General features: G+C 66.8%; 50 protein-coding genes and 1 pseudogene (2 of these 51 cut by a window edge). 28 read left to right on the top strand and 23 right to left on the bottom strand.

From position 1 onward, the window contains the following. A protein-coding gene (locus tag BM310_RS17855; RefSeq protein WP_089810318.1) for an FAD-dependent oxidoreductase crosses the window boundary here: on the bottom strand, window positions 1-336 show its beginning. It extends 570 nt beyond the left edge of the window; the window shows 336 of its 906 coding nt (coding positions 1-336); the start codon lies at window positions 334-336; its stop codon lies beyond the left edge, outside the window. Window positions 337-467: 131 nt separating this feature from the next. Here BM310_RS17855 and BM310_RS17860 point away from each other — a divergent pair, with 131 nt between their 5' ends. Next, a complete protein-coding gene (locus tag BM310_RS17860) occupies window positions 468-1,109 on the top strand; it encodes a hypothetical protein (RefSeq protein ID WP_089810320.1) in 642 nt (213 codons plus the stop codon). 29 nt (window positions 1,110-1,138) lie between these two features. Here BM310_RS17860 and BM310_RS17865 read toward each other — a convergent pair whose 3' ends face one another. Next, window positions 1,139-1,678 (bottom strand): hypothetical protein, encoded by a 540-nt coding sequence (locus tag BM310_RS17865; protein WP_089810323.1) that lies wholly within the window; start codon window positions 1,676-1,678, stop codon window positions 1,139-1,141. A 40-nt stretch (window positions 1,679-1,718) separates the two neighbouring features. After that, window positions 1,719-2,651, bottom strand: coding sequence for a PfkB family carbohydrate kinase (locus BM310_RS17870; protein ID WP_089810324.1), 933 nt, complete (start codon window positions 2,649-2,651; stop codon window positions 1,719-1,721). Window positions 2,652-2,786: 135 nt separating this feature from the next. On the opposite strand from BM310_RS17870, the gene BM310_RS17875 reads away from it, so the two are divergent. The 7 genes from BM310_RS17875 to BM310_RS17905 all read left to right on the top strand — a co-directional run bounded on the left by BM310_RS17875 (window position 2,787) and on the right by BM310_RS17905 (window position 10,896). Then, a complete protein-coding gene (locus tag BM310_RS17875; protein WP_089810326.1) occupies window positions 2,787-3,560 on the top strand; it encodes an SDR family oxidoreductase in 774 nt (257 codons plus the stop codon). 89 nt (window positions 3,561-3,649) lie between these two features. After that, a complete protein-coding gene (locus BM310_RS17880) occupies window positions 3,650-4,603 on the top strand; it encodes a nucleoside hydrolase (RefSeq protein WP_089810328.1) in 954 nt (317 codons plus the stop codon). A gap of 99 nt (window positions 4,604-4,702) precedes the next feature. Then, the gene (locus tag BM310_RS17885; protein ID WP_089810330.1) at window positions 4,703-4,891 is read left to right on the top strand and encodes a hypothetical protein; all 189 of its coding nucleotides are present in this window, start codon (window positions 4,703-4,705) and stop codon (window positions 4,889-4,891) included. An 85-nt stretch (window positions 4,892-4,976) separates the two neighbouring features. Beyond that, window positions 4,977-5,825 carry a universal stress protein gene (locus tag BM310_RS17890; protein ID WP_089810332.1) on the top strand — a complete coding sequence of 283 codons (849 nt, stop codon included), beginning with the start codon at window positions 4,977-4,979 and terminating at the stop codon, window positions 5,823-5,825. Window positions 5,826-6,119: 294 nt separating this feature from the next. Then, complete coding sequence (locus tag BM310_RS17895; protein WP_177232693.1) at window positions 6,120-8,024, top strand: serine hydrolase domain-containing protein; 1,905 nt, start codon at window positions 6,120-6,122, stop codon at window positions 8,022-8,024. Between the two features lie 292 nt (window positions 8,025-8,316). Continuing rightward, a complete protein-coding gene (gene fdhF, locus BM310_RS17900; RefSeq protein ID WP_089810333.1) occupies window positions 8,317-10,422 on the top strand; it encodes a formate dehydrogenase subunit alpha in 2,106 nt (701 codons plus the stop codon). Between the two features lie 33 nt (window positions 10,423-10,455). Next, a complete protein-coding gene (locus BM310_RS17905; RefSeq protein ID WP_089810336.1) occupies window positions 10,456-10,896 on the top strand; it encodes a pyridoxamine 5'-phosphate oxidase family protein in 441 nt (146 codons plus the stop codon). Window positions 10,897-10,933: 37 nt separating this feature from the next. On the opposite strand, the gene BM310_RS17910 is transcribed toward BM310_RS17905, so the two are convergent. Beyond that, window positions 10,934-13,468 (bottom strand): S8 family serine peptidase, encoded by a 2,535-nt coding sequence (locus BM310_RS17910; protein ID WP_089810340.1) that lies wholly within the window; start codon window positions 13,466-13,468, stop codon window positions 10,934-10,936. A gap of 295 nt (window positions 13,469-13,763) precedes the next feature. On the opposite strand from BM310_RS17910, the gene BM310_RS21890 reads away from it, so the two are divergent. The 3 genes from BM310_RS21890 to BM310_RS17920 all read left to right on the top strand — a co-directional run bounded on the left by BM310_RS21890 (window position 13,764) and on the right by BM310_RS17920 (window position 15,315). Further along, window positions 13,764-13,892 carry a hypothetical protein gene (locus tag BM310_RS21890; RefSeq protein ID WP_281246525.1) on the top strand — a complete coding sequence of 43 codons (129 nt, stop codon included), beginning with the start codon at window positions 13,764-13,766 and terminating at the stop codon, window positions 13,890-13,892. A gap of 185 nt (window positions 13,893-14,077) precedes the next feature. Further along, complete coding sequence (locus tag BM310_RS17915) at window positions 14,078-14,878, top strand: ParA family protein (protein WP_089810342.1); 801 nt, start codon at window positions 14,078-14,080, stop codon at window positions 14,876-14,878. Next, on the top strand, window positions 14,875-15,315 hold the full coding sequence (locus BM310_RS17920) for a hypothetical protein (RefSeq protein WP_089810344.1): 441 nt from the start codon (window positions 14,875-14,877) through the stop codon (window positions 15,313-15,315). Before BM310_RS17915 ends, BM310_RS17920 begins: the two co-directional genes overlap by 4 nt. An 89-nt stretch (window positions 15,316-15,404) precedes the next feature. On the opposite strand, the gene BM310_RS17925 is transcribed toward BM310_RS17920, so the two are convergent. Next, window positions 15,405-15,644 carry a hypothetical protein gene (locus BM310_RS17925; protein WP_089810346.1) on the bottom strand — a complete coding sequence of 80 codons (240 nt, stop codon included), beginning with the start codon at window positions 15,642-15,644 and terminating at the stop codon, window positions 15,405-15,407. A 399-nt stretch (window positions 15,645-16,043) separates the two neighbouring features. On the opposite strand from BM310_RS17925, the gene BM310_RS17930 reads away from it, so the two are divergent. Then, entirely contained in the window at window positions 16,044-17,615 is a 1,572-nt protein-coding gene (locus BM310_RS17930; protein ID WP_245778542.1) for an ATP-binding protein, read from the top strand. A 289-nt stretch (window positions 17,616-17,904) separates the two neighbouring features. Here the strand turns inward: BM310_RS17930 and BM310_RS17935 are convergent, their stop codons facing one another. The 4 genes from BM310_RS17935 to BM310_RS17955 form a co-directional block, all read right to left on the bottom strand. Further along, window positions 17,905-18,348, bottom strand: coding sequence for an acyl-CoA thioesterase (locus tag BM310_RS17935; RefSeq protein ID WP_089810348.1), 444 nt, complete (start codon window positions 18,346-18,348; stop codon window positions 17,905-17,907). A gap of 112 nt (window positions 18,349-18,460) precedes the next feature. After that, the gene (locus BM310_RS17940; protein WP_089810350.1) at window positions 18,461-19,720 is read right to left on the bottom strand and encodes a Cdc6/Cdc18 family protein; all 1,260 of its coding nucleotides are present in this window, start codon (window positions 19,718-19,720) and stop codon (window positions 18,461-18,463) included. A gap of 1,006 nt (window positions 19,721-20,726) precedes the next feature. After that, a complete protein-coding gene (locus tag BM310_RS17950; protein WP_089810355.1) occupies window positions 20,727-21,152 on the bottom strand; it encodes a VOC family protein in 426 nt (141 codons plus the stop codon). A 64-nt stretch (window positions 21,153-21,216) separates the two neighbouring features. Beyond that, the gene (locus tag BM310_RS17955) at window positions 21,217-21,873 is read right to left on the bottom strand and encodes an RNA 2'-phosphotransferase (RefSeq protein WP_089810356.1); all 657 of its coding nucleotides are present in this window, start codon (window positions 21,871-21,873) and stop codon (window positions 21,217-21,219) included. A 262-nt stretch (window positions 21,874-22,135) separates the two neighbouring features. On the opposite strand from BM310_RS17955, the gene BM310_RS17960 reads away from it, so the two are divergent. Then, window positions 22,136-23,470 (top strand): RimK family alpha-L-glutamate ligase, encoded by a 1,335-nt coding sequence (locus tag BM310_RS17960; protein WP_089810358.1) that lies wholly within the window; start codon window positions 22,136-22,138, stop codon window positions 23,468-23,470. A 15-nt stretch (window positions 23,471-23,485) separates the two neighbouring features. Here BM310_RS17960 and BM310_RS17965 read toward each other — a convergent pair whose 3' ends face one another. Next, window positions 23,486-25,111 (bottom strand): SufS family cysteine desulfurase, encoded by a 1,626-nt coding sequence (locus tag BM310_RS17965; protein WP_089810360.1) that lies wholly within the window; start codon window positions 25,109-25,111, stop codon window positions 23,486-23,488. 307 nt (window positions 25,112-25,418) lie between these two features. Between BM310_RS17965 and BM310_RS17970 the strand changes: the two genes are divergently transcribed. The 3 genes from BM310_RS17970 (at window position 25,419) to BM310_RS17980 (ending at window position 28,319) form a co-directional block, all read left to right on the top strand. Then, window positions 25,419-26,462 (top strand): NAD(P)-dependent alcohol dehydrogenase, encoded by a 1,044-nt coding sequence (locus tag BM310_RS17970; protein ID WP_089810362.1) that lies wholly within the window; start codon window positions 25,419-25,421, stop codon window positions 26,460-26,462. Between the two features lie 382 nt (window positions 26,463-26,844). Next, a complete protein-coding gene (locus tag BM310_RS17975) occupies window positions 26,845-27,783 on the top strand; it encodes a hypothetical protein (protein ID WP_089810364.1) in 939 nt (312 codons plus the stop codon). A 149-nt stretch (window positions 27,784-27,932) separates the two neighbouring features. Then, window positions 27,933-28,319 carry a MoaD/ThiS family protein gene (locus BM310_RS17980; protein ID WP_089810366.1) on the top strand — a complete coding sequence of 129 codons (387 nt, stop codon included), beginning with the start codon at window positions 27,933-27,935 and terminating at the stop codon, window positions 28,317-28,319. Between the two features lie 29 nt (window positions 28,320-28,348). Here BM310_RS17980 and BM310_RS17985 read toward each other — a convergent pair whose 3' ends face one another. Next, complete coding sequence (locus tag BM310_RS17985) at window positions 28,349-29,521, bottom strand: hypothetical protein (RefSeq protein WP_245778543.1); 1,173 nt, start codon at window positions 29,519-29,521, stop codon at window positions 28,349-28,351. A 208-nt stretch (window positions 29,522-29,729) separates the two neighbouring features. Between BM310_RS17985 and BM310_RS17990 the strand changes: the two genes are divergently transcribed. Beyond that, entirely contained in the window at window positions 29,730-30,050 is a 321-nt protein-coding gene (locus BM310_RS17990) for a CGCGG family putative rSAM-modified RiPP protein (RefSeq protein ID WP_089810368.1), read from the top strand. 221 nt (window positions 30,051-30,271) lie between these two features. On the opposite strand, the gene BM310_RS17995 is transcribed toward BM310_RS17990, so the two are convergent. Both BM310_RS17995 and BM310_RS18000 read right to left on the bottom strand, forming a co-directional pair. After that, a complete protein-coding gene (locus tag BM310_RS17995; RefSeq protein WP_177232694.1) occupies window positions 30,272-30,619 on the bottom strand; it encodes a hypothetical protein in 348 nt (115 codons plus the stop codon). Window positions 30,620-30,656: 37 nt separating this feature from the next. Further along, window positions 30,657-31,769 carry a TIGR04053 family radical SAM/SPASM domain-containing protein gene (locus BM310_RS18000; protein ID WP_089810372.1) on the bottom strand — a complete coding sequence of 371 codons (1,113 nt, stop codon included), beginning with the start codon at window positions 31,767-31,769 and terminating at the stop codon, window positions 30,657-30,659. 168 nt (window positions 31,770-31,937) lie between these two features. Between BM310_RS18000 and BM310_RS18005 the strand changes: the two genes are divergently transcribed. Then, complete coding sequence (locus BM310_RS18005) at window positions 31,938-32,777, top strand: aldo/keto reductase (protein WP_089810374.1); 840 nt, start codon at window positions 31,938-31,940, stop codon at window positions 32,775-32,777. 207 nt (window positions 32,778-32,984) lie between these two features. On the opposite strand, the gene BM310_RS18010 is transcribed toward BM310_RS18005, so the two are convergent. From BM310_RS18010 to BM310_RS18020, 3 genes are all read right to left on the bottom strand, one after another. Then, window positions 32,985-34,250: an ABC transporter substrate-binding protein gene (locus tag BM310_RS18010; protein WP_089810376.1), complete on the bottom strand. Its 1,266-nt coding sequence runs from the start codon at window positions 34,248-34,250 to the stop codon at window positions 32,985-32,987. 766 nt (window positions 34,251-35,016) lie between these two features. Then, on the bottom strand, window positions 35,017-37,203 hold the full coding sequence (locus BM310_RS18015) for an LUD domain-containing protein (protein WP_089810378.1): 2,187 nt from the start codon (window positions 37,201-37,203) through the stop codon (window positions 35,017-35,019). Window position 37,204: 1 nt separating this feature from the next. Next, window positions 37,205-37,747, bottom strand: coding sequence for an LUD domain-containing protein (locus BM310_RS18020; RefSeq protein WP_089810452.1), 543 nt, complete (start codon window positions 37,745-37,747; stop codon window positions 37,205-37,207). 740 nt (window positions 37,748-38,487) lie between these two features. On the opposite strand from BM310_RS18020, the gene BM310_RS18025 reads away from it, so the two are divergent. The 3 genes from BM310_RS18025 (at window position 38,488) to BM310_RS18035 (ending at window position 42,357) form a co-directional block, all read left to right on the top strand. Then, window positions 38,488-39,432 (top strand): UbiA family prenyltransferase, encoded by a 945-nt coding sequence (locus BM310_RS18025; RefSeq protein ID WP_177232695.1) that lies wholly within the window; start codon window positions 38,488-38,490, stop codon window positions 39,430-39,432. Between the two features lie 158 nt (window positions 39,433-39,590). Continuing rightward, window positions 39,591-41,249: a sensor histidine kinase gene (locus BM310_RS18030; RefSeq protein WP_089810380.1), complete on the top strand. Its 1,659-nt coding sequence runs from the start codon at window positions 39,591-39,593 to the stop codon at window positions 41,247-41,249. Between the two features lie 40 nt (window positions 41,250-41,289). Further along, window positions 41,290-42,357 (top strand): Gfo/Idh/MocA family protein, encoded by a 1,068-nt coding sequence (locus BM310_RS18035; RefSeq protein WP_089810381.1) that lies wholly within the window; start codon window positions 41,290-41,292, stop codon window positions 42,355-42,357. Window positions 42,358-42,392: 35 nt separating this feature from the next. Here BM310_RS18035 and BM310_RS18040 read toward each other — a convergent pair whose 3' ends face one another. Next, window positions 42,393-44,063: a DUF3604 domain-containing protein gene (locus BM310_RS18040; RefSeq protein WP_089810383.1), complete on the bottom strand. Its 1,671-nt coding sequence runs from the start codon at window positions 44,061-44,063 to the stop codon at window positions 42,393-42,395. Between the two features lie 201 nt (window positions 44,064-44,264). Here BM310_RS18040 and BM310_RS18045 point away from each other — a divergent pair, with 201 nt between their 5' ends. Continuing rightward, window positions 44,265-45,455: an amidohydrolase family protein gene (locus tag BM310_RS18045; protein WP_089810457.1), complete on the top strand. Its 1,191-nt coding sequence runs from the start codon at window positions 44,265-44,267 to the stop codon at window positions 45,453-45,455. Between the two features lie 337 nt (window positions 45,456-45,792). Next, entirely contained in the window at window positions 45,793-48,411 is a 2,619-nt protein-coding gene (locus BM310_RS18050; protein WP_089810386.1) for a heavy metal translocating P-type ATPase, read from the top strand. Window positions 48,412-48,430: 19 nt separating this feature from the next. On the opposite strand, the gene BM310_RS18055 is transcribed toward BM310_RS18050, so the two are convergent. Together BM310_RS18055 and BM310_RS18060 are read right to left on the bottom strand one after the other, a co-directional pair. Further along, entirely contained in the window at window positions 48,431-49,021 is a 591-nt protein-coding gene (locus BM310_RS18055; protein WP_089810388.1) for a hypothetical protein, read from the bottom strand. 66 nt (window positions 49,022-49,087) lie between these two features. Continuing rightward, on the bottom strand, window positions 49,088-49,321 hold the full coding sequence (locus BM310_RS18060; protein ID WP_089810390.1) for a DUF2249 domain-containing protein: 234 nt from the start codon (window positions 49,319-49,321) through the stop codon (window positions 49,088-49,090). A gap of 138 nt (window positions 49,322-49,459) precedes the next feature. On the opposite strand from BM310_RS18060, the gene BM310_RS18065 reads away from it, so the two are divergent. Then, window positions 49,460-50,824 (top strand): heme-copper oxidase family protein, encoded by a 1,365-nt coding sequence (locus BM310_RS18065; protein WP_089810392.1) that lies wholly within the window; start codon window positions 49,460-49,462, stop codon window positions 50,822-50,824. 295 nt (window positions 50,825-51,119) lie between these two features. Here BM310_RS18065 and BM310_RS18070 read toward each other — a convergent pair. The 3 genes and pseudogenes from BM310_RS18070 to BM310_RS18080 form a co-directional block, all read right to left on the bottom strand. Next, window positions 51,120-51,599, bottom strand: a pseudogene (locus tag BM310_RS18070) (halocyanin domain-containing protein); the annotation flags it as partial. Window positions 51,600-51,614: 15 nt separating this feature from the next. After that, window positions 51,615-52,766 (bottom strand): multicopper oxidase domain-containing protein, encoded by a 1,152-nt coding sequence (locus tag BM310_RS18075; protein WP_089810396.1) that lies wholly within the window; start codon window positions 52,764-52,766, stop codon window positions 51,615-51,617. 244 nt (window positions 52,767-53,010) lie between these two features. Further along, window positions 53,011-53,568, bottom strand: coding sequence for a halocyanin domain-containing protein (locus BM310_RS18080; RefSeq protein WP_089810459.1), 558 nt, complete (start codon window positions 53,566-53,568; stop codon window positions 53,011-53,013). A gap of 91 nt (window positions 53,569-53,659) precedes the next feature. Between BM310_RS18080 and BM310_RS18085 the strand changes: the two genes are divergently transcribed. Continuing rightward, window positions 53,660-53,923, top strand: coding sequence for a DUF2249 domain-containing protein (locus tag BM310_RS18085; protein WP_089810398.1), 264 nt, complete (start codon window positions 53,660-53,662; stop codon window positions 53,921-53,923). A gap of 48 nt (window positions 53,924-53,971) precedes the next feature. Here the strand turns inward: BM310_RS18085 and BM310_RS18090 are convergent, their stop codons facing one another. Further along, the gene (locus tag BM310_RS18090) at window positions 53,972-54,208 is read right to left on the bottom strand and encodes a DUF2249 domain-containing protein (protein WP_089810400.1); all 237 of its coding nucleotides are present in this window, start codon (window positions 54,206-54,208) and stop codon (window positions 53,972-53,974) included. Between the two features lie 130 nt (window positions 54,209-54,338). Between BM310_RS18090 and BM310_RS18095 the strand changes: the two genes are divergently transcribed. The 3 genes from BM310_RS18095 to BM310_RS18105 form a co-directional block, all read left to right on the top strand. Then, window positions 54,339-54,995: a helix-turn-helix domain-containing protein gene (locus tag BM310_RS18095; protein WP_089810401.1), complete on the top strand. Its 657-nt coding sequence runs from the start codon at window positions 54,339-54,341 to the stop codon at window positions 54,993-54,995. Between the two features lie 140 nt (window positions 54,996-55,135). Beyond that, window positions 55,136-55,510: a winged helix-turn-helix domain-containing protein gene (locus tag BM310_RS18100; protein WP_089810403.1), complete on the top strand. Its 375-nt coding sequence runs from the start codon at window positions 55,136-55,138 to the stop codon at window positions 55,508-55,510. Window positions 55,511-55,635: 125 nt separating this feature from the next. Continuing rightward, window positions 55,636-57,671 carry the 5' portion of a nitric-oxide reductase large subunit gene (locus tag BM310_RS18105; protein WP_089810405.1) on the top strand. The gene runs 268 nt beyond the window's last position, so only the first 2,036 of its 2,304 coding nucleotides appear in the window; the start codon lies at window positions 55,636-55,638; its stop codon lies off the right edge, out of view.

Here is a 57,671-nt window from a genome sequence, read left to right on the forward strand (position 1 = left end):
TCGGACGACCGTTCCGTCCTGCGTCTCGACGGTGAAGTCGCCCTCGTCCTCGTCTCGCGCCACGGATTCGACGAGTTCGGCGACGACGGTGCCGCCGGCGGCGTCGACGTGGTCGTGCATCAGCGAGTAGAACGCGTCGATGTCGATACCGCCCGGGAACCCCAGATAGTTCTCCAGGTAGCCGCACCGCCGAATCGACGACCGACCGCGGTCGAACACGACGGTATCGAAACCGTACCTGGCGGCGAAGACGGCCGCCGAACACCCCGCCGGGCCGCCGCCCACGACGACCACGTCGTACTCCTCGCGCGTCGACGTTGCCTCGTCTGTAGCCATATTTTTAGGCCGGCCTAATCGTTCGTAAAGCCACCGGTCGCGCCTCGGATTCCCGACGTTCCCCGGCGGTGAGACAAACGTCCGCTTGTGTCAACGTCGTGATTATAGTTACGGACGGCGAGGATGGAGACATGGATACGACGCGACGCACGCTGCTCAGTACCTGTGGTATCGGGACGCTCGCTCTCCTCGCCGGCTGTCTGGGTGGAGGCGGCGGCGACGGCGGCGACGGGACGGAGACAGACCTGCCGACTGACACGACGGACGGCTCCGACGACACCCGGCCCAGCGGCACCGGTGGTCCCGGACTCGCCCTCGTCTCGACGGACGAACGCCCCGACGCGCCCGTTCGTCCCGAAATCGAGGTGACGCGGGACGCCGCCACGGCGGACCACCCGCCGGGACTCCGGGCGACGGTGACGAACGAGGGCGACCGGACCCTGACGCTGGGCGAGGGGCGCGCCATCGTCTTCGCCTACCGGTACGACACGTCGGACCAGTTACAGCTCCTGCCCGCGGGCGAGGACTACCCCGCCGAACCGGACTGCTGGCGTCTCACCGAACCCATCGCCGTCACGGAGGAGTACCAGATGGTGACGTTGGAGCCGGGCGAGTCCACGAGTCGGGACCTCGAACTGTACGGCGCGCCCGGCGAGGACGCCTGCCTCCCCGTCGGCACCTTCCGGTTCGAGTCGCCGTTCTCGGTGATGGACGAACCCGACGGCGAGGAGGTAGCGTCGTTCACGTGGGGCTTCGAAGTCTCGCTGGAGTGAGCGGGGCGGGCCGTCACGAGGGGGGGGCGTCAGTCGACCGCGATTCGGAAGACGGCGACGCAGTCGATGGTCGTCTCCTGACGCGTGGCGGGGAGCACGGCGGCGTACAGTCCCGACTGCACCTCGTCGTCGAACGCGTCGAACATCGTTCGCAGTCCGGTCCACGTCATCGCGCGCCCCGGACGGGTCCTGACGGTGCCGTCCGACCGACTCGACCCGGCGGACTCCGTCGGCGTATTCGCGTCCGAGAGACGCGCCCACTTGGGGCCGCTGTTTCGCCAGAGTTCCCACTCGGTCGACTCGAACTCGATGGGCCCGTCACCGCGATTGCGGACCGAAATCGTGAAGTCGAACATCTTCTGCTCGGAGTCCAGCGTCCGCGAGGAGAGGCTGACCTCGACGCCGTTCTCGGCGGCGTCGGTGTGCGAACACGATGCGGTCGACCGGACGAACCCGCCCGGCGGGCAGGGTTGCTCGGACACCGAGGGCGGTTCGCTCGCGAGGGCCGAGCATCCGGAGAGGAGACCGGTCGAACACGCGGCCGCGAGTATCTGTCGTCTCGAAGGCACGCCCGTACGTCCACTCGAGTTGATAAATCAGTTTTCCCTGTCACTCTGCGACCGCCGCGACGCGTTCGCGCGACGGCACCGCCGCCTGCACGCCCTCGCGTTCGGTCGAAAGCGCGCCCGCGACGGTGGCCAGACGGACCGCCCGTTCGAAGTCCGTCCCGGCGGCCAGTTCCGCGCCGAGATAGCCCGAGAACACGTCGCCCGCGCCCGTCGTGTCCACGGGTTCGACCGAGGGCGACGCGACGGCGAGTCGGCGCTCCCCCCGAACGACGACGCCGTCTGCCCCTCGCGTGCGGACGACGGTGCCGTCGAACGCCGCTATCGCCTCCCGAAGCGCCTCGTACTCGCCGTCGTTCGGCGTCACCACGTCCACGCAGTCGTGCGCGAGGATGGCCGCCGCACCCGCCGCGGGCGCGGGGTCGTAGACGACTAGCGGTCGGGCGTCCCGCACCGCGAGACGGTCGAGCGCCGCTCGGACCGTCTCGGCAGGCAGTTCGTTCTGGACGAGGAGACAGTCCGCAGTCGCGAGCGTCTCCGCGTGCCGGTCGACGTACGCCTCGCCGACGCGCCCGTTCGCCCCCGCGAGGATGGCGATGTAGTTCTCCCCCGTCTCGTCCACCGCGACGTACGCCGCGCCCGTCGGCCCGTCCGCCCGCCCCACGTCGTTCACGTCCACGCCACGTCGGGTGAGCGTCTCGCACACCTCGTACTCCGCCTCGTCGTCGCCGACCATCCCCAAGAGCGAGGTGTCGGCGCCGGCGGCCGCCGCCGCGACTGCCTGATTCGCCCCCTTGCCGCCGAGGTGCGTCTCCGCGTAGGCCGCGTCGAGAGCGTCCGGAAACGACGCCACCCGGACCGTCTCGCCCGCCGCGGGGAACCAGTCGTAGGCGGCCGCAGTCTCCCGAATCCACTCCGTTGACGTGTACCCCACGTGGTCGACGTTGATGCTCCCGAGACTGACGACGCGGCCCATACGTCGTCGTCGCGCGCCGTCGGTAAGACCCTTCGGCGTTCGGCCGGGGCGGTCGACCCCGACGCCATCCGAGCGAGCGTCCCGTCGGAATCCGTGGATTACAGTTATCACCGGCCGAGGAGAAGTTCGAGCGAGATGTCACTTCTCGAAGACAAGACGGCGGTTATCACGGGCAGTTCCGGCGGTATCGGACGCGGCATCGCGCAGACGTTCGCGGACCACGGCGCGTCCGTCGTCGTCGCCGACATCCGGGAAGACCCCCGGGAGGGCGGCACACCGACGCACGAACTGCTGCAGGAGGAGGGGTCCGAGGCGACGTACGTCGAGTGCGACGTGACGGACTACGACGACTGCGTCGCGGCCGTAGAGGCGGCCGAGGAGTTCGGCGGCGTCGACGTGATGGTCAACAACGCGGGCATCGTCGGCCCGCAGGACCCACTGGTCGACCTCGACTTAGCGGAGTACCGAAACCTCGTCTCGGTCAACCTCGACGGCGTGGTGAACGGGTCGAAGGCGGCGGCGTTGGCGATGGTCGAACGCGGCGAGGGCGGCAGCATCGTCAACATGTCGAGCGTCGCGGGGATGGTCGGATACGGCGGCATCACGCCGTACTCGGCGGCGAAGGGCGGCGTCCGCCTGTTCACCTACGCGCTGGCGAGCGAACTCGGTCCCGACGGGATTCGCGTGAACGCCGTCCACCCGGGCGTCATCGAGACGGCGATGACGAAGGAGGACTCGCCCATCGTCGGCACCGAACAGGAAGAGCAGTTGCTCCCGACGATTCCGCTCCGCCGGGTCGGCCAACCCGAGGACATCGGCGGCGTCGTCACGTTCCTCGCCAGCGACCTGGCGTCGTACGTCACCGCGGAGTCCATCGTCGTCGACGGCGGCCAGTTGAACAGCGAATAAACCGTCGACCGATATATCGAGTCGACGGGGCGGCGACCCCGTCGCACCGCCCAGAGAAACTAAACGGCGCGGCGGGGAAACGTCACGCCATGAGCAGACGCGTCCTCATCGACACCGACACGGCCGGCGACGACGCGATGGCGATTCTCCTCGCGGCAGTCGCCGACTCCGTCAGCGTGGAGGCACTCACCATCGTCGCCGGCAACGTCGAGTTCGACTACGAAGTCGAGAACGCGAAGCACTCGCTCGAAGTCGCCGACGCCACGGACGTCCCCGTCTACGAGGGCGCGCGCGCACCTCTCGTCAAGGACCACGAACACGCCGACCAGGTCCACGGCGAGGGCGGACTCGGCGGCAACCTCTTTCCCGACACCGGCATCCCTTCGGCCGATGGACACGGCGCCGAGGCCATCGTCGAACGCGCCCGCGAGTCGCCCGGTGAGTTGACTCTCGTCTGCATCGGGCCGTTGACGAACGTGGCCATCGCCCTCCGCCTGGAACCCGACCTGAACGAACTCCTCGACGAGGTGTGGGTGATGGGCGGCGCCGTCAACACTCTCGGCAACGACACGCCGTCGGCGGAGTTCAACTTCTGGGTCGACCCCGACGCCGCGAGCGTCGTCGTCGACGAACTGGACGTGACCCTCGTCGACTGGGGACTCTCCCTCCGACAGGGGACGTTCGAAACCGATACGCTCGCCGAGATAGAGGCGATGGGAACCGACTACGCGGAGTTCTTCACCACCGCCTCCGAACGCGCCCGGGAGTTCGCCCGCGAACAGTACGGCGAGGACAGCACCACCCAACCCGACTCGCTGGCGATGGCGTGCGCGCTCTACCCGGAACTCGTCGACGAGGCGAACGACTACTACGTCGACGTGGACGAACGCAAGGGGATGACCCGAGGCTACAGCCTCGTGGACGAACACGGCGTCACCGGCGAGGAACCGAACGCGCGCGTAGTCGAGTCGGTGGACGAGGAGGCGTTCGAGACGCTGTTCCTCGACGCGATGCGGCACGGCGACCCGGAGCGGTCGCTGTAACCGCTCTCCTCCGGTTTCGCCGGTCGGACGGTCTTGGAGTGCTCGTCCCTGCCGCCGGAGGCCGAACGGTTGTTAGGTGTCGGGCGCGGAGAGACGGGCGTGACCGTTCCCCCGCCGAACGTGGACGACATCGACGTGACAGACGAGGACGTCGACCCGCGACCGCACGCCGACCTGGTGGCCGCAGCGATGGAGGTCCGTTCCTGTTCGCGACCCGACGCGGCGGACTGGGTCGAACGGGTCGGCCCGGAGTACGCCGAGCGGGTGGTTCGCGCGCGATGGCTGTAAAACCGGTTCAGGAGACCAGAGACGCCCGTATCGTCACACGGGAACAGAGTCGGGGATTTATTAGGTGCGGAGACGAGCATCGGCCATGTTCGGCCGTCTTACAGGAGACGAACGCGCGGGGGCCGCCTCCTCGGACGGTGACGACGAGGCGTCGGGTGAGCGGGTGCTCTGTCTGTTCGATTCGGGAGAGGCGACCGACGGGCGGTTCGTTCAGGTCGCGGCGGCGATGGCCGACGGCGGTCGGTTCGTCGTCCCGGTGGACGGGGCGGCGACGGCCCAGTCGCTGAAACCGGAATCGACCCGCTCTCCGGTCGAGTACGAGACGCGATTCCTCGAACGCCCGTCGGCGATAACGACCGAGTGGGTCGTCGACGTGGTCAACCGCTTCGACATCTCCATCATCTTCGACATCCGCGACCGACAGTCCGTCCTCGGCGGCGGCGAACTCGCGTTGGCGACGGGACGCACGCACGTCACGGTGACGCCCGGCACCGAAGTCGAGAACCTCTCGTCCTGTCTCGTGCCCGTCGCCCGAGGGCCTCACCTCGACGAGACGCTGGACGTGGCTCGCGCCATCGGCGAGTCGCACGACGCCTGGTTGGACCTGTTCCACGTCGAGGACGGCGACCCGCAGGCGGAGACGGACGCCCTGTTCGACTACTGTGCGGACCGCCTCGGCGACTTCGACGCCTTCGACACGTGGCAGTACGACGGCTGGTCGCCGGCACAGGCCATCGTCGAGCAGTCCTCCTACTACGACGCGACGGTCATCGCCGCCCCGTGCAAGGGCCGACTCCGGGAGTTCGTGGACGGGTCGACGACCGAAGTCGTGCAATCGCTGTGCGAGAACTCGGTCGTCACCGTTCGAAGCGGCGACGTGGACTGCTCCCGCCTCGGCCGGTGGCTGGGGGAGTTCCTCGCGCCGAAGCGCTGAGTTCCCGCCACGTGCACCGGTTGCGAGCGATTTCGTCCCAGATTCGCGAGCGAATCGTCCGAACCGCCCCACGAGACTACTTCGTACTCGTTCTTATTTCTATCCTGTTCGACGCGATAGCCGTCCTTATCCTCCTGACGTGACATCGATCGGACATGGTCCGGCGCCGCCCACCGCCCGAACTCGGTCGGCCCGCCGCGCGCCGCGCGTGCGAACCGCTCGGCCGCCGCCCGAGAAACGGACAGTTCTCCAACCGCCAGACGAACGTCGCAGCCCCCATCCACAGGTCCCCCGATGCCCACCTCACTCTCCCGACGACGGTTCCTCTCGCGTTCCACCGCGGTCGGAGCCGGTACCGTCGTCGCCGCCAGCGGTCTGTCACGAGCCGAATCGAACGCCGAAACCGGTCGAGACGACGGAATCGAGTCGGTCGTCGAGCGGGCGGCCGAGCGCGCGCTGTCTGACCACGACGCCGGCGGCCTGGCCGTCGCCGTGGTCGAGGACGGTGACGTCGCCCTCACGGGCGGGTACGGCCACGCGTTCCGGAGCGAAGACGTCCCCGTTCGGGCCGACGAGACGCTCTTTCGCGTCGGCTCCGTCTCGAAAGTCGCGACGTGGACGGCGGCGATGCAACTGGTCGACGCCGACAGGGTCGACGCGGGCGCGTCGGTGAACGACTACCTCGACGCCGTCACCGTCCCGCGGGCGGACTACGAACCCGTCGCGCTCGAACATCTCGCGACGCACACCCCGGGGTTCGAGGTTCGGGGCTGGGGCGACGCCGTCAGAGACCCCGCGTACGTCCGCCCCCTCGCCGAGTCGGTTTCCACGGACGTTCCGACGCGCGTCAGGCCGCCGGGCGAACTCCCGCAGTACACCAACTACGCCGCCGCACTCGCGGGTCAGTTGGTGGCCGACGTGCGGGGTCGGTCGTTCGGCGCGTCCGTCGAGGCGACGGTGTTCGACCCCCTCGGGATGACGAACAGCACGTTTCGGCCGGCCCCGTCGGGACTCGTTCCGGCCGACGGGACGGCCGTGGCGGACGTCGTGGACTTCTACTCCGACGTGGCACCGGCGTCGGGACTGCACACCACCGCCGGCGACATGGTGCGGTTGCTGCAGGCGCACTTGAACGGCGGCGTCGCGGACGGCGAGCGAATCCTCTCGGCCGACGCCGTCGCGGAGATGCACCGGCGGTGGTACGCGCCGCACGAGCGGATGGACGGGATGGCGTTCGGCCTGTTCGAGCAGTCTCGCGGCGACGCGCGACTGGTCCGACACGGCGGCTCCGTTCCGAGTTTCGCCGCCGAGTTCTCGCTGCGCCCCGAAACCGGGAGCGGCCTGTTCGTCGTCGCGCACGGTCCCGAGGCGTCGGACGCCAAGCAGGAAGTGGTCGACGCGATACTCGACCGGATTGCCCCCGTCGAGTCTGGCGGTGCGCGACCCACTCCTTCGGCGATGCCCGAACGCGCGGACGAACTCGCCGGTCGCTACCGCTCCGTGAACACGGCCGACAACGCCACGAGCGAGAAACTCGTGTTCGGACTCCTCACCGGCCAGCCGATAGACGTCCGCGTCGCGGACGACGGCACTCTCGTCACGGAACAGGGTGACAGCGTCGACAGGTGGGTCGAAGTCGAACCGCTGCTGTTCGAACACGTCGAGACGGACGAGATGCTCCTGTTCAGCGACGACGGGGGAGAAGTGAGTCACCTGTTGCGCGGTCTGTCCGCGCACGAGCGAATCGGCTACCTCGAACGGCTCTCCGTGCAGGGGTGGCTGGCGACACTGGCGGCGGTGACCGCGCTGACGGGGCTGGTGGGGTGGCCCCTCGCGCGTGGCTGGCGTCGGGTCCGCGGCGGCGGGTCCCCGCCGCCGTCGGCGACGCGGGCGCGGTGGGTCGCCGGTGCCGGCGTCGGCGGACTGGTGCTGTTCGTCGTCGCGACGACGCTCGCCGTCGTCGCCGTGACGACGATGGACCGGCCGACGCTGTTCAACCGACCTCCCGAGTGGTTCGAGGCCGTCTTCGTCGTCCCGACGCTCGGAGCGGTTGCGACGCTCGTCGCCGTCGGCCTCGGGGCGCGCGCTTGGCACCGGAGCGAGTGGTCGCTCGGGGCTCGCGTCCACTACGCCCTCGTCGTCGCCGGGACGGTGGTCCTCTACGGCCTGCTGCACTACTGGAATCTCCTGGCGGTCTGACGCCGGCCGTTCGGTCGTCGACGACTCTCCTCTCTTCCAGTCGGGCGAACGACGCGGGCTGTCACGCCGACCCGGAGGAAGTCAAGCTGTCAAAACCGTCAAATAGTCAAAACCATAAAAAACGTCAAAAACGTCAAAATCGTCAAATCGTCAAATCGTCAAAACTGATATTTTCGTTCCTCCCTCGCAGCGACGCCGATTCGTTCGAGGGTCGGGCAGTCCGTCGGCACCGACGTCCCGAGGTGTGAGAACTACCCGCATCAACTAACTCCGTTCGTGTCGTACGCCCGTCATGGCCGATTCCGAAGACAGGGAGTTCGAGGCGCGACAGACCATCTGTCCGTTCTGCGGCGTCGGGTGCGCACTCGCGTACGACCCGAAAAACGGGAAGGCGACGGGACGAGAGGGGCCGGTGAACGCGCGCGGCGAACTCTGCCCGAAGGGGGTGGCGGCGTTCGACGTCGTGGACCACGACGACCGGTTGACGAAACCGCTCGTTCGCGAACACGGCCGGTTCGTCACCGCCCCGTGGGAGGAGGCGTTCGACCGCATCGAGGCGGCGTTCGGCGACATCGTCGCGGAACACGGGCCGGACGCGCTGACCTTCTTCGCCTCCTCGAACTGCACGAACGAGGAGAACTACGTCCTCCAGAAACTCGCGCGCATGCTCGGCACGAACAGCGTGGACAACTGCGCGCGCCTCTGTCACTCCTCCACCGTCGCCGCGATGGGCGAACGGTTCGGCGCGGGGGCGATGACGAACTCGATGGCGGACCTGAGGGAGGCGGACGCCTACCTCGTCGTCGGCGCCAACCCGGCCGAGAACCACCCCATCACCTTCCAGTCGTACCTCGCGCCCGCCATCAAGTCGGGGACGACGCTGATACACGTCGACCCGCGGGCGAACGCGACGACCAAGCAGGCGGACCACCACCTCCCGGTCAGACCGGGCTACGACATCCCCCTGCTGAACGCGATGGCGAAGGTGGTCGTCGAGGAGGGACTGACCGACGAGGCGTTCCTCGACGAACGCGTCGAGGGGTACGACGCGCTACGCGCGTTCCTCGACGACGTGGACGTGGACCGGAACGCGGACCTGGCCGGCGTCGACGCCGACGAACTGCGCGCGGCGGCGCGCGCGTACGCGAGTGTCGAACGCGGTGCCATCTTCACCGGGATGGGGATGAGCCAGCACCACTGCGGGACTGACAACGTCCACGCCCTCCTCAACCTCGCACTCCTGACCGGGAACGTCGGAAAGCCGGGGTCCGGGGTGAACCCGCTCCGCGGGCAGAACAACGTTCAGGGCGCGGGCGACGTGGGCGCACTGCCGAACGTCCTCCCCGGCTACCGGCCGGTGACGGACGAGGACGCGCGGGAACGACTGGCCGCGGAGTGGGGCATCGAACCCCCGCCGATGCCGGGGTTGACGGAGGTGGAGGCGACGCACGCGTTCGGCGACGAGGTGCGCGGCGCGTTCGTCCTCGGCGAGAACCCGGCGATGACGGAACCGAACGCGAACCGCGTCAGAGAGCAGTTCGAACGCCTCGACTTCCTCGTGGTGCAGGACCTGTTCCGCACGGAGACGGCCGAACACGCCGACGTGGTGCTTCCGGGGAGCGCGTGGGCCGAACGCGGCGGGACCGTCACGAACACCGACCGACAGGTCCAGCGGATGCGACCGAACGGCGACCCGCCGGGCGACGCCCGACCGGACCTCGACGTCCTCTGCGAACTCGGCGCGCGACTGGTCGACGCCGACGCGTTCGACTACGACGGTCCCGAGGCGGTGTTCGAGGAGTTGACTCGCGTGACGCCGCAGTACGCGGGGATGTCGTACGACGGCATCGGCGCCGGGAGCCAGCGGTGGCCGTTCCCCGAGGGCGCCGAGGAGGGCACCGCTGTCCTCCACCGGGAGACGTTCGGCACCGGCGAGAAACGGGCCGAACTGCGGGTCGTCGAACACGTCGACCCGGTGGACTCCGTCGACGACGACGAACTCGTCCTGACGACCGGTCGGGTCCTCCAGCACTTCAACAGCGGGGCGCTCAGCCGTCGGTCGGGCATCCTCGTCCGTCTCCGCGGCGAGGACGTTCTCCAGATTCACCCCGACGACGCCGCCGCGCGCGGCATCGAGGACGGCGACGAAGTCCGCGTCAGCAACGACCGAGGGACGGTGACCGTCGAAGCGGACGTGACCCCCGGCATCAGGCACGGGACGGTGTTCGCGACGTTCCACTACGCCGACCCGCTGGTGAACGTCCTCACCGGCGACACGCTCGACCCGGTGGCGAAGATTCCCGAGTACAAACACTCGGCCGTCCGCGTCAGCGTCGAACGCGCGGACGAGTCCGGCGAACCCGCCGACGAGTCGGGGGCGGCGACGGGGACTGATTGATACGCCCCGGTGACGTATCGTCGGGTGAGGACCATGGACCACATTCAATTCGTATACACGTTCGGGATGGAGGAATCGGAGGTGGAGGAGCGACTCCGCTCGGAGGTGGCCGGAGTGCTGTCGTTGGCCGACGACGGGACGGCGTACGGCGTCCCCGTCCACCACTACTACGACGGCGAGTCGCTCTACTTCAGACTCGGCGACGACGACCACAGCAAGAAGCTGTCGTTCGTGGAGACGACGACGGAGGCGTCGTTCGTCCTCTTCGGCGTCGAGGAACCGGAGTCGTGGAGCGTCCTCGTCGCGGGGACGCTCAGGAGACTGACCGGCGAAGAACGGGAAGCGTTCGACGCGGCCGAGATAAACGAGGACTTCGGGCCGTTTCGGGTGTTCGACGAAGCGGTGGACGAGGTGGAACTCGAACTCTTCGAGATGGAGATATCGTCCGTCACCGGGCGGCAGACGGGGAGGTAACGTCCCGAACGGGACTCCGCGGGCGGGCGAGAGAGCGTTACGCGCTCGTCTCGGGGGCTAGCCGCCAAGTGACGCGTCCGACTTCCTCGTCACCGTACAGTTGGCGGGCGGAAACCTCGAACGACCCGCGGCGGTGTTCCTTCGGGACGTCGACCAAGAGCGTCGCCCTCGCCCGAGAGCCGATTGGCAGCGTCGTCTCGCCGAACGTCGTCCGGCCGTGCGGATTCACCGGGATTCGGACGTCTCCATCCTCACCTTCGACCGTCGCGCCTCCGAGGTGTTCGTCCATCTTCGCGGCGTTCTCGCGGGGGAGTTGGATGAACGCGCGGGACCCCTTGGGAAGGGCCGCGTCTATCGATAACCGCGTCCGTACGTTCTCGCGCCGCCCGCCGGCGATGAAGAACGGCAACCGGACGAACGAGAACCCGGCCGCGGGCGCGTTCGAGACGACGTTGAAGTTGCGCCACGCGACGTTGTTGCGTTCGCTGACGAACCGCCTGTAATTCTCCATCGTATCGAAGTCCGTCGGTTCCGGCGCGGGGTCCGCCTCGGACCCGATCAGCGCCACGAAGCAGTAGTGGCCCGCCTCGGGAAGGTCAGCTTCGTCCCACTCGATCGGACCGGCCACCGTCAGCGTCTCGTCGTCCGCGGGGACGTTCGAGACGGTGACGGTCCCGATTTCGTTGTCGGCCCACAGATGGCCCCACATGAGCGTCGACGGTTCGCAGTAGTACACCGTCGCGGTCACGTCCCTCGCGTCGACCGGTCCGCGGTTGTCGATGCGGACGTAGACGTAGTGGTCCTGCCCGGAGACGACCAGCGACCCGAGCGAGTCGCTGTCGACGTTCTCGCCGGTGCCGAACTCCGTCTGCGGGTCGGCGGAGGCGTCGTGTCGGACGAAGACGTCTGGGCTGCGCCAGAGAGTCGGATGGTCGTGCGGGTCGCCGGTGTCGCCGACGTGGTCCCGGAGGAACGGGTCCGGTTCGGTGTTGAGGACCTCCTCGGAAATCCACTGCAGGTTCGGCATGACCCCGATGCGGTCGACCGTCGGGTCGAACGAGGGCGTGTTCCCCTCGCCGGGGGCCGCGCCGGGCGCAGGCCGTCGACTCAGAATCTGGCGCAGATGGCGGGGGCTGAACCGGTATCCCAGGTTCGCCTCGGCCATGCTCTGGACGGACACCGCCGCACCGGCGACGATGGCCGACGCCGACGAGGTCCCGCTAAAGTCGGTGAAGACACGGTCGGTCACTGACTCGGGAGTCTCCCCTTCGACGCCGAGCGTGGTCACGTCTCTCCCCCACGCGAAGCAGTCGATCCGGCTTCCGTAGTTGGAGAAGTCCGCCCGGGCGCGCGCACCACTGACCGCGGGGAAGAGGGGGTCCTTACAGGCGCCCACTAGGATAGCGCCCGAGTCCTCGAACGTCGGCGCGTCTCGGTTCAGTTCGACCTCGACGAGAGGCGTCTCGCCGTCGATTTGCAGCAACGAACTGAGCGTGTCCAGATCGACCCCGGTGTCGCCGCCGGGAATACCGTTTCCGGCCGCTTCGACGACGACGATTCCCAGCGCCGTACAGAGGCGAATCGCGTCGAAGTTGTGTCGTTGGGCCTCCGCCGGCGAGAGCTTGTAGTTGCCCTCACTCGTGTCGATGAGCAACGGACTCAGTTCGATGAGCAGAACGTCACCGAATCGGAGTTCCTTCGCGGCGACGAGCAGTGCGTCGGTGAGGCCACCCGCGTCGTCTTCGTTGATGTCGGCGATGTTCTTCGCCGAAATCGCTTCGACGGAGTCGAGTTCCGGGACGACGCCGAGGACCGCCTGGTCGTTGTCCCGACCGGCGACGACGCCGAGAACGGCCGTCCCGTGGTTTATCGCCTCGACTCGGGCCGCCGGTTCGGTCGCGTCGTCGGGGTTCAACACCGGCGCGTTCTCGCCTGCAAGGAGTGCGCTCTCGGTGAGGTTTAAATCGGTGTGATCGAACTTCCAGCCGTGTTCGATGTCGACGAATCGAACGGTGCTCCCCTGACCGTCGCCGCCCGGGACGGCCCACGCGCCTGTCGCGACGGTGTCTCGAGCGGAGGGGTGGACGATTGCACCGATGCCCGTCGGGGCCGCTTCGAGGAACTGCTGTGCAGTGAAGAACGGGTCGTCCTGGTACTGAACGGTGACGGAAGCCGGAATCGGCTCTCCCGGGACGTAAGCCGTCTCGACCGTACTCCAATCCTCGAGTTCCCGTGCTAACTCCAACGGGTCGCGTCCGACCGGACACTCCGCCACGAAGTACGTGAGGAGGTTGGGAGGACGGTACGTCGGGTCGGCCTTCGTCGCTCGTCGAACTAATCGAGTAATCTCCTTCGAGTCGAGCGCACGAAGGAGTTTCCGGAGGCTCACGCCGGGGAACTTCGCCTCGACGTCGCTCCACGGACCGATGCCGCGTCTTTCGACGACGTCCTCGACGGCGTCCTCGTAGGGAATCGTCACGTCGTCGCGGAACTTCACCACGACGGGTTGTCCGTACGCTCGTTCCGCTGCACTCACGCCGTCCGGCCGTCGCTCTCGCGTCTCGTTTTCCATCTGTATCACTTCCGTCCGGCCCGAAGCGACGACGCATCGAGTCCGACGAACCCATTACATTACGCTCTCTCGGGCAATAACCTTCGCTACTCCTCGGTTTGGAGACTTTCGGCCGTCCAGACGGCAGGGTTTCGATCGGCCCGGACTCCGAGCATCTCTCCGTTCGAGGGAGTAGGTCGAGACGGGACACCGAACAGCACAGTCGCACGTCGCTATCAGTCAGTATTTTCTATTACAGTTAATCAGACGACGTCTGTATGTCCGAGAACCGCGCGGCGCAGTTCGGTGTGATACAATGAATCTCGAGGAATTTATCGAAACGCGCGGATCGGAAGAGGGCGGAGAGACGTTCCAACTCCACTTCGGCGGCGAGAGCGGGTTCGTCGTCCTCCAACCGTACGAGGAGTTCCAGCCCGGCCAATGAGCGTCGGCGGTCGCTTTTTTTCGCCGAGCGGAGAACGCACGGCCACGAACGATGCGTCGAGTTCCTATCGATTCCTCTTTCGCCGTCGTCCCTCACCCGACCGCCGAGTTGGGTAGCAAAACTAGCAAAACCATACGAATAGCCTTTGCCGGAAAGTATAAGTTTTGATGGACAAGCCGTGCAGTATGAGTGGTCCGGCAAAACTCTGCGTCTCGAACCAGAAGGGTGGGGTGGGAAAGACGACTATCGCCATCAACGTGGCGGGCGCGATAAACGAACGCGGCCACGACGTGTTGTTCGTCGACTTGGACCCGCAGGGCAACGCGACGGAGAACCTCGGTCTGATGGAGGCGTACGACGACGAACCGCCGACGCTGTTCGACTGTCTCACGGACCCCGAGACGCGGGAGGCGGTGACCGACATCGTCCGGGAACACGAGGAGATGGACGTCATCCCCTCGAACATCGACATGACGGCCGCCGAGCCGGAACTGACGCTCTCGCGACGAAGCGGCGAACAGTTGGCGCTGGTCCTCCGCGAGGTGGAAGACGACTACGACTACGTCATCGTCGACTGTCCGCCGAACCTGGGTAACCTGATGGACAACGCCCTGTTCGCCACGCAGAACGTCCTCATCCCCGCTCTCGCCGAGTCCACTTCCAAGCGCGCGTTCGAACTACTCTTCGACCACGTGGACGCGTTGGAGTACGACTACGAGATAGACATCGAGGACTGCGGCGTCGTCGTCAACCGCATCGACGTGCGGAAGAAACAGGCCCGCGAGATGGTCGAGTGGATCAACGCCGCGTTCGACGACGTGCCGGTGTGGCAGGTTCGCGAACGCGCGGACGTCCAGAAGGCACTCGACGCCGGCGTCTCCCTCCTCCAGTACAACCCCGACTGCGACATGTGCGAGGTGTTCCGGGACGTCGCCGCCGGTCTAGACGACCAGTTCGGTCTGGAGGAACCGGAGGTCGAAGCATGAGCGGTGAGGACCGGGCCGACCGACTCCGACGCCGACGACAACGCGCCCGTGACAAGGTCAAGTCGGACGAGGGGGACGATACGGACGAGACGGCAGAGACGGCAAAACCGGACGAGACGGCAGAGTCAGACGAGGCGACAAAGCCGGACGAGACGGACGCGACGGGCGAGAGCGACGAGGGAGACGAGACAGGCGGGAGCGAAAAACCGACGCTGTCGGTCAAAGACGAACAGAAACCGACCTACATGTATCTCCCTCACTCGATTCGTCGTGACCTAGACCGGTCGTACTCGATGCTGAAAGCCGAGTACGAGTACGAGTACCAGGAGGGTTTCGAGAAGAACCGGCACTTCTACCCGCTGGTCGTCTCTCTCGGACTGGAGGCCGTCGAGGAACTGGACCCGGAAGACGTCCGTGCCCACCTCGCCGACGAATGAGAGGAGAGACCGACCCGAACGTCGCCGCGAGGGCCGTGTCCGTCCGCAAGGTCACTCCCGGTCGAAAATAGCGGTGACTGCGGCCGTCGTTACAGGTCTCGCAGTCGAATCTCGTCGTCCGTGACGGCCTGGACGCGCGCTTCCTGCAGGGGGTAGTCCTCCTCGTCGGAGTCGCCCCAGCCGAGTTTCGCCATCAGTTTCTCCGTGATGCCCGGGTCGGGGTCGATGTAGGCCGTCCCGTGTTCGACCGAGGAGACGACGCCGACCTGGTTTCCGTCGCTATCCACGACCGGTTTGCCCGTCTCGTCGTCGGTGATAGTTGTCGCCATGCAGTCGAAAGGTAGACCGGAACGATTGATGGTGAGTGTGGCTGTATATACCGGGTGTTTTAAATTACGTCTCAGACACAGCGGACCAGCACGCGAATCTGCCCTCGTGAGACGACGAACGCCGACCACAGGAGAGGCTCGAATTCGGGACGAGACCGGCCGTGATCCGGAGCAGAGAGCGACGAGAGAGACGAGATGGAAACGACGACAAAGATGTTTTTGCCGTCTTTGCCATCAAATTCGTCACGGAAGCCGAAACGCGACGGCGACCTCACGCCGCACGCCGCGTCCGAACGGTTTTGTCGGCCGACACGCCCCCGTGATGCGTTCGCGCGCGTCGAGTATCACGAGTGAGAACGAAGAATCGACTTTTTAACGAGGGTCGGCGAACAGGCGGACGTGATAGTAGGGGGGCGAACCGAAGACGTGGCGTATCTCTGCGCGGACGGGTCCGTGAGGCAGGGATACCGACTCGGAGACGCGCGGCCGTTGCGGACGCTCGGTCGAATCCAGTACGCGTGGGACCGGACGACGGACGACGGACAGATTCGCGAGTACGTCACCACCGCGGGGTTCCTCGTCCGAGACGGGCAGTTGTCCGCCGCGAACGTCGCCGCGACGCTCCACTTCGAACGGGTGCTCGACGTCGAACACGTCGAGGAGTTCGTCGAGGCGTGCGAGACGCGTGGCGAGGAGATTAGCTCGGAAGCGGCCGCGAACTGCGACCCGGCGAAACTTCGCGGACACGCCGCCGACGCCGTCGAGTTCGTCAACAACGCCGCTCGCGGGGCGGCGGAACATCGGTACTGGGACTGGGACCGGGCGCAGACGCCCATCGGCCGAAATGGCCGGTTCGTCCAGAGCCTCCCGGACGGGTTCCACGCGGACCTGCGCGACGCACTCGAAACCGAGTTCGGCTGGGCCTCCCACGCCGACGCCACGGTCCTCGCGAACCTGACGCCGAGACGCGTCCGCGGCGTCGTTCGGTTCCAGCGGGGCGACCAGAAGCAGCCGACGACGCCCGACGACGTGACCGACGAGATGTCCGAGGCGGTCCGACCCGCCGGCGAAGACGACGAACACGGGGAGGCCGAACAGTGGCTGTGCGAACCCGATACGACGTTCGACGACGTCGCCGCGATGCACGAGGTGAAAGACCGCTTGCGGCAGACGGTGTTGCACCCGCTTCGGGACCCAGAACTGTTCGAGGAGTACGGCGTCGGAACGATAAACGGGATACTCCTCCACGGCCCGCCGGGAACGGGGAAGACGTACGTGAGCCGTGCGCTCGCGGGCGAACTCGACCGACCGTTCCTCCGGATCACGCCTGCAAACGTGACGAGCAAGTTCGTCGGCGAGAGCGCGGACAACGTCGCGGAGGTGTTCGAAGTCGCCCGCAGACACCAGCCGAGTATCGTCTTCATCGACGAACTCGACGCACTCGGGACCGACCGGAGCGCGACGCACAACACGCAGAGTGAACGGCAGATGCAGAATCAGCTCCTGCTGGAGTTGGCGGACTTGGAGGCCGACGACGTCGTCGTCATCGGCGCGACGAACAAACTCGACGAGTTGGACGAGGCACTCACCCGAACGGGTCGCTTCGACGAGTGGATCGCCGTCCCCCTCCCGAACGCGGAGTCGAGGCTGTCGATGCTGTTGCACCACCTCCGGGACCGACCGACAGACATCGACGAAGCCGATTTAGGTGAGTTCGCCACGCTGACGGAAGGCTTCAGCGCGAGCGACATCGAATCCATCGCGAACGAGGCGGCGAGACGCGCTATCGACGAGACGTACGACACCGGAACTCGGCAACCGATAGCCGCGCGCCACGTTCGCGCCGCCGTCGAAGCCACCGACTCCCACACCGACCGAACGGTGAGTCGGTCGAGGGATTCGGGCGACGGCGTCGACGTGGCCGACGACGGTACCGAGGAGTCCGACAGACACCCCCAGATGTCGCTGTAGGCATCGAGACTCCGTCGTCCGCCTCTCTCGTCTCGTTATCTCGGGAGAGGGGCGGAGATACCGACGACTGCGGAGATAGCGATTATTGCGGAGATACCGACGAATGAGGAGTTGGTTCTGGTAGCAAAACCGGTTTTGATAGAAAAATAGTTTTGATAGCAAATAGAGGTGCGACAGTAGAGAGAGTTTGCAGTTGAAATCGATTCCGACGGTGTCGAGAGTGGGATAGAAACGCGAGGGTAGCGACCGGAATCGGAAACGAGAGGTCGGCGACGGCGTCGGAAACCGTTTACCGACTCGGTTCGTCGGCGAGTGCCTCCTCGCGGAGTTCTCGGTCCCGGTCAGTCTCGACCGCGATTTCGGGGACCTCGGTCGGTCGCATCGACTTGTCGACGGCGACGAAGACGAAGTACGATTGGGTCGTCAGTTCTCGTTCGCCGGTCGTGGGGTCCTCGCGGTACGCGCGGATGCGGACGCGGACGCTGGTCCGTCCGGCGGCGTACGCGTACGCCTCCACGACGCACGTCTCGCCGCGCGGGATGGGCCGGTCGAAGTCGAGGCGGGCGACGTGTGCTGTCACGCACGTCTTCCCGGCGTGTCGCATCGCCGACATCGCGCCCACCTCGTCCATCCACTTCATCACGTTCCCCCCGTGTGCGGAGTCGTAGTTGTTCGTGTCGTCGGGTTGGACCCGTTCGCGGTTCAACAGGTAGGTGTCGGTGACTGTGGGCACGTTCGTGAGTCGCGACGGACGACCATAGGTTCGCCGCCGAGTGCCGTCGAACCGTGACCGCCGCAGTCGGTATCGTCGTCGCGCGAGAAACGACGGAAACCCGGGGTGGGGGTCAGAACGAGTCGAGTGAGGCGTTCTCTGCGTCCGTTTCGCTGACGACGAACTGTTCGTCGTCCATCGCAGTCTGGTGAACGATGTCGAGGTCGTGATCCGGTTGGAGGCGGGCGTAGATGGTGATGCCGCCCGCGCGTCCGAGGTTCTGCTTCCGGAGTTCGAGGATGTCGAGGAAGGCGAGACGGCGGACGAAGTCTCGAACGCGGCGGTCCGACCGGGTGGAGGTGCCCGTCGCCTCGCAGAGTTTGGTGTACGTCTCGATTATCTGTGCCATCGAGAACTCGTCCTCGTCGGTCCCTTTGTGGAGGGCCGTCACCGCCGAGAGGACGAGTTTCTTCTGGACGGTGAGTCCGCCGATGAGGTCGCGGAATCGGTCCTTCTCGGCTTCCATCTTCGCGTCCTCGACGTGGTCGCGGGTCACGACGTCAGACCCGTCGCGTTGGGCCAACATGCCGGCGTTCCGGAGGACGTCGATGGCCTGCCGTGCGTCGCCGTGGTCCTGGGCCGCGTACGCGGCGCAGAGCGGAATCACGTCGTCGGAGAGGACCCCCTCACGAAACGCGTCGCGCCGATGGCTCAGTATCGCGCGGAGTTGGTTCGCGTCGTAGGAGTGAAAGTTGAGTTCGCGCGGTTGCAGCGACGACTTCACGCGGTCGTTCAGGTCCTCGGCCCACCGGACCTTGTTGCTGATGGCGATGAGGCCGATTCGGCAGTCGGTCTTTCCCGTCTCGACGGCCCGAGAGAGAGACATGAGAATCTGGTCGTCGGGGTGCATGTCCGCCTCGTCGAGGATGATGATGACCACGTCGTACAGTTGGTCCAGGATTTCGTACAGTCGGGTGTAGTAGGCCGCCTTGGCGAGACCGGTCTCCGGAACGCGGGTGTCCGTCGTCGCCTCGTCGTTCAGCGTTCGCCCGATCGTCGAGATGGCTTGCGTCTCGGTGTCGTCCGTCGAGCAGTCCACGTAGACCGTCCCGATTCGGACGTCGCCGGCGTTCGACTGGGCGGCCTTCGCGACGTGTTTGGCGACGAGGCTCTTTCCCGTCCCCGTCTCGCCGTAGAGAATCACGTTCTCGGGCGAATCGCCGTTGACTGCCGACCGGAGTTCCGTCGAGAGGGCGCGAATCTCGTCGTCGCGCCCGACGATGCGTTCGGGACTCGGGACGTGTTCCACCTCTACCAGCGACTTGTTCCTGAAGATGGGGTCTTCCTGAGCGAAAATCTCCGCGGCGATGTCCTGTGACCCATCTTTCTCCATGCGCAGACGGAGAGACTCGTCGCACATAAAACCACCTTCGAAGGACCCCCACGTTTCCGACGTTTTCCCCGACTTCGAAACGGTCTCGTGAACAAATTCGGCGGTTAGGGGTTCGACGATTCTGAGACCGAGTTTCCGACGTTCCGACCCACACACCCCACGTTTCCGTCGTTCTGGGGGAGAGAACAGTCGCGAGACGGGACAGTCACAGTTCGTCGCATCCGTCGTTCGTCTATCGGCGTCGCGTCTACTCGAGGGACTGGCACCCCCCACGTTTCCGTCGTTCCTCTACTCACCGATTTCACGGTTCCAATTCCACGCTTCCAGCGTACCTCAAACCCACCCACCCCACGTTTTTCCAGCGTACCTCAAACCCACCCACCCCACGTTTCCGACGTTCTTCCGCGGGAAGGGAGGGGTCGTGAGAGTGGAGGCGGGAAGCGACGCCCGTCGGCGTATCCCGACACCCACACCCCACGTTTCCGTCGTTCCTTCGACGAAGAGGCAGTCGATTCAGACCACGCCTCGTTACTCGCTCGGAACCAACTCGTGCGAATATCTCGGCCTTCGGCCGAACGAACTCGACGGCTACCCACTCGTCGAAACGACCCGACGGTTCGAACGACTCGATGCCCGACGGTTCGCACAACCCGACTCCCGCAGTTCGAACGACGGCCCCTGCAGTTCGAACAAGTAAATCCTCACTCGACACCTCGACACGAACCGAACCACACAGCAGATAACACAAATTTTTAATATGTGGCAGTGAAACAGTCCATTAGCTGCATAGCAGAGTAAGGAGGCACTTCGTGCCTCTGACCCCCCACCCCCCGTCCGTCCCAGAACGACGGAAACGTGGGGTGGGTGTGTCCGTCCACCTCTCGGAGCGAGGAAACGACGGAAACCCGGGGGGGACGACGAGGACTCCACGAATCCTGCGTCCAGTCGATGCCGCGACCGAAGAACGACGGAAATCCGGGGTGGGAGCGTTCGCTCGTCCAGCCGATTACGCCGACGGTTCGATAATCTCTATCAGGTTACCTTCGGGGTCCCGAACGAAGAGGATTCGACTCCCGGTGTCCGTCGTCTGGGGTCCGCTAAGCGTCCCGACGTCGTCCGGCAGCGACTCGTAGAACCCGTCGACGTCGTCGACGGTCAATCCGAGATGCTTCGCACCGACGCGGTTCACGGCTGCTTCCTCTCGGCTCTCGCGTTCGGGGTCGTACTCGACGAGTTCGACGCGGATGCCGTCGGCATCGAGGTGCGCGAACCGACCGGTCGCGCCGTCGACACCGACTGCCGTCGAGAACTGTTCTCCCGAGACGGTGAAGCGGTCGAGAACCGAGAGTCCGAGTACGTCGCGGTAGAACTCCACGGCACGGTCGAGATTCGAGACGGTCGTTCCGACGTGGTGTGCGCGAAGGTCCGTCACGTGACGCCGTACTCGACGGCCGACCGAATAGCCACCGAATCACGACGGACGAACGCTCGACTCGTCACCGCTCCGCGACTTCGAGATACGAGGGTGGAACGCGGCGGACCGTGTACGTCCCGGCCCCACGTTTGTCTATCTCGAAGCCGTCCTCGCGCATCGAACGTGCGTCCACCGAGAGGACGACGGGGTCGTCGGCGTGTCTGCTGCCGACGTTTCGGGCTTCCTCGCGAGTCTCCGAGAGGTGGACGGCCTGCCGACCCATCGGTTTCACTCCGTCGTCGAGGATGGCGTCGAGGTTTCGCGGCGAAGTCCCGTGGTAGAGGCAGTCCGGTACCGACGTGGTCGTCGATTCGAGTTCGACGTCGACGGAGTGGCCGTAGGCCGCGCGTATTCGACCGTCCCGACGCTCGAATCGACCCTTCGAATCGGTCGCGACGACGGCTTCGACGTGTTCCGCGTCGGCCCACGGATACCGACTTCCGACCGCCTCGACGAGCGAGTCGAAGGCGACCCAGCCCGCGTCGTCCAGCGAGAGTCCGGCGTCGTCGGGGAAGTGACGCAGTGCACCGCTGACGAACTTGGAGAGTCTGACGCGGCGGTTTGCCTCGAGTACGGCGTCTCCCTCGTCATCACAGTCTGGACACGTCGCCTCATCGAAGTGGCCGTGGTCCGGACAGCGGCGAATCACACGCTGCAGTTGCACTCGTACGTCCGTCATCGTGTCGATGTCCGCGCCCGGGCGCGCCAGTCGCCGAGTGTCCTATCGTTCGGAGCGAAGGGATGCGACCCCACGACCGAGAAATCTCACGTGAGCGCAATCTCTCGGTACAGACGCGTCTTCGCTGGAGGTGCGACCTGCGACCGTTTCCAGACCGGTGGAAATCACACTGGCAGTTTTTCATCCGGTAGGAGAAACACTATCTCAGAACTAACATGATTAAAGAAATAGAATTCGGCTGGAATCGCAGCGGGGGGAACGGATGAGCGACACACCGGTCCGAGTGGGGGTGTTGAGTCTCCACAACAGCAAGGAGACGAAGGCTATCATAAACGCCGTCGAGGCGCTTGGACACGACACGGAGTGGCTACGGTCGGAGAACACGGTCGTCCGGTTCGAGACGGGGGAAGCGACGCTGTCGCCGGACGTGGACGTCATCGCCAACCGACTGCTCCTCTCGAACACGGACAACCCGTCCGAAGAGGTGGGACTGGCGCGAACGCTCGAAGGGATTCGGCCGATGCTGAACACGCCCGACGCGACGTCTCGGGCCGCCCACAAGACCGCCGCGGCCGTCGCGCTGATAAACGAGGGGCTCCCCGTTCCGCGGACCGCGCTGGCGCTCAGCAGCGACCAACTCGACCGGATTCGGCGCGAGTTCGCCGAGGAAGCCGTCTACAAGACCGCAATCGGGACGCACGGTGGCGGCGCGTGGAAAGTCGGGACGAAAGACCCGCTCACTCCTCGGGTCGGCAAACGTCGTGCGTTCATCCAGGAACTCGTCGGACGGCGGGGGGAGACACCCCGTGACCTCCGGGTGTACGTCGTCGACGACCGGGTCGTCGGGGCGATGTACCGGACGGCGTTCGAAGGCGACTGGCGGACGAACGTCGCGCGCGGGGGTGGCGTCGAGGACGCGACGAACTCCGCGCCCGAGGAGGCGTTCGAACTCGCCCGACGGGCGGCGGCGACGCTCGGTCTCGACTACGCCGGGGTGGACCTCATCGAGGGCGAAGACGGGTGGTACATACTGGAGGCGAACCCCACGGCCGGGTTCAAGGGCCTGTACCGGGCGACGGGTCGCAGTCCCGCACCGTACATCGCGAAGCAGGCCATCGAGTACGCCGGCGGGTCGGTTGACCCGGACCGCGTCGAGCAGTTGGCGTCCACGCTCGACGACTCGGTGCCGGCGTGCAAGCCGACGTCCGTCACGGTGGAGTCCGACGAGGCTGTCACCATCGGCTTCACCGAACAGGTCGTCATCAGCGGAACGAGTGGGACGAAGACCGTCGTCGCCAAGTCCGACTCCGGCGCCGCCAGAACGAGCATCGACCTCCAACTGGCGGCGGACATCGGTGCCGGGCCGATTCACACCGTCTCGCGCGTTCGGTCCGGAAGTTCGAAGCAGTCGAAGACGCGACCGGTCGTCGACCTCGTCCTCGGTATCGGCGGCGACCAACACACGGTCGCGGCGAACATCGAGGACCGGAGCCACATGACCCACCGTCTGCTCCTCGGCCGAGACATCCTGAAGAACTACCGCCTCGACGTCAGTCGTCGAATCGAAGACCACGCCGAACTCCCCGACGAGGAGTGAGCGTGTGAGGTCCGCCTATCGCTCGCCGGCCCCTGCCCCGCCGACCTGTTCGCGCGCCGCCTCGCGGATGACCTCCTCGGGGCCGAGGACGCAGTCGCGGCGCACGTCGGGGTAGGTTCCCTCGAGGAGTTCGTCCACGTAACCGTCGAGTTCGGCGACGGCGTCCAGCGACATGCCCTCGAGTCGTTCGCTCAGGATGCTCGCGACGGCACTACTGACCGCACAGCTCTCGCTCTCGAACGCGATTTCGACGAGGGTGCCGTCGTCGTCAACCTCGACGTGGAACTCGCCGTCGTCGCCGCAGGCGGTCTCCTCGGAGTGCTTCGTGAACGTCGGGTTCGCGAGGCCGCCCGCGTTCCGGGGCGTGCGGTAGTGGTCGTACACCAGGTCGTGGTACTGCGAGTCGAGATGCGAGTCGAGTTCGTCGCGCGCGGCGTCGACGGCGTCGAGCAACGCGTCTATCTCCGCCTTCGTGTTGTAGACGTAGAACGACGCCCGGACCGAACCGGGGATGTCGAGTCTGTCGTGGAGCGGCTGGGTACAGTGGTCGCCGGCGCGGACGGCGATGCCGCGTTCGTCGAGGAGCGCCGACAGGTCGTGGCCGTGGATACCGTCGAGGTTGAACGCGACGAGACCCGACCGGGGTTCGCCGGCCGGCGGGCCGTACACCTCCACGTCCTCGCGTTCGCCGAGGCGTTCGAGGGCGTACTGCGCGAGTTCGTTCTCGCGTTCTTCGACGAAGTCCATCCCCACTTCCTCCAGATAGTCCGCCGCCGCGGCGAGGGCGATTCCCTCGGCGATGGGCGGCGTTCCGGCCTCGAACTTCCACGGCGGGCGGTTCCACGTCGAGTCCTCGTAGGTGACGTGTCGAATCATCTCGCCGCCGTAGAGGAACGGTTCCATCTCCTCCAGCAGGTGCTTCTTCCCGTACAGACAGCCGATTCCGGTCGGACCGGCCATCTTGTGCCCCGAGAACGCGTAGAAGTCGGCGTCGATGGCTTCGACGTCCACGCGTCGGTTCGGCACCGCCTGCGCGCCGTCCACGAACACGAGGGCGTCCCGTTCGTGCGCCATCTCGGCCAACTCCGCGACGGGGTTGACCGTCCCGAGGACGTTCGAGACGTGGACGACCGAGAGGAGTTTCGTGTCGTCGTCTATCAGGTCCGCCGCGTGGTCCATGTCGAGTTGACCGTCGTCGTCGACGCGGACGTACCGAATCTCCGCGCCGGTCCGCTTTGCGACCTGTTGCCACGTCACGAGCGACGCGTGGTGCTCCATCTCCGTCGTGACGACGTTGTCGCCGGGGCCGAGTTCGTTCAGGCCGACGCCGTAGGCGACGAGGTTGATGCCCTCCGTCGTGTTCTTCGTGAAGACCATCTCCTCGCGGCCGCCGGAAGCGCCGACGAACGCGGCGAGTCTGTCGTGCGCCTCCTCGTATGCGACGGACGCCTCGTGGCTCAGCGTGTGAATCCCGCGGTGGACGTTCGCGTTGTACGTGCCGTAGAACTCCTCGAACACGTCGTACACCTGCTTCGGCGTCTGCGTCGTCGCGGCGTTGTCGAGGTAGACCAACGGTTCGTCACCGACCGACCGACTCAGGACGGGAAAGTCGTCACGTATGGCAGCAATGGCCTCGTTCATACCTCGCACATTCGGCACGCGAACTTAAATTTTCACCATACGATTGGATATTCGACGCACTTTCGAACCGATTCCCGAACGTGGCGACGCCGAGAGCAGGTCTCGCCCCGACGAACTCCGCGCGTCGCGGAAGGACGGCCGGTGCTCTCCGTCGATGGCCGAGGATTTCTGGTCTACTGCGTCGGACCACCCGTCGTGGCGTGAAGCCCTACTCAGAGTACGGACCGCGGAACGCATCACCCACGTGAACACTCAACAAATGTCCGCAGTCCTATGATTAATGGCTGATACAATACTACACAGCCGTATGCAAGCCGCGAGACTGCACGAGTACACGGACGACATGAGCGAAGCGCTGACGATAGACGAGGTGGAACGGCCGGAGGTAACTCGCTCCGACGGCGTTGTGGTCGAAGTCGAGGGGGCGGGCTGGTGCCAGACGGACAATCACATCATCGAGGGGATGTGGACGGACTACGTGGAACAGACGCTCCCGATGACGCTCGGTCACGAGAACGCCGGCACGGTGGTCGACGTCGGCGAGGAGGTGACCACCGTCGAGGAGGGCGACCAGGTCATCTGTCACCCCGTGATGACCTGCGGCGTCTGCCGGGCGTGCCGCCTCGGCAACGACATGTACTGCGAGGAACTGTCGTTCCCCGGCCTGACGACGGACGGCGGGTTCGCCGAGTACCTCCTCACCTCCGAACGCGCGACGATACCGTTGCCGGGCGACGTCTCCCCCGCCGACATCGCGCCGCACGCCGACGCCGGCATCACCGCATACCACGCCGTGAAGAAGGCGGTTGGCGAACTCAACCCCGGCGACCACGCCGTCGTCGTCGGCGTCGGCGGCCTCGGCCACATCGGTCTACAGTGTCTCGACGCGATGAGTGCCGTCGACATCACCGCACTCGACGTGAAGGCGGAGGCGCGCGAACTCGCCGAAGAACTCGGCGCGGCGCACACAATCGACCCGTCCGCGGACGACGTTCCGGCCGAAATCGAGGCGCTGACCGACGGTACCGGCGCACAACAGGTCATCGACTTCGTCGGCGCGGACGCCACGACGAGTCTCGCGCCGGACATCGTCGCGTCGGGCGGCGACCACCACGTCGTCGGCTACGGCGGGCACGTCCACGAACCGTCCCAGTCGCTCGTGAACGGCGAGTTCTCCTACAAGGGAACGCTCGTCGGTCGGTACACGGAGTTGCAGGAACTCGTTGCTCTCGTCGAACGCGGCGACGTGGAACTCCGGACCTCCCGGTACGACCTCGACGACATCAACACTGTCGCCGAACGCCTCGAACACGGGGAGATAGAGGGTCGGGCGGTCATCGTCCCGCCCTGATTCCGTACCTGCGCGGGGCGCCGGAACCCGCGGTTCTCGCAGGACCCCGCGGCCGACGGACCCGGCGGGGGCAGATTCGGCGAGTGTGAACGACGGGTGGAAGTCGAGGATCCGACATTCAACGCTCTGACTATTTTCGTGAGATAGAATCATAACTCTACGTTCATATTATGCGGTCACACAGGAGACACAGACATTCAAAAACTACTATACGAAATTCAACTAAAACACAATCTTTCGAAATTCTCTAACGGATGAAATGGTATCTGGTTTGTGTTTCTCAACTAATACCGCAATCTTAATTTAATATAACCTTATCCAACCGGACGCTGTGAGGGGGCTCGCTGCACCTCGAAACGGCAGAATTGGGTATATAGTCTAAATGGCACGTGACGGAAACGAAATTGACAGTACAGACGATAAATCGCAGACGGCGGGAAAGGCGTCTTCGCGTTCGGTCGGTCGACGGCGATTCCTGCAGGGCGTCGGCGCGGTAGTCGCGACGACCGGACTCGCACGGACGGCGCGGGCGGACTCGAACGACGTCATTCGACTCCAGAGCGGCGAGAGCCGACTGTTCCGGAGTTCTCAGGACGACCTCTCGAACACGCTCGTCGTCCCGAACGGCGGTTCGGTCCGGTTCGTCCTCGACTCCGGGGGCCGGTGGGAGAACGTCGGCATCGCGGGCAACGCGGACCAGACGGGCGCCGGCGGCGGCATGTTCGCCACGATGGTTCCCGAGGGGGAGGAGTTCGTCCTCGACGGCTACTACACCGGCGGGACGACCAGTAGCGGACGCAACGACAACGGTGGACACTCGTTCGTCTTCAACAGCATCGACCACGCGGGCGACGCGACGTTCAAGAACGGATTCACCACGGACTGGTACCAACCGTACTACTGTTCGAACAGTGGTAACCCGGCGCACCGAAACGAGGACCACGCCGGGCGCGGCGGCGACATCCACTTCGAGAACCTCTACACCGAGAAGTTCGCGCACACCGCGTACCGCCTCGGAACCGACGGTTCGACCTGCGTGGACTGCGTCGCGGCGAACCCGTACGAGGACCACGGCCCGGCGCGGAGTGCCTGGGCGTTCTTCAACGAACCGACGTACGAGAACCTGCAGTTCGAGACGTACATCAAGTCCGGGAGCAGGTACGACCACCCGGTCCCCCGCCTCGTGTCGTGTAACGGCACCGGCGGTCGGATGATGCACGGCGACTACCAGGGCGACGACCCGTCGAACGGTGCGGACCTCTCCGTGCCCGACGGCGTGCCGACGTCCGCGGAGGCGGCCGCGGCGGGCGACCGGTCGTAATCGACCGCTGCGGAGTTCATTTTTTCCGCTCGCTCGTTCGGCGTCGACGACGCTTCCTGACGCGATTTGACCACTCGATGCCGCCGCAGACGGCACGAGCGAACATGTTCGGAGCAGTTTCTATCCCCCGAACGAGCCATCGTTCGAACATGGGAACGCACGCCCGGCAGGAACAGACGACGACAGTCGAGGTGCGGGCGACCGGTAACGTCCGCCGCGAACTCGGCCGGCACACGTTCGAGTTCAGTTTCGAGGGGACGACGCTTCGGGCGTTCCTCGACGCCTTCTTCGAGGCGTTCGGCGGCGAGGAACTGCTGCTGGCGCGGACCGAGTCTGAAGAGCGGACGGGCGGGTGGGCGACTGCGCCCGAGACGCTCCCGGGTCGATGGGAGCGGAACCCCGAGGGCGAGCGTACTCGCGCGTACGCCCGCGTCCTCGTCAACGGCGAGTTCAACGAACTGCTCGACGGGTTCGACACCGAACTGCACGACGGCGACAGAGTCGCTCTCGTCCATCCGTTCGTATTCTGCGTCTGACTCTCGATTCTCGCTCTCCCCCTCGACCATCACCGCGCGCGGAACGCGGCGACGACGAGATACGCGTACAGTACCGCCCCACCGAACGCGAGTAGGTGACCGAACGTCGCGACGACGGGGACGACGTGCCCGACGAGTTGTGCGAGGAGACCGGACGCGAGAGCGGCGATCGAGACGAGTGCGGTCCGGTCCGACGCGGCCGGTAGCGTCCCGACGCTCGGCGGGTAGAACTGGTAGCTGACGCCGACGACGGCCAGACCGAGGAAGCCGAGGAGGTTCAGGCGGAGGTGCGCCACCGCGAGCGACGGTTGCGGCCGACCGAACGCGAACCAGAGTCCGACAGCGACGCCGACGACGCCGCAGGCAGCACTCCCGAGGACCCCGACGAACCCCACGCGGCGGCGCTCAGACCGGTGGTACAGCGTTCCGACGGCGACGGCGTAGCCGACGACTGCGACGGCTTCGACGGCACCACCGATGCGGAGTAGGCCGCCGCCGGCGACGCCGGTGGCCAGTAGCGCCGGACCCGACGCACCCGTGAGCAGGACGACACCGACGAGCCACCGGGGTGGGTGTGCGACCATGAACCGCGGCAGGAGTCGGAATCCGAGCGAGAACAGCAGCACGCCGGCAGTGCCCGCCGCGAGCAGGTGAGTCGCCTGCGGCGGATAGCCGTCGAAGAGCGGCGGAACGCCGGCGTACAGCGCGAGCGTCTCGTACGTCCCGGCGAGGAGATACAGGAGCGCCACCGGGACGAACCCGTTCGCCAGTCGGTCCACGGGCCGCCGGCCGGCGTTGTGGTCGCCCGTCGCCGTCTCGCGGCCGGTCGGGTTCCCACGAATCGTCCAGCCCACCGTGGCGACGAACGCGCCGACACCCAGCGTCCACAGGAGCGCACCCGCCGCGCCCACCCACGAGGGGCCGACGTCGAACGACGCCGCGACGAGTCCGCTCACGCCACCGACGGTGAGCGGGAACTGGACCGCCGGCGCGCGCGGGAACGTCAGGGTCCGGTCGAAGTACGCCGGGACGAGCGAGTACGCCTTCCCGAAGACGACGTGCAACACGAACCCGAGGAGGCCCAGGACGACTTCGGTCCGACGCGGCACTCCGACGACGACGCCGGCCTGCCACGCCATGAGCGACCCGGCGCCGACGAGCACGTAGCGCCGCGCCCACCGCGAAACCGTCGCCGCCGTCACGACGTTCGGCCCCCCTGACGCGCGGCGTCGGTCACGAACGCGACGGCCATGCCCGCGGATTCGGCGTCGAGCGACGTAGAACCTCGCCCGAATCCGTTCGACCCGATGTCGTCCCCGACGGAGCGCCGTCCGTCCCGAAGTCGGGCGCCGTCACCGAACACGTTCGGGACCGACGCTTTCGATACCCGCTCCGTCCGTTCGGACGAAGATGAACTCCGCTCACGACTCGGACCACGGACACGACGAACCGGACCCGGTCACCGACCGAACGCACGACAACTCGTGGTCGGCGAACCTGGAGGGCCCGCAGTACGCCGCGGACGAGAGTCTCGTCGTCTCGCAGGCCCTCGACGCCGTCGAACACACCGCGCCCGGCAACCACGTCAACCTCGTCACGCACGGCGACCACGGACACCCCTCGTCGTACCTGTTCGAGGCGCTCGCCGACGCGTACGACGACGGCGTCTCGTGGGAGTACGTCCAGCAGTGCGGCTGCGGCGGACACGTCACTCGCGTGTACGTCGAGTGAACGCTCGTCCGCGTGGGTAAGTGAACGCTCGTCCGCGTGGGTAAGTGAACGTTCGTCCCGTGGTTACACGTCCGCACGTGCGCACGTTCGCAGTCGGGCGCACGGTCGTGCGTCCAAAGTGACCCGTTGACGGACGGTGACCGAGTACCACTGAAAGAGGGTAACCGAGCGTCGGAACCGGCCTGCCGGGAGTTACACGTCCGTTCGAACGCTGGCAGCGGTTAGTTCTCTCCCTCGAACAGTTCGACCACCTCCCGTTCGACGCTCATATCGACCCCTTCGTCACCGGCGAGGGAGGGTCGACACGTGGATAGCACGCCTTCGACGATGGATTTCGACAGCCGCTCGACGGTCTGTCGCTGCTCGTCCGATAGCTCTGCCTGTGATTCGAGCTTCGAGAGCGCTCGCTGCAACTGTTCTCGCCTGACACCTTCGAAGTCCGCCCGGACCGCCCGCCACTCGTTTCGTACCTCCGTGTCACCGCCGGACGAGTCGCTTTCGCGTCTGAGTTCGGAGGATACGCGGATGGATTCGGATGATACGAAGCCGTCTCGCTCACCGTCGGGCACTGAATCCCCCTTCGCTCGCTCTGACCCCCCGGACCGCTCAGTCGGCGGTCGAGACATCTCCCTCGGTGAACGACTGTTCGGGGAGCGGTCCGTCGTATCGGTCGGGGACGTAGGCGCAGAGCGGGTCCGATTCGAGGGGGTCACCGGTGTAGGCGAACGCCCGCGACCGACTCCCGCCGCAGTGGTGGCGGAACTCGCAGGCGCCGCACTTCCCGCGGAGTGCGTCGGGGTCGCGCAGCGACTGGAACAGGTCGGCGTCGCGGTAGATGTCGACGACGCTCCGTTCGCGGACGTTTCCGGCGGACTGCGGGAGGAACCCCGAGGGGTATACCTCGCCCACGTGGCTGACGAAGGCGAAGCCGTCGCCGGGGGTGATGCCGGTTCGCCGGCCGATGCCGTCCGACGCCGCCCCGTCCCCAGCGTCGCTTCCTCGCTGGGCGACGACGCGTCGGTAGTGCGGGGCTTCGGTCGTCTTGACGCCGAACGGGGCGTCGGCGGCGACGTTCCCCAACCACTCCATCACCCGTTCGGCCCGTTCGGGCGTGACGGGGTCCAGCACGCGCCCCCGACCCACCGGGACGAGGAAGAACACAGACCAGAGCACGGCGTCCAACGCCTCGACTCGCCGGCGAATCGCGGGGAGTTCGCCCACCGTCTCGGCGCACACCGTCGTGTTCACCTGTAGAGGGAGGCCAGCGGACCGCGCCGCCTCGGCCGCGGCCAGCGTCTGCTCGAAACTCCCGTCCTCGCCGCGGAAGGCGTCGTGTGCGGCCGCCGACCCGCCGTCGATACTGAGGGCGACGCGCCTGAGGCCGGCGTCGGCGAGTGCGTCGATTCGGTCCCGCGTCAGCGACGCCGTTCCGCTGGGCGTCAGCGTCATGCGGAGGCCGAGGGCTGTTCCGTACTCGACGAGTTCGACGGCGTCGTCTCGGGCCAACGGGTCGCCGCCCGAGAGGACGACCAGTTGGCCGTCGCCGAACTCGGACGCCTCCTCCAAGAGTCGCCTCCCCTCTGCGGTGGTGAGTTCGTCGGGGTGGCGGTCCGGTTTCGCGTCCGCACGACAGTGCTTACAGGCCAACTCGCACGCCTGCGTGAGTTCCCAGACGAGGACGAACGGCCGCCGGGACGTGTCGATAGCGGGTGGTGCCATAGTCGTCACTCCCGTCGCCGCGTGCGAAAGGGAACCGCCGAACGTGTTCGGACGAACGGCGACCGGCCGGGATTCGACGACGCGGGCCGGGAGTCGCCGACGCCGGCCAACCCGCACGACTGCCCGTGAACCAAACGACTTTGCCGCGCTGCGGTGAATCACCGCCCGATGACCGCACCAACGACGACGCTCCCGAGCGGTGACGAACTCCCGATGGTCGGCGTCGGCACGTGGGACCTCGGCGGCGACACCGTCCGGGATTCGGTTCGTGCGGCCCTCGACGCGGGCTACGAGCACGTCGACACCGCGGAGGGGTACGCCAACGAGTCCGAAATCGGCGAGGTGCTGGCGGAGTACGACCGGGAGGACGTCTTCCTCACCTCGAAGGTCCTCCCCAAGCACCTCAACTACGATTCGGTCGTCGACTCGTGCGAGGCGTCGCTCGACCGACTGGGAACCGACTATCTGGACCTCTACCTCGTCCACTGGCCCAACCCGGCGATTTCGCTCCGCGAGACGCTGGACGCGATGGCGAAACTCCACGACGAGGGGCTGGTTCGGAACGTCGGCGTCTCGAACTTCAGCGCCTACCAACTGAGTTGCGCACACCACGTTTCCGACGTTCCCATCGCCGTCAACCAGATAGAGTACCACCCGTGGAACACGCAGGACGACGTGGTCGACTACTGCCGCGAGACGGACACCGTCGTCGAGGCGGCCGCCCCACTCGCCCGGACGGCGGTGTTCGAAGACGGCGTGATTCGGGACCTCGCGGAGACGTACGACCGCTCGCCCGCACAAATCGTCCTCAGGTGGGCCGTCGAGAACGACGTGGTCGTCCTCCCGAAGTCGTCTTCGCCCGACCACGTCCGCGCGAACGTCGACCTGTTCGACTGGTCGCTGGACGAGAAGGACCACGCCCGCATCGACGCCATCGACCGTCACAACCCGGTGTACGACACCCCCGCCCGCGACTGGACGGGCGACACGTACGGCATCTCCGAGTAGTTCTCGTCTCTGAGCGTCGCTGTTCCCGTGTCGGTCGCCGTCGAGGTCGGATTCTGCTCCTACTCTCGTCTGGGTCGGCGTCGACCCTGATTCGGACTCTCCAGTGCAGTCTGCGGGGAGGCCGCCGCCGGCGACTGCCTCCACCGTACTTCGCGTACTCTCTGCGTGTCGGGTCCCCGTTCGTGCTGGAATCGTCGTCGCTTACGGTCAGATATCTCCGTTGATGGTGTCAGCGAGCCGCTGACGGTCGAACAGCTGTTCACTCTCCGGGAGTCGACCGTATCCGGGATACGACCCGAATTCGTCCGGGTAGAGCTGCTTTGCCGCCATCTCGGTCTGGAACATGTTGATGATCGGGCCCTGGTACGGGGTGCCGCCGACGTATAGGTCGTCGTTCTTGACTGCAGTCACCTCGCTACCGACGGGATGGTCGTTGAGGAGCTCTCGCTGTTTTTCGATCAAGTTCTCTCCCTGGAAGTCTCGGTACGTGATTCCAAAGTTGAAGATGATGACGTCCGGGTCGTACTCCAATAGTCCCTCGAAACCCACCTTGACGGAGGACTGACCGTCGTACGCGCCCTCGAACGCGTCGACGACGTTCAGGTCGCGATACTGTTTCTTCCCCCACGTCTTTTCGACTTCCGACTTCGGATTGTAGACGACCCATCCATCGCGGTTCTCCGGGTTGTACCGTCCGTTCACCAACGCCAACGACCGACGCTCGCTCTTCGGGGGAACCCTCGACCGGACGTCTTCGATGAACGGCTCGTAGAGGTTCAGGAGCGCTTCGCCGCGCTCCTCTTCGCCGAACAGAGCAGCGTACTTCGGGATGTATTCGGGAAGAGAGAGATACGGATACGGTTCGCCGCCCGGCCAGTAGGTCCACCCGTCGAAGCGCCTTCGTCGGCTCTCGTTCCCGAACCACGGTGCGACGTTCTCTTGAATCTCCGCTGCTCCTCCCTTGTCGAGCCCGTAAACCGCGATGATGGGGTTGGGGTCGACCGCCATCAGGTCCGGGTCGAGTTCGTACAGCACCTCGAGGTCGGTATCACGCTCCGCCGTCGTGAATTGGGTGAGGTCACCTTTCGCAGGGACCGTCACACCGTCGAGGAAGTCGTAGAACCCTCGATACCAGAACCGCGGGTCTGCCATACCAACAGCACCGTCGGCCTGCCCGAGTGCGGTCAACACGTCTGCGGTGAACCCGAGACCACCCACCCACGAAGACGGTGGTTCCGACAGTGTGAGTTCACCCATGGGTGACATCGTCGCCGTGTAGGAGTTCTCTCCGGTGCTCGTTGCCGTGGACGAACTCGTGGCTGTCTCCGTCTGGTCCGACCCGGAACCGCCTGCCGGGTCGGTGTCTGAACCACCTGCACACCCGGCGAGCAGGCCAGCCCCGAGGACTGCCCCGCCGTACTTCACGTACTCTCTTCGCGTCGGTGCCTCGCGCTGTCCGGAGCCGTCCGTCATGCGTTTTAGGCTCACCTAATAACACAAAGCAGTTCCGAATTTAGGCCGACCAAAATATCATCGGGATACTCCACACCGCGGACACATCGGCGGGCCGTCGTCCGGGGGTTCCGATAGCCGTCTACGGTCCTACTCTCGGACCAACAGAGTCGAGGCCGCGATTCGGTTCTCTTTGAACGACTCTACGAGCGAGTGCTGACGAAGCGAAGGCAGTTGCCGTCGGTAGAGTTCTCGCTGACAGATCGAGGACGAGTGCAAATATCCGGGGAACGACTTCCTCGCGAAGACATCGTCGAAACACTGCCACGTGCGGTCTCGTTCTTCATGAGTATCAGCGCTGTGTCGGGCAACGAGCGAACTTGTCACGCGTAATCGATCTCGACCCGAGCAGGTCTGTGGGGAAACTGACCCGGGATCGAACCGTCCGCTGGAACTGTGCCTCCTCTCGTCTGACCGTATCATATCGCGCCATAGGATTTATCTTTCCACGAAACGGACCGACGGGGCGAACCGAGTTCTGCGAACCCGCCGGTTACCCGACTCGAATCGCTTCGAGAGGGGTGTCTCTGACATCGTCGGAACCGCGACCAGTGCGGACCTCGCATCCAGTAGCACGAACAGCTATAGTGGTGTTCGCTAATGGCGTTTCACAGAGAAGACGGGGTTCGCGGCGGGTCGGGTCTCGACAGACAGGGCTGACCGAGAGAGCGCTTCGGCCGCACGTCGGGGCTGAAACGGCGCGAAGAGCGGAGTGCAGTCGGGGTCGCTACTCGACCAGCAGTTCGACCGGGTGACGGGGCTGCCGTTCGAGCAGGGAGTCTATCTGTTCGAGACAGGAGGTACCGCTGGCGACGACGCGCCGGTCACGGACGTCCTCGGCCACCAGTTGGTCTCGCAGACGTTCGCCCACGTCCATGCTGAGTTCGTAGTAGTCGGACTTGTAACCGAAACTGCCGGCCATGCCGCAGCACTCCACGTCCGAGGTGACCACGTCGTAGTCGCACGCGTCGAGGACGGCGACGGTGTACGTCTCCAGGCCGAGCGTGCGCTGTTGGCAGTGGCTGTGGTAGGCGATGCCCTCGCCGTCGCCGTTCGAGAGCGCACTCGGGTCGGCGCCGTTCTCCAGCAGACCGTAGACGTACTCTAACACCTCGTAGCTGTTCTCCGAGAGCGATGCGAACGCGTCAGCGTCGACGAGGCGTTCGTACTCCCGCGTGAACATCGCGTGGTCCGAGGGTTCGACGACGACCACGTCCCGGCCGTCCGAGACGTACGGCGCGAGGGTCTCGGTCACGCGTTCGGCGTGGTCCGCGGCGGTGGCGACCATCCCCTGCGAGTACGGGGCGCGTCCGCTGGACGCCACCGGGGGAACGACCACGTCGACGCCGAGGGCTTCGAGGGCGCGCACGGCCGCCTTGCCGCGTTCGACCTGCACGTGGTTGGTGTAGAGGTCAGGGTAGAGGACGACCCGGCGTTCGGGGTCCGCCGGCCCCGCTTCCGCGTCCCGGGAGCGGAACCACTCGACCAGCGTCTCCCGCTCGAACCGGGGCAACTCGCGTCGCGGGTCGATGTCGAGAACCTGTTCCATCGCCCACCGGGACGCCTCGGTGTCGGCCAGCCAGTTCGACAGCGGGGCCGTCGCGCTCCCGAGTTTCGCCACCGTCTCGAAGTTGCCGAAGAAGCGCTTCTGGAAGGGTGCGCCCTCGTCCTCCTCGTCGGGCGTCAGCCCGTCCACCAGCCAGTCGGCGGGCCGTTCGCCCTCTCGGTTGATCCGGTCGCGGACGACCGTGTTTATCCACGGGATGTCTATCTTCACCGGGCAGGCGTTCACACAGCGCGTACAGCCGGTACAGAGGTCGTTGAACTCCGCCGCGGTGTCGGTACCTTCGATGCCGGCCTCCCATCCCGTCGCGATGCCGCCGGAGTACGTCTCGCCGCCGAACGCGTGGCCGCCGGTGCTCTGGAAGTTGGCACACGAGTTCGAACAGGCCGAACACCGGATGCAGTAGAGCGTCTCGCGCAGTTGGTCGTCCTCGCGCATCGCCATCCGGCCGTTGTCCACGAGGACGAGGTGGAACTCCCGGTCGGCGTCGAACGCCGAGAGGGGGGTCTCGTCGTCCGCGAAGTCCACGACGGGCGTGTCGACCGGTGGGGTGAGAAGCGAGACGTAGGAGGTGATGTCCTGCCCGGTGCCCGACCGGCCGATGAGTTCGACGAACGGGTGGAGGTCCTCGACGGTCGGAATCACCTTCTCCACGCCGGCGACGGTGATCTGCGTGTCCGTCGCGGCGACGGTCTTCCGCGCGTTGCCCTCGCTGGTCACCAGCGCCATCGTCCCCGAGTCCGCGGCGAGGAAGTTCGCGCCCGTGATTCCCACCTCCGCGTCTGTTATCTGCTCGCCGAGTTTCTCGCGCGCGAAGTAGGTGAGGTCCTGCGCCGTCTCCAGCGGTTCGTCCGGGTCGAACGTCTCGTTGAACAGGTCCGCGATGCTCTCTCGGGACTTGTGGATGGCGGGCGCGACGATGTGCGACGGCGATTCGTCGGCGACCTGCAGTACCCACTCCCCGAGGTCCGTCTCCACCACGTCCACGCCGTCGGCCTCCAGCACGTCGTTCACCTCCAACTCCTCCGTCGTCATCGACTTCGACTTGACGACGCGGTTGGCTTCCCGGTCGGCCACGACCGACCGGATGTACTCGTTCGCGTCCTCGGCGTCGTCGGCGATGTAGACGGTGCCGCCGTTGGCCTCGACCGACTCGGTCAACTCGTCTATCAGTTCCGGCAGACGCTCGATGGCGTCTTCCTTGATGGCGCGGGCCTCCGTCTTCAGTTCCTCGTAGTCCTCCAGGTCGGCGACCGAGGCGTACCGCCCCTCGTTGAACGCGCGGGTGTTCTCCGCGACGGCCGCTCCCTCGGTCCGCATCAAACGTCGGATGTCGTCGGCTTTCGACATCTCAGCCCTCCCCCTCCGCGTCGGGCGCGTCCGTCAGCACGACGACGTGCACTTCCCGCGGCCCGTGGGCACCCTTCACCAGCGCGCCCATGTCGGCCGTCGCGCTCGGCCCTGTCGCGAGGATGGCGCTGCCGCCCGCCCGTCCGAACTCGTCGGCGACGGCGTCGATCGCCGTCTCCATGTCGGCCACGATGTCGGACTCGCGGACGACGGCGACGTGCCGGTCCACGAACAGGCTCACGAGTTCGCTCGCGCCGTCGGTCACCGAGAGGACGACCGACCCGTAGTCGGCGACGCCGAGACTCGCCCCGGTCACCCCGGTGGTCGCCGCCTGAAGCGTCGCGGGCGTCGGGTCCACCTCGACAGACGTCCCGTCGAGCGACGGTGCCGGGTCCTCGAACGCCTCTTCGAGGGCGACACCGACGGCGTGTGGTTCGACCAACTCCTCGACGTGCGTCTGGAAGGCGTCGGACTCGACGCGACTCACCGTCACGTCGAGGGCTTCCAACGCGGCTTCGAACCGGGACGCGGTGGATGTTGTCATTCGTACGCGAACGGACACCACACACGACCATTTAGTTTTGGTTCCGGACGAAACTCTCACTTCGGGCCTCGACGACTTCGGCGTGATCGTCCGCGCGAAGAGGCCCCCCGTTCGACCGGTCGGCGCTGCATCAGTCCTCGGCGCGAACGAAGAGTAACATATGTCGTTACACTTCCCTCGCTCTCGGAGGCTACCGCTCTTCGACGCCTTACCACTCGCAATTGAAATTCCAACGTTCTCCCCCGAAATCTGCTCTCGAAACTACCGACGAGAGACGAACGAATATCGTTCGAAAAATACGGCATGAATAAAACCATCGCACTACGGCTCTCGGATTGGGGCAATCGATCTTTCTCACGTATTTACAATTTAATATCTTTGCTATCTGGCTCCGGCATCGGTTCTTCCCCCCGGTCGTCCGCCAGACACCCGCCGTGAAGGGAAGGACTATCGAGTCGTCTCACCGAGTCTCTGTGCCGCGAACGCGACGGCGTCACCGTCTGCTACGTCCAGTTCTCGCCACTCACATATGTCTGTTGACATTAATGCCGACCGCGAGACACGTCGCCGACGCCCACGGCTATCTCGAACGGTTATATTCGGCCTGTAGCGGGCTAAACTGGCCGTTAAGCGGCCGCCCGGCGTCGATAGACAGCAGGTAATTAACACATCATACTGTTGGTATGCACGCGAAGGTCGTCGTCGCGGGACTGTCCGCGCGGCGACTACCGTGCCAACCCATGTCCAACGAATCGCCGAGTCTGTCCGCGGCCGCGGACGACACCAGTTTCTCGCACAGTCCGGTCGTCGAACGCCTCCTCGCTCACTGGGGGCGGGTGAAAGATGCGCTGTTGTACAGTTCGGCCTACCTCGTCTTCGTCGCGATGGGGATGGTCGCCACCGTCATGCTCGCCCTGTCGCTGCCGCCGAGTCCGGCCCCCATCGTCGTCGGCCTCGTCACCTTCGCCGTCTACGTGGGTGACCGCATCGCCGACGCCGAGACGGACGCGCAGACGAGTCCCGAGCGGTCCGCGTTCGTCAGCCGGTACGAGAGCGTGCTGTCGGTCCTCACGGCCCTCTCGTACGGACTGGCCGTCACCATCGCTATCACCGGCGGACCGCTCGCGCTGGCCATCACGCTGCTCCCCGGCGCGTTCTGGGTGCTGTACGCCTCCGAGTGGCTCCCGGCGCTCGGCTCGCAGTTCAAGCGACTGAAAGAGGTCTTCGTCGTCAACTCCGCCGTCGTCGCCGGCGCGTGGACCGTCGCCGTCGTCTTCCTCCCCCTCGCCTTCGCGGACGCGCCGTTCACGCCGACGGCCGCCGTCGTGTTCGTCTACTTCTTCGTCGACATCTTCGTCAACACGGAGATTCCGAACGTCCGCGACATGGAGGGCGACGCCGAAATCGGCGTCTCGACGCTGCCCGTGGTCTTCGGCGTCCGCCGGACGCGACACGTCCTCTACGCGCTCGATTGCTTCCTCGTCGGGTTCCTCGCCGCCGCCTTCCTCGGCGGGATGCTCTCGGTCGCCATCGCGGCGGGGACGCTGCTCGGCCTCGGATACGCGCTCGTGCTGGCCGCCTACGTCGGCCGAACCGACCGCTACGGGCTGCTCGCCATCGCGGGCGAGGTGAAACACTTCCTCGTCTTCCTCGTCGTCCTCGGCCTCTCTGCGGTCGGCGTCTGACTCCGCCCGGGACCGACCGGCCCGGTCGGACCCGACCCGCACCCGGTCTCGCTTCCCACTTCGGCACCGGGTCGCTCGCCGCAGCGCGTCCAGCCCGGGCTCCGTCTGACGGACGTTTCATATGTGGTGACTGTGTTAGTCTCTCTACAGGTGGTCTCGTGAATCCGATCGTCCCGCTCCTGTTCGTCTCCGTCGCCGTCGGCGCGGCGGCGGGGATTCTGGCGTGGCGACAGCGACCGGAACCGGGTGCGACCCCGCTGGTCGCCCTTCTCGTCGGGCAGAGCTGGTGGTCCGTCTGCATCCTCTTCGGCCTCCGCGAGGGGACGGTCGCGGCGAGGCTCTTCTGGACGAACTGGGCGTGGGTTGGCGTCGTCGCCATCCCCGTCGCGTGGCTCCTGTTCGCCCTCGAGTACACGGGGCGCGACGAGTACGTCCAGCCGCGCTACGTGGCCGCGCTCTCGTTCGTCCCGGCTCTCACCGTCCTCCTGATGGTGACCGACCGGTACCACGACCTGCTGTATCTCAGACCGTACGGCGTCCGGGTCGACGGCATCGTGCAGGTGGCTCACGGCGGCCCCTGGTACGCGGTCGTCGCCGGCTACACCTACCTCCTCGGCGGGGCGGGGATGGTGCTCGTTCTCGGACTGCTCACCAGCGACGCCGCGACGTTCCGGAGTCAGGGGGCGGCGCTCCTCGTCGGGTTGTTGGCGCCGTGGCTCACGAACGCGCTCTACCTCGCGGACGTCCTCCCCACGTCCGGCATCGACCCGACGCCCATCGCCTTCTCCGTCTCCGGCGTCGCGTACCTCAGCGCCATCAGCCGCTACCGGCTGTTCGGGACGAACCCGGCGCCGCGAGTCCGCGCGCGCCAGCTGATATTCGACCGGATGCAGGAGGGTGCGCTCGTGGTCGACACGAACGACTACGTGGTCGAAGTGAACGACAGCTGTCTCGACATTCTGGACGTCCGCGCCGACGACGTGCTCGGAGTGCCCGCCGCGGACGTCGTCCCCGAGTACGACCGCCTCCCCGCGGAGGGGACGCTCGCCGGTCACCTCACCGTCGCCGCCGCGTCGGGCAGCCGGTCGTACGACGTGACGGCGACGCGAATCAACAACGTCCGCGGGAGCGTCATCGGACGGGTGATAACGTTCCACGACGTCAGCAGGCACCTCCGCCAACAGCAGCGTCTGGAGGTGCTCAACCGCATCCTGCGGCACAACATCCGCACCGAGACGAACATCATCCACGGCTACGTGGACCGCTTCGCCGACGACGAGGACGCTCGAACCGTCAAGCGCCGCGCCCTCCGCATCGAGGAGATGGGGCAGAAGGGACGCGAAGCCATCGAACTGTTCGACGAGGGCAGAGCGGGGTCCGACCCGAAGCCGGTCGGTCGCCTCCTCGAACAGTGCGTCGAGTCGGTCAGACGGGAGTATCCCGCCGTCTCTGTGGAGTACGACTGCGCCGACCCGGACGCGCGCGTCGCCGGTCTGCTCTCGACGGTCTTCGAGAACGTCGTCGAGAACGCCGCCGAACACAACGACGGCGACGACCCGCACGTCCGGATAACGGCCCGTCAGGAGAGTGACCGCGTCCGCGTCAGCGTCGCTGACGACGGCCCCGGCATCGCCCCTTACGAACTGACGGTGCTGGAGGACGGGACGGAGAGCGCGCTGAAACACGGGAGCGGACTCGGGCTCTGGATGGTGAAGTGGGGCGCGGAGATTGCCGGGGGGACCGTCGACTTCACCGAGAACGAACCGAGGGGGTCCGTCGTCACCGTGTCGGTGCCCGTGCTCTCCGCCGACGACTGAAGCCACAGCATCTTTGCCCTCGCCCGGAGTCGTTCCCTCCATGAGTGACACCGCAGTCCCCGACGCGGACGAGACGACCGACGCCGACGTCTCCCCGCTTCGGGTTGGCGTCGTCGGCGGCGGCTTCATCGGTCGGACCGTCGGCACCGAGTTCGTCGAACACGAGGACGCCGACGTGGTCGCCCTCGCCGACATCGACCCGGACGTGCTGGACGAGACGGGGGCGAAACTAGGGGTCGACGCCGACGCCCGATACGACGACTACGAGACGATGCTCGACGCCGAATCGCTCGACGCAGTTCTCATCGGGACGCCGCACACGCTCCACTACGACCAGATTCTCGCGGCGTTCGAACGGGACCTGCACGTCCTCTGCGACAAACCGCTCACGACCGACCTGGACGACGCCCGCGACCTGGTGGACCGCGACGCCGACCGCGACGAGGTGCTGATGGTCGGCTACCAGCGCCACCTCTACCCGGCGTTCGTCGAGGCCCGAGAGCTGTGGGCGGAGGAGGACCGCGAACCGCGCTGGATAACCGCCGAGGTGTGTCAGGACTGGGTGGACCGCTTCGAGGACGCGTGGCGGCAGGACGCCGACCTCTCGGGCGGCGGCTACCTGTACGACACCGGGAGCCACCTGCTCGACTGCGTGCTGTGGAGCACCGGACTCACGCCCGAGGCCGTCTCGGCGACCATGCAGTTCGTCGACGACGCCGAGCGAATCGACGGCCGCGCGAACGTCACCGTCCGCTTCACGAACGGCGCGACGGCGTCGTTCTCGCTCTCGGGCGAGACGCCGTGCATGCGCGAACACGTGCGGATGTGGGACGAGGAGGGCGCGGTCACGCTCGACAGCAAGGACTGGGAGCCGAGCGAGTACGCCGAGATAGACGAGGACAGCGGCGAACACCGGCCGCGTCTGTCCCGGGGCGACCAGCCGACGAAGGCCGAGGCGTTCGTCGAGGCGGTGCGGACGGGCGAAGACCCCGTTGCGACTGCGCTCGACGGCCTCCGCGTCACCGCGGTCACGGAGGCGGCGTACGAGTCCGCCCGGAGCGACGGGTCGTTCGTCGCCATCGACCCCGAGGACGTGACGCTGGACTGACGCCTCGCCGCGCGCCGTTCGACCCGGTTCGGTCGTCACGCCGTCTCGGCCCAGATGGGCCCGACCCACGCCGTCCCCGGGTGGTCGCCGTCCGCCGCGGCCTGCCGGACGCGAACGGCGTACACGTCGCCGCCGGTTCCGCGGCGGTCGTCCCAGCTCATCCTCGAGAGCGGCGTCTCGTCGGTCCACTCCGTCGAAACGGTGTACGCGTCGAGTCCGGCGTCGGCGTCGTCGGTCCCCTCGAACTGCCGCCAGACGGCGTTGTTCTTCACGACGGTGACCGACGCGACGGGCGCGGTGCCGGCGACGTCGACGGTCACCTCGCGGGGTGTCTCCGCGGACTCGACGCCGACGGCGTCGGTCTGTTCGGCCACGTCGACGCCGTTCACGCGGAAGTCGACGAGGATGCGGTGCGGTTGGGTCGTCGCGTACACCGACCGGTTCTTCAGGGCCGAGAACACGGCGCTCCGCTCCAGTTCGGGCGCGAGGAAGGCGCTGAGGCCGCCCGGATAGCTCTTCTCGTTCCACACCCGCCAGATGTTTCCCCAGCCGAGTCCGCGCCGCCGCCACTCCGACAGCGACGGCAGGTGCGGGCGCGTATGGATGAGCGAGTGGCCCGGGTGCGGGCCGTGGTAGTCCGCGCCGCCGAGCATCCCGACTCTGTGGCCCATGCGGTGGGCGTCGCGCACGTAGTGGCCCTCGGTCTCTATCTCTCCCTGCCCCATCGCCAACGGGAACCGGTTGCCGTCGTCGCCGGGGCGTTCGCTCGACCCCCACTGGGAGTACACCTCGACGACGGGGGCCAGCTCGTCGTCGTAGTCCACGCTGGCGAAGTCGAACGGGTACATCGACTCCGCGGGGTGGTGCGGCACCGTCACCACTCCCGAGTCGTGGTCGGCGTCCCACTCCCGCAGGCGCGACCAGAGTCGCTCGTACGTGCGGGTCTCGGGAGCGAGCGAGTCGAACAGCGTCGCGTCCGCGGCGTCTTCGAAGTAGACGTTGACGTGGCCGCCGACGTTCGGTTGCTTCGTCCACTCGTACGCCGGGAGCGTGACGAACTCCCCCGCCTCGTCGAACTCCTCGGCGACTTCGCACAACTGGTCGAAGTAGCGTTCGTGCATCCGCCGACGCTGCCACTCCGGCGGGATGAAGAAGCCCATCGTGTCGTGGTCGGTGTAGGCGACGACGTCGAGCGCCATCACGTCCCGGCCGAATCGATAGCCCCGTTCGGCGTCGCCGACGCCGTCCGAACAGTTCGAGTGGAGGTGGATGTCCCCCCAGTAGACGCGGTGGTCGTGGTCGGCGGCGACCCGGACCGGATTGGAGACGAACCGCTCGCCCGTCCGCGCGTCGGTCAGCGTGAGGTACTGGGTCCCCGGCGTCTCGAACCGCACGTCGTCAACCCGGACGACGCCGTCGTCCCCGGACGCGAACGACACCGACTCCGGGTGTGTCGCCTCCGGGTCGGTCGACGCCATCGCCGCACTCCCCGCGAAGTCGCGGTGGAGGCGTTCGCACTGGTCCCACGCCTGCACGGTGAGCGTCAGCGACTCGCCGGGCGTCGCCGTCGAGGGGACGACGGCGTGCAGGCGACCGAATCGGGAGGTCCGGTTCGCCAGCAACTCCCGCGGGGACGGCGCGTTGCGGACGAACACGGACACCGTCTCCTTCGCCTTGACGAGGGGTCCCAGAGACGACCTGTTCATACCGTCGTCTCGTGGGGCCGAGTGATATGTGTACTCCCCGTCCGACCGTCGCCGGGGCGCGGCCGCCTCGGGAGGCCCGGGTCCCTCGTCGCCCTCGCCGAACCCGTGGGCGACCCGGGACCGGCGTGTCTCACCGCCGCCCGAACCGGCAGAATCGTTTCGAACCGAAACGACTTGTACCTCGACCCGAGACTCGGAGGTATGTACGTCATACGGAACGCGACGCTGCACACGGCGACGGACCGCGGCACCGTCGAGGGCGACTTGCTCCTCGACGACGGGACGATAGCCGCCGTCGGCGAGGTGGACGCGCCCGCCGAGGCGACGGAGATAGACGTCGACGGCGCGCCGGTCACGCCCGGACTCGTGGACGCCCACAGTCACGCGGGGATGGCCGAGTGGGGCGAACCCGAGGACGGCGACGTGAACGAGGGCACCGACCCGGTGACGCCCCACGTCAACGCCCTCGACGGCTTCCACCCCCGCGACGAGGAACTGAAGTACGCCTTCCAGAACGGCGTCACCACCGTCTCCGCGCGGATGGGGTCGGGCAACGTCGTCGGCGGCGTCATCTGCACGATGAAGACGTACGGCGACGTGGCCGACCACATGCTCGTCCGCGAGGACGGCATGAAAGCCGCGATGGGCGAGAACCCGAAGCGTTTCCACGGCGAGAACAAGGACCGCCAGCCCTCCACCCGTCCGGGCGTCGCCGCGACCCTCCGGCAGGCCCTGATGGACGCCGAGGACTACGCGGCCAAGCGCGAGAAGGCGGACGACGAGGACGAACCGTTCGACCGGGACCTCGGACTGGAGAACCTCGCGCGCGTCGTCGAGGGGGACCTGCCCCTCCGCGTCCACGCCCACCGCGCCGACGACATCATGACCGTCTTCCGCATCGCCGAGGAGTTCGGCATCGACGACCTCTCCATCGAACACGCGACGGAGGGCCACCTCGTCGCCGAGGAGTTCGCCGAACGCGACGTGCCGGCGGTGTGCGGGCCGTCGCTCTACTCGGGCGCGAAGTACGAACTGCGCAACATCACGTTCGAGACGCCCGGCATCCTCCACGAGGCGGGCGTGCAGGTGGCCATCCAGACGGACGCGCCCGTCCTGCCGCAACGACACCTCGACGTCTGCGTCGGCCTCGCCGTCCGCGAGGGCCTCCCCGAGGAGGCCGCACTCGACGTGGTGACGCGCAACCCCGCCGAGATTCTGGGCGTCGAAGACCGGGTGGGGACGCTCGAAGCGGAGACCGACGCCGACGTGGTCGTCTGGGACGGGCCGTTCTACCAGTTCGACACCACCGCCCAGCACGTGTTCGTGGACGGCGAACACGTGTTCGACCGCGCGGAGGACGCCGTCGACCCGCGCGAGGAGTGGCAGTGGTGACCGGTCGAGCGAGTTCGTAGCCGTCGGCCGCTTGCGCCCTCTTCCTCTCACTTCTGTGCCGTTTCTCGCCCCCTCCTCACTTCTGCTTCCTTCTCCTCCTCACCTCCGACACGTAGTCGCGGTTTCGAGACCGAAGCCGACCCGTCTCCCGACCTCGGAAAGAGAAGTCGCCCCGTCGCGCCCGCTCGCTCCGGACTGGCCCTTCAGACGATTCGACGGACTACCGAACGACCGTACCGCCGGCACCGAATCGATTTCGAATCGAATATCGGGCGGCCACGAAACTGAACGTTCGAAAGGGAAACCCGATTGAATAGGGCACCCGTATGTACACCCAATGACCCACCGACGAAGCAGAATCGACATTCAGGGGATGAGCTGTGCGAACTGCTCGCAGACCGTCTCCGAGACCGTCGAGGCCCTCGACGGGGTGTCGGAGGCCAACGTGAACTTCGCCACCGACGAGGGGACGGTCGAGTACGACCCCGACCGGGTGACGCTCTCGGCCGTCTACGACGCCATCGAGAGCGCCGGCTACTCGCCGGTGGCGGAGACGACGACCATCGGTATCACGGACATGTCGTGCTCGAACTGCTCGGAGACGGTGCAGGACGCACTCGAAGGAACGCCGGGCGTCGTCTCGGCGGACGTGAACTTCGCTACCGACGAAGCGCAGGTGACGTACAACCCGGCGGAGGCGTCGCTGTCGGACCTCTACGACGCCATCGAGGGGTCGGGGTACTCGCCCGTCCGCGATGACGACGGAAGCGAGGAGTCCGCCGAGGACCGCCGCGACGCCGCTCGCAAGGAGGAGATTCGCAAGCAACTCCGACTGACGCTGTTCGGGGCGGCGCTGTCGGTGCCGATGCTGTTCTTCCTCGTGGACAAACTCCTCCTCGAGGGGAACCTGCCCGAGCAGGTGTTCGGCGTCCGGTTCGGGTGGGTGGAGTTCGCCCTCGCGACGCCCGTGCAGGTGATACTCGGCTGGCCGTTCTACCGGAACGCGTACAAAGCGGTCGTGAAGAACCGGACGGCGAACATGGACGTGCTCATCGCGCTGGGGTCCTCGACGGCGTACCTCTACTCCGTCGTGGTCCTCCTCGGCCTCCTCGCCAGCGAGGGGCTCTACTTCGACACGGCCGCCCTCATACTGGTGTTCATCACGCTGGGTAACTACCTCGAAGCCCGGTCGAAGGGACAGGCCAGCGAGGCGCTTCGGACCCTCCTGGAGATGGAGGCGGACACGGCCACCCTCGTCGACGACGACGGCACCGAACGCGAGGTGCCCATCGAGGACGTCGAGGTGGGCGACCGGATGGAAGTTCGCCCCGGCGAGCAGATACCGACCGACGGCGTCGTCGTCGACGGACAGAGCGCCGTCGACGAGTCGATGGTCACCGGCGAGTCCGTCCCCGTCGAGAAGTCGGAGGGCGACGAAGTCGTCGGCGCGACCATCAACGAGAACGGCGTCCTCGTCGTGGAGGCGACGAAGGTCGGCGAGGACACCGCCCTCCAGCAGATCGTGCAGACGGTCAAGGAGGCGCAGTCGCGCCAGCCCGAGATTCAGAACCTCGCGGACCGCATCTCGGCGTACTTCGTCCCCGCGGTCATCGTGAACGCCCTGCTGTGGGCGACGGTCTGGTACCTGTTCCCCGAGACGCTCGCCGGGTTCGTCCGCACGCTCCCCCTCTGGGGACTCGTCGGCGGCGGCCCGGCGGCCCTCTCGGCGTTCGAGTTCGCCGTCGTCGTCTTCGCGTCGGCGGTCCTCATCGCCTGCCCCTGTGCGCTCGGGTTGGCGACGCCCGCGGCGACGATGGTCGGGACGACCATCGGCGCGCAGAACGGCGTGCTGTTCAAGGGCGGCGACGTGCTCGAACGCGCGAAGGACGTCGACACCGTCGTCTTCGACAAGACGGGCACGCTGACGAAGGGCGAGATGAGCCTCACCGACGTCGTCGCGTTCGACGGCGGCCGTGCGGTCACCGACGGCGGCGACCGTTCGGACGACGCCGCCACCGACGGCGGGGCGGTCACCGCCCGCGAACGGACCGACGAAACCGAGGTGCTCCGACTGGCGGCCGCCGCCGAGTCGGGGAGCGAACACCCCCTCGCTCGCGCCATCGTCGAGGGCGCGCGCGAACGCGGCATCGACGTGCCCGACGCCACCGACTTCGAGAACGTGCCCGGACACGGCGTCCGCGCCACCGTCGAGGGCACCGAGGTGCTGGTCGGCAACCGCAAACTGCTCCGCGACGAGGGCATCGACCCCGACCCGGCCGCAGAGACGATGGAACGACTGGAGAACGAGGGGAAGACGGCGATGCTTGTGGCCCGCGTGAGCGACGGCGAGGGCGAACTCCTCGGCGTCGTCGCCGACGCGGACACGGTCAAAGAGAGCGCGGCGGACGCCGTCGCGGAACTCCGCGAACGCGGCACCGACGTGATGATGATAACCGGCGACAACGCCCGGACCGCCCGCGCCGTCGCCGAACAGGTCGGCATCGACCCCGAGAACGTGCGCGCGGAGGTCCTCCCCGAGGACAAGTCCGACGCCGTCGAGGACATCCAGTCCGACGGCCGGCGCGCGATGATGGTCGGCGACGGCGTCAACGACGCGCCCGCCCTCGTCGTCGCGTACGTCGGGTGCGCCATCGGGAGCGGAACCGACGTCGCCATCGAGGCGGCCGACGTGACGCTGATGCGCGACGACCCTCTCGACGTGGTGAAGGCTATCCGCGTCTCCGAGGGGACGCTGGCGAAGATACAGCAGAACCTGTTCTGGGCACTCGGCTACAACACGGCGATGATTCCGCTGGCGTCGCTGGGACTGCTCCAACCCGTCCTCGCGGCCGGTGCGATGGCGTTCTCGTCGGTGTCGGTGCTGACGAACAGCCTGCTGTTCCGGCGGTACACGCCCGACCACGACTACGAACTGCTCGGGTTCCTCCGGCGGTAAGGGCTCGCCCCGACGCGGCTCAGAACGGCGCGTCCGGCCCGCGTCCCTCCGACTCCTCGGTCGCTGACCGCGCCGCGGACGCGACGCTCTCCTCGGGGCCGTCGTCGACCGCTCCCGTCTCCCGGTACTCGGTTTCGAGCGCCGCCAACCGCTCGTTTATCGACGCCGACTCGTGGTGCATGGGGTGCAGTCGAACGCGGACGACGTCGTAGCCGTGGCGCTCGGAGAGTCCGTTCCACGCCCGGAACGACCCGAGCGTGAGCGTCCCGCTCTGCGGGCAGAACTCCGTCGTCGGCGTGAACTCCGCGCGGAGGACCTCCTCGCCGTCGTCGCTCTCGCCCGACTGCTCGGCGTAGCGGTAGCCCGCCCCGGGGTGGCGCGCGTCGAGGTTCAGTTTGGCGAGGTTGTAGCCGAACGTCACGTCGTACACCGTCCGCTCCTCGAAGACGCCGCGCGTCGTCTCGTGGAACGCGACGTGCGACTCGCCGGTCAGTACCTCGTGGCCGTCGAGGAACGGTCCCGGTTCGGGCAGGTGTTCGGGGACGAACTCGCCGTACTCGTCGAACGCGTCGTCGCCGCCGCGGCCGCCGAGCGATGGAAATCCGACCATGTCAGTCCCTTCGTCCCGTCGTCCGGTAGGTGTGGAGCCGAACACGTTCGTCGCGGCCGCCCGACGCTATCGCTTCGGGAGGGTGGCGACGAACTCGGTCGGACCGCGACGCTCCACCTCGTAGCCGTCGGCGTCGAACGACTCCACTTCTGCCTGCATCTCGTAGAACAGCGGTTTCGGGTCGTGGTCGTTGACCAGCTCTAGCGACTCGCCGGAGTCGAGCGACGCGAACGCGTCGTGAATCTTCGGGTGCCGTTCCGGCGGCGGGACGTCGCGCAAGTCGAGTGTGGTGGCTGCCATGCGTCGAGCGCTTGGCGTCCGAGGGGGGTGACGTTTCTCCCGAACCTGTTCGGCAGGCGAGCGTGCGCCCCGACGCGACGGACAGAGCCGAACACGTTCGCACGTAGCGGGATGGCGGGGGAGCCCGTCGTCTCCACTATGAGCGTGATTCCGGCGGACGTCGAGACGGACAAACAGCCGCCGATGACCGTCCCCCTCCGGCACTTCGTCGTGGGGCTCGGGTTCCTCCTCGCCGCTGCCGTCGTGAGCGTCCTCGACCCCCTCGGTGCCGTTCCGGGACAAGCGTCGCTGGCGCACCGACACCTCCTCCTGGCCGGGTGGGTGTGCGTCACCATCGCGGGCGCGATGACGCAGTTCGTCCCCGTCTGGTCGGGGACGACGCTGCACTCCGAGCGACTGGCGCGACTCCAACTCTGGCTCCTGACGGCGGGGCTGGTCGGTTTCGTCGTCGGCCTCCTCTTCGGCCTGTACGACGTGCTGCCGGTCTTCGGCGGACTGCTGCTCGCGGGGTTCTGGACGCTCGCGTACAACGTCGGCCGAACCCTCTTCGGTACCCGGCCGTGGGACGTGACGGAGCGACACTTCGCCGTCGCGCTCGGTTTCTTCCTCGTCGTCACGACGTTCGGCCTGCTCCTCGCGGTGGGCTACACGCGACCGGTACTGGACGGCCTGCCGTTCGACCGGAGCGGGCTCCGGACCGCCCACGCGACGCTGGCGGTGTTCGGCGTCGTCCTGACGACGGTGTTCGGGGCGCTGTACCAACTCGGGACCATGTTCACGCAGTCGGAGCTCCACGGGGTCGACGCGCCGCTCAAACGGGTCGAAGCGGTGGGCTACCCGCTCGGCGTCGTCGTCCTCGCCGGGGGCCGTCTGTTCGGGACTCCGGCCGTCGCCCGCGTCGGCGGACTGCTCGTCGTCGCGGGCCTGTTCGCGTTCGGCGTCGTCCTCGCGCGCCGCCTCGTCGAATCGACCGTCGAGTGGAACCCCATGCTGCGTCGGTACGCCGTCGCCGCAGTCGCGATGCTCTCGTGGGCGGTTCTGACGACGCCCGCGTGGCTGGCCGACCCCACCGCGCCGTCCGCGCTGTTCGGCGCGCCGTCGGCCGCCTCGCTCCTCCTGTTCGGCGTCGTCGGCTTCGTCGTCCTCGGGACGCTCTACCACGTCGTCCCGTTCATCGTCTGGGTCGACCGCTACAGCGACCTGCTGGGGCTCGCCGACGTGCCGATGATAGACGACCTCTACGACGGGCGACTCGCCCGCGTCGACTTCGTCGCGATTCTCTCGGGTACCGCGCTCCTCGTCGCCACGGAGGCGCTCTCGCTGGGGTCGGCACCGACTCTCCTCGGCGGGTCGCTCTGGCTCGTCGGCGTCGTCACTTTCGTCGTCAACGTGGCGTCGGTGATTCGCCGGCACAGTCCCGAGGCGCTCCTCCCCAGTCGCCTCTCGGAGGCTCTCGGACTTCGCGACGGCGACGACGAGGCGGCGACGGACGCCGCGGAGTGAGCGGCGTCGCTCCGAGCGGTTCGTCACCTTCCCGAACGCGGCCGCGAAAACGAGCGCACCCCGTCCCCTCCTCGTGACGCCACCGACGAGTCACCCGCGCTGACGCCGTCGGCCACCGCGGGCGGCAGTCCGTGACGGCGTCACCGCCCGCGACGGTTCATCGGTTCGAGCCGTCTCGCCGCTCTCTCGCGTTGTTCCGCGACTCCACGGCGAAGATTGCGAGCAGTGCGCCGACGAGTCCCACGCCGCCCCCGACGCTCAGCGCGTTGGCCACTACGTCGTCCCGGCCGTCGCCGCCGCCCTCGCCCGCCGCACCGACGACGACTGCGCCCCGCATCCCCATCGCCTCGTGCGGGACGCAGACGTACCGGTGGACGCCTGCGCTGTCGAACGTCTGTTCGAAGGTGTACCCCTTCTCGCCGACCATCTCGCTCTCGAACGCTCCGTCCTCGGCGACGACGTTGTGCGCGCCGCCCTTGCCGTTCCACTCCCAGACGACGGTGGTTCCGGGGTCGACTCTGACCGCGGCCGGACCGAACGCGAAGTTACCGTTGTTACCCGCCGCGCCGACGGTTATCGTCACCGACTCCTCGCCGGTCCGGTCCGCGGTTCCGTCGTAGTTGCTGGTGTTATCCAACCACCCGCCGTAGTCGGCGGCGGCCGACTGCGCGGCGGCGGTTCCGGCGGTTCCCGCGGCACTCGCGGCGATGGCGGCCGTCGCGGCACCGCGGAGGACTGTTCTTCGACTGACGTTCGGGGTGTTCGGTGTCGTCATCGTCCTGTCTGGTGGTCACTGCCCGTAGCCCGCGTACTGCATCAACTGGTCGAAGATGTCCGTGTCCATCGCCTCCTTGTAGACGACGCCCGACAGCATCCCGCCGGGGTAGAAGTTCCCGTTCATGACGTGGCTCACCTTGTGACAGTGCATGAGGTAGATGCCCGGGTCGGCGTCGGCGGTGAACTCGACGGTGTGCCGTTCCGCCGGGGCGACGTTCGTCACGTCCATCTCGTGACGGGCCGCCTCCGGCACCGTCCCGCCGTCCTTCTCCACGCGCTGGAAGCGGTGGTTGTGGATGTGCAACGGGTGGCTCATGTAGCCGCCGTTGACGAAGTGAAGTCGGACCGAGTCGCCGCGTTCGACCACGACGGGCGACCCGTCCTCGGGGTGCAGGGTCCGCGGCGCAACCTTCCCGTTGACGGTGAACACGTCGGGGTCGCGGCCGCGCGGCGTGTAGGAGACGTCCTCGCCCGCCATCGAGCGGTTGAGCCGCGAGTCCCAGTCTTTCACCGTCATGAAGTACTCCCTGTCGGCCGGTTTGTACCCCTTCGGGTCCACCCGGAAGATGCCGTACATCCCCATGTCGATGTGGCGGTGCGTCTGGAAGTGACAGTGGTACAGGTGGGTGCCCGGCACGTTCGCCGGGATGGTGTAGGTGTGCGACTCGCCGGGCGAGACGGTGATGCCCGTCGTCGTCGGCACGCCGTCGTCCTTCCACGCCTTCTGGACGCCGTGGAAGTGGACCGTGTGCGGGCGCTTGCCCGCCGTGTTGTCCAGCGTCACCTCCATCTCCTCGCCCTCGGTGGTCCGGATGACCGGTCCGGGGACGGAGGGGTCCCGGTCGTCGGCCTGGAACGCCCAGACGCGCGGCAGACGGACGGGGCCGCCCATCGAGTCGAGCGGATGCGCCTCGTGGACGGCCGGTTGCGTCTTCAGCGTCACCGCTCCGCCCTGTTCGTCCACGTCGACGACTTCCGGCGGACTGGTCGTCGGGAGCGACGCCGTCTGCGACGCCGCCGTCGTCGACGACTGCTCGGTCTTCGCGCTGGCCTGACTCGTCGGGGCCTGACACCCCGCGATCGCTGCCGTTCCGACGCCGCCGGTGGCGGCGAGGAACTCTCGTCGGGAGATGCCCGTTCCGGGAGCACCGATGCGGTCTCTCATGGACACCTGAGTCTACCCACAGTTGAAAGATAGCGGGTCGGGGCGGTTCCTGACGCACGAGAAGGTGCGCGAACACGTTCGGGTGGGGTTTATACGCCGTTCGCGCTGAGGAGCGCCACCGATTCGCACGATTCGGCCGGAGACGGCGGTATCGGCCCTCGCGGGTCTCCGCGAGTCGCGGACCCGCGCGACCGGTGCGTCCCGGTCCCGACCGAACCGACCCGGAAAAGAGAGACCGCTCGGGTTACTCGACGACGACGACGCCCTTCATCCCCATCGCCTCGTGCGGCGTGCAGGCGTACTCGTACGTCCCGGCGCTCTCGAACGCGCGTTCGAACGTGTACCCCTCCTCGCCGACCATCTCGCTCTCGAACGCGCCGCCCTCGGCGACGACGTTGTGGGTGCCACCGTCGCCGGTCCACTCCCAGACGACGGTCGTTCCGGCGTCGACGCGGACCGCGGCCGGACCGAACCCGTACGCGCCGCCGTTGGCTTCGGTGCCGACGCGGACGGTCACGCTGTCCTCGCCGGTCGCGTCGGTGACGCCGTCGTAGTTCCCGACGTCCGAAAGCCACCCGTCGAACTCCGGCGACGACCCGTCGCCCGATTCGCCGCCAGTCTCGTCGCTTCCACCGTCCGTCTCAGCGGTCTCACCACCGCTCTCGCCGCCCGATTCACCGTCCGGCGAGTCGGTGGTGTCGGTCGCACTCCCCGTACACCCGGCCAGCGCCGCCCCGCCGATGGCCGCACCGGTCGCTCGAAGGACGGTCCGCCGATTTACCGAAACTTCCTCGGAGTTCATCACGTCCGTGAGTTCCCCCCTCTCCCTCTCGGGCGTTCCCCCGAACGTGTTCGGGACAAGCGACTGTGTGTCGGCCGGTCGAACTGACACCATGGACGACCGACCCAGCGTCGTCGCGGAGACGGACGCACCGACCGGCCGACCGACGGAGACGCTCGACGTGCGGGACCTCCCGCCGCCGAAACCGCTCAGCGAGACGCTCGAACGGGTCGCGGAACTGGACGACGACGCGGTCCTCGTCCAACTGAACGACCGCGCTCCCCAGCACCTGTACCCGAAACTGACCGACCGCGGCTACGCGTTCGAGACGGTCGAGACAGACGACTGCGTCGTGACTGTCGTCTGGCGCGAGTAGTCCGGCCCGAATCGCGGACCCCGGAACCGGGACGCACGCGTCGCCCGGTCACGCGTGCGTTATCTCCACACGCCACTCCTCGGGACCCGTTTGCGACGCCTCGTACGCGAACCCTCTCCGTTCGAGCACGTCGTACAGGGGCACGGGCTCGAACCCGTTGACCAGCACCAACCGCTCGCAGTCGCCGAGGGCGTCGAGTGCGGCCACGATGTCGCCGAACGGTTCGCCGTCGGTCTCTCGCACGTCCAGTTCGCGGGTCTCCGCGTCCGACGTCTCCGAACTCATGCCCGTTCGTTGCGCGCAGTTCGGGATACCCTTTGTGCCGATAGTGTTCGTCCGCGTCGAATCTCGGCCTATCCGAACATGTTCGGGAACACTGATTGGTGGGGAACCCGAATATATTCGACCGAGACCGATGCCACGAGCACACCTCACGCTGACGATTCCCGACGGCGTCTGGATCGGCGACGTCACGCGCGCGCACCCGCAGGCGACGGTCCGTATCCTGTCCGCCCTCACCGGCGACGACGCGGGCGTGGGCCTCGCCGAGATAACCGCCGAGGAGTTACAGTCCGTCGTCGCCGACGTTCAGGACAGCGACTCCGTGGTCGAACTGGAGATTCTCCAGCAGTACGGCAACACGGTCCTCCTGCAGTTCGAGACGACGATGCCGTTGCTCCTCCTGCCGGTGCAGGACTCGGGCGTCCCGCTGACGATGCCGTTCACCATCGAGGACGGGCAGGCGGAGTGGGAACTCACGGCTCCCCAGCACCGCCTCTCGGAACTCGGGACGCAACTGGAGGAGTTCGGCATCCCCTTCACCGTCGACGAGATTCGCCAACAGATCGAACCCGAGCAGTTGCTCACCGACCGGCAGTTGCGGTTGGTCGTCGCCGCCGCCGAACGCGGCTACTACGACACCCCCCGGGAGTGTTCGCTCACCGAACTCGCCGAGTCGGAGGGGCTGGCAAAGTCCACGTGCAGCGAGACGCTGCACCGCGCCGAAGAGCAGATAATCAAGGAGTTCCTGGAGAACCTCGACGAGGCGACCAGAGAGTCCCAGCGCGCCTGAGACGGCGCTCGGCGACGCTCGACCGCATCGACCGACGGACGCGGAAACCGTCCCGACGCGCTCGGGACGGCGGTTAGACGCCCGGACAGATGACCTCTCACACGACCACGCACCACGCGGACTCCTCTCGCACAGCATCTATGGAACGCGACCCGTTCGCACCCGACGCGCCCGATATTCGGGACGTGTTGGGCGCGCTCGACGACCCGGACTGCCGAACCATCATCGAACGCATCGACGGGGCGATGACGGCGAACGACGTCGCCGAACGCTGCGACATCCCCCTCTCGACCACGTACCGAAAGCTCGAACTGCTCACCGAGGCGTCGCTCCTCGAAGAACAGGTCCAACTGCGCGCCGACGGCAGACACACGAAGCGGTACGTCCTCGCCTTCGAGGGCGTCCGACTCTCGCTGGGCGACGACTGCTCGCTCGAGGCGACCGTCGAACGCCGTGAGCAGACGCCCGCGGAACGCCTGTCGGAACTGTGGTCGGAGGTGGGAGAGGAGACCTGAAGTGCGGCCGAAGCCCGCCCCCGGTCGCCGGAACTATCCGGCTCTGAACATGTTCGGTGGCCGATTCGACGGCTGGGAACGTCCCTGACGATACACGTCGGGGCCGTCACTATCGTCGAACTGGTATGAGAATCAGCCGTCGAACGATAGCGAAAGCGCTCGTCGCCGTGTTCGTCGTCAACCTCGTGGTGATGGGTATCGGCGCGTACCACTCCTCGCAGAACGTGCCGCCCATCCCGAAGGAAGTCGTCGGTCCCGACGGCGACGCGGTGGTCACGCAGTCGCAGGTACAGCGCGGAAAGATAGTCTTCCAGCAGAACGGCCTGATGAACCACGGCTCCATCCTCGGCAACGGGGCCTACTACGGCGTCGACTACACCGCCGACGCACTGGATTTGAAGGTCCAGTTCATGCGCGCGTACTACGCGCAGGAACGGTACGACCGACCGTACGACGAACTCGCCGACGCCGAGCAGGCCAGCGTCGACAGCGTCGTCCGCGACGACGTGGACGAACCGCTGACTCCCGGCGCGCAGACCGTCCGGTACTCGCCGGCGGAGGTGTACGCCCACGAGCAGGTTCGCGAGGTGTACGTCGAGCGATACCACGAGGGGGCGAAGGAGCGCGGCCTGCCGGCGAACTACGTCGACTCGGCGTCTGACGCCCGCCGCTTCGCGGACTTCGCGATGTGGACCGCGTGGATGTCGCACACCGACCGGCCCGGCAGCGACCACAGTTTCACGAACGAGTGGCCGTACGAACCCGCCGCCGGGAACGCGCCGACGGGGGCGACGATGACGTGGAGCGTCCTCAGCATGGTGCTTCTGGTCGCCGCGGTGGGCATCGGCGTCTGGCTGTACAACTCCGTCGAACTCCCCGAACCGGAGATTCGGAGCATCGAGGTGCCGCCGCCGGACGAAATCTCCCTGTCGCCCAGTCAGCGCGCGGCGACGCGCTTCGTCCCCCTCGCGGGAGCGCTGTTTGCCGTACAGGTGTTACTCGGGGGACTGCTCGCACACTACTACGTCGAACGCGAGGCTTTCTTCGGCGTCAGTGAAGTGTTCGGCGTCGAACTCCTCTCGGTCCTGCCGTTCTCGCTGGCGAAGACGTTCCACCTGGACCTCGGCATCCTCTGGATAGCGTCGCTGTGGCTGGGCGCGGGCCTGTTCCTGCCGCCCCTGCTGACGAACTACGAACCGCCGCGACAGAAGACGTACATCCACCTGCTCCTCGGCGCACTCGTCGTCGCCACCGTCGGTGGACTCGGCGGCGTCTGGCTCGGCGCGCAGGGCTACATCGACGGCGCGCTCTGGTGGATTCTCGGTAACGAGGGCCTGGAGTACCTCGAAGTCGGCCGACTCTGGCAGGTCGGACTCCTCGTCGGCTTCGTGCTGTGGACGGCGCTGGTCTGGCGCGGCTTCAGACCCCTCCTGAGGCGGGAGTCCAGCTACGGACTGGCCCACCTCATCGTCTACGCCGGGGGGTCCATCGGCCTCCTGTTCACCGCCGGGATGCTCTACACGCCGCGGACGAACATCGTGATGACGGAGTTCTGGCGCTGGTGGGTCGTCCACATGTGGGTCGAGGGAGCCTTCGAGTTCTTCATCGTCGCCATCGTCGGTCTCACCCTCGTCAGCATGGGGTTACTGAAGAAACGCTCCGCCGAGAAGGCGGTGGCGTTTCAGGCCCTGTTCGTGATGGGGTCGGGCGTCATCGGCGCGGCGCACCACTACTGGTGGGTCGGTCAGCCCGACGTGTGGATTCCGTTCGGGTCGGTGTTCTCGACGCTCGAACTCATCCCCCTCGTCCTCATCCTGTTCGAGGCGATGGGGCAGTACCGCGCGCTGGCCACGGGCGAGGAGGGCTTCCCCTACACGCTCCCGTTCATGTTCATCATCGCCAGCGGCTTCTGGAACTTCGTCGGCGCCGGCGTCCTCGGCTTCTTCATCAACCTCCCCCTCGTCAACTACTACGAACACGGGACGTACCTCACGGTGGGGCACGCCCACGCCGCGATGTTCGGCGCGTTCGGGTTCCTCGCCCTCGGGATGGCGACGTACATGCTCCGAATCTCGTCGAAACCCGCCCAGTGGACCGAGCGACGACTGCGGTGGGCGTTCTGGCTGTGGAACGTCGGCCTCGCCGTCATGGTGTTCGTGAG

The organism is Halogeometricum rufum (assembly GCF_900112175.1).
In the GTDB taxonomy this organism is placed as follows: domain Archaea; phylum Halobacteriota; class Halobacteria; order Halobacteriales; family Haloferacaceae; genus Halogeometricum; species Halogeometricum rufum.

Coding starts and splice junctions, on each gene's coding strand:
- BM310_RS17970 (WP_089810362.1), top strand. CDS start 25,419: ATGCAAGCCGCGAGACTGCACGAGTACACGGACGACATGAGCGAAGCG.
- BM310_RS17980 (WP_089810366.1), top strand. CDS start 27,933: ATGGGAACGCACGCCCGGCAGGAACAGACGACGACAGTCGAGGTGCGG.
- BM310_RS17905 (WP_089810336.1), top strand. CDS start 10,456: ATGGACCACATTCAATTCGTATACACGTTCGGGATGGAGGAATCGGAG.
- BM310_RS18020 (WP_089810452.1), bottom strand. CDS start 37,747: ATGACAACATCCACCGCGTCCCGGTTCGAAGCCGCGTTGGAAGCCCTC.
- BM310_RS17860 (WP_089810320.1), top strand. CDS start 468: ATGGATACGACGCGACGCACGCTGCTCAGTACCTGTGGTATCGGGACG.
- fdhF (WP_089810333.1), top strand. CDS start 8,317: ATGGCCGATTCCGAAGACAGGGAGTTCGAGGCGCGACAGACCATCTGT.
- BM310_RS18045 (WP_089810457.1), top strand. CDS start 44,265: ATGTACGTCATACGGAACGCGACGCTGCACACGGCGACGGACCGCGGC.
- BM310_RS18035 (WP_089810381.1), top strand. CDS start 41,290: ATGAGTGACACCGCAGTCCCCGACGCGGACGAGACGACCGACGCCGAC.
- BM310_RS18055 (WP_089810388.1), bottom strand. CDS start 49,021: ATGGTCGGATTTCCATCGCTCGGCGGCCGCGGCGGCGACGACGCGTTC.
- BM310_RS17875 (WP_089810326.1), top strand. CDS start 2,787: ATGTCACTTCTCGAAGACAAGACGGCGGTTATCACGGGCAGTTCCGGC.
- BM310_RS18005 (WP_089810374.1), top strand. CDS start 31,938: ATGACCGCACCAACGACGACGCTCCCGAGCGGTGACGAACTCCCGATG.
- BM310_RS18000 (WP_089810372.1), bottom strand. CDS start 31,769: ATGGCACCACCCGCTATCGACACGTCCCGGCGGCCGTTCGTCCTCGTC.
- BM310_RS17895 (WP_177232693.1), top strand. CDS start 6,120: ATGCCCACCTCACTCTCCCGACGACGGTTCCTCTCGCGTTCCACCGCG.
- BM310_RS18010 (WP_089810376.1), bottom strand. CDS start 34,250: ATGACGGACGGCTCCGGACAGCGCGAGGCACCGACGCGAAGAGAGTAC.
- BM310_RS18085 (WP_089810398.1), top strand. CDS start 53,660: ATGGACGACCGACCCAGCGTCGTCGCGGAGACGGACGCACCGACCGGC.
- BM310_RS17955 (WP_089810356.1), bottom strand. CDS start 21,873: ATGACGGACGTACGAGTGCAACTGCAGCGTGTGATTCGCCGCTGTCCG.
- BM310_RS18095 (WP_089810401.1), top strand. CDS start 54,339: ATGCCACGAGCACACCTCACGCTGACGATTCCCGACGGCGTCTGGATC.
- BM310_RS17925 (WP_089810346.1), bottom strand. CDS start 15,644: ATGGCGACAACTATCACCGACGACGAGACGGGCAAACCGGTCGTGGAT.
- BM310_RS18065 (WP_089810392.1), top strand. CDS start 49,460: ATGAGCGTGATTCCGGCGGACGTCGAGACGGACAAACAGCCGCCGATG.
- BM310_RS21890 (WP_281246525.1), top strand. CDS start 13,764: ATGAATCTCGAGGAATTTATCGAAACGCGCGGATCGGAAGAGGGCGGA.
- BM310_RS17965 (WP_089810360.1), bottom strand. CDS start 25,111: ATGAACGAGGCCATTGCTGCCATACGTGACGACTTTCCCGTCCTGAGT.
- BM310_RS18075 (WP_089810396.1), bottom strand. CDS start 52,766: ATGAGAGACCGCATCGGTGCTCCCGGAACGGGCATCTCCCGACGAGAG.
- BM310_RS18100 (WP_089810403.1), top strand. CDS start 55,136: ATGGAACGCGACCCGTTCGCACCCGACGCGCCCGATATTCGGGACGTG.
- BM310_RS17910 (WP_089810340.1), bottom strand. CDS start 13,468: ATGGAAAACGAGACGCGAGAGCGACGGCCGGACGGCGTGAGTGCAGCG.
- BM310_RS18050 (WP_089810386.1), top strand. CDS start 45,793: ATGACCCACCGACGAAGCAGAATCGACATTCAGGGGATGAGCTGTGCG.
- BM310_RS18080 (WP_089810459.1), bottom strand. CDS start 53,568: ATGAACTCCGAGGAAGTTTCGGTAAATCGGCGGACCGTCCTTCGAGCG.
- BM310_RS18060 (WP_089810390.1), bottom strand. CDS start 49,321: ATGGCAGCCACCACACTCGACTTGCGCGACGTCCCGCCGCCGGAACGG.
- BM310_RS18025 (WP_177232695.1), top strand. CDS start 38,488: ATGTCCAACGAATCGCCGAGTCTGTCCGCGGCCGCGGACGACACCAGT.
- BM310_RS17915 (WP_089810342.1), top strand. CDS start 14,078: ATGAGTGGTCCGGCAAAACTCTGCGTCTCGAACCAGAAGGGTGGGGTG.
- BM310_RS17880 (WP_089810328.1), top strand. CDS start 3,650: ATGAGCAGACGCGTCCTCATCGACACCGACACGGCCGGCGACGACGCG.
- BM310_RS17960 (WP_089810358.1), top strand. CDS start 22,136: ATGAGCGACACACCGGTCCGAGTGGGGGTGTTGAGTCTCCACAACAGC.
- BM310_RS18090 (WP_089810400.1), bottom strand. CDS start 54,208: ATGAGTTCGGAGACGTCGGACGCGGAGACCCGCGAACTGGACGTGCGA.
- BM310_RS17920 (WP_089810344.1), top strand. CDS start 14,875: ATGAGCGGTGAGGACCGGGCCGACCGACTCCGACGCCGACGACAACGC.
- BM310_RS18040 (WP_089810383.1), bottom strand. CDS start 44,063: ATGAACAGGTCGTCTCTGGGACCCCTCGTCAAGGCGAAGGAGACGGTG.
- BM310_RS17940 (WP_089810350.1), bottom strand. CDS start 19,720: ATGGAGAAAGATGGGTCACAGGACATCGCCGCGGAGATTTTCGCTCAG.
- BM310_RS17990 (WP_089810368.1), top strand. CDS start 29,730: ATGAACTCCGCTCACGACTCGGACCACGGACACGACGAACCGGACCCG.
- BM310_RS17890 (WP_089810332.1), top strand. CDS start 4,977: ATGTTCGGCCGTCTTACAGGAGACGAACGCGCGGGGGCCGCCTCCTCG.
- BM310_RS17975 (WP_089810364.1), top strand. CDS start 26,845: ATGGCACGTGACGGAAACGAAATTGACAGTACAGACGATAAATCGCAG.
- BM310_RS18015 (WP_089810378.1), bottom strand. CDS start 37,203: ATGTCGAAAGCCGACGACATCCGACGTTTGATGCGGACCGAGGGAGCG.
- BM310_RS17870 (WP_089810324.1), bottom strand. CDS start 2,651: ATGGGCCGCGTCGTCAGTCTCGGGAGCATCAACGTCGACCACGTGGGG.